This is a genomic window from Ferdinandcohnia sp. SAFN-114 (genome assembly GCF_059415045.1).
On record NZ_JBPFDQ010000044.1, the window covers coordinates 1 to 45486 of the forward strand.

General features: G+C 37.0%; 39 protein-coding genes. 11 read left to right on the plus strand and 28 right to left on the minus strand.

The annotated features are described in order from the left end of the window. Positions 1-121: 121 nt before the first annotated feature. Positions 122-253 carry a YjcZ family sporulation protein gene (locus ACR65M_RS14925; protein ID WP_099353023.1) on the minus strand — a complete coding sequence of 44 codons (132 nt, stop codon included), beginning with the start codon at positions 251-253 and terminating at the stop codon, positions 122-124. A 209-nt stretch (positions 254-462) separates the two neighbouring features. Between ACR65M_RS14925 and ACR65M_RS14930 the strand changes: the two genes are divergently transcribed. The 5 genes from ACR65M_RS14930 to ACR65M_RS14950 all read left to right on the plus strand — a co-directional run bounded on the left by ACR65M_RS14930 (position 463) and on the right by ACR65M_RS14950 (position 6033). Further along, a complete protein-coding gene (locus ACR65M_RS14930) occupies positions 463-1632 on the plus strand; it encodes a M20 family metallopeptidase (protein WP_341331619.1) in 1170 nt (389 codons plus the stop codon). 157 nt (positions 1633-1789) lie between these two features. After that, positions 1790-2653, plus strand: a complete 864-nt coding sequence (locus tag ACR65M_RS14935; RefSeq protein ID WP_341331618.1) for a fumarylacetoacetate hydrolase family protein — start codon at positions 1790-1792, stop codon at positions 2651-2653. A gap of 137 nt (positions 2654-2790) precedes the next feature. Beyond that, the gene (locus tag ACR65M_RS14940) at positions 2791-4341 is read left to right on the plus strand and encodes a Na+/H+ antiporter NhaC family protein (RefSeq protein ID WP_341331617.1); all 1551 of its coding nucleotides are present in this window, start codon (positions 2791-2793) and stop codon (positions 4339-4341) included. A gap of 90 nt (positions 4342-4431) precedes the next feature. Beyond that, complete coding sequence (locus ACR65M_RS14945; RefSeq protein ID WP_440273688.1) at positions 4432-5145, plus strand: FadR/GntR family transcriptional regulator; 714 nt, start codon at positions 4432-4434, stop codon at positions 5143-5145. 177 nt (positions 5146-5322) lie between these two features. Further along, entirely contained in the window at positions 5323-6033 is a 711-nt protein-coding gene (locus tag ACR65M_RS14950; RefSeq protein ID WP_341331615.1) for a cell wall hydrolase, read from the plus strand. A gap of 111 nt (positions 6034-6144) precedes the next feature. On the opposite strand, the gene ACR65M_RS14955 is transcribed toward ACR65M_RS14950, so the two are convergent. Together ACR65M_RS14955 and ACR65M_RS14960 are read right to left on the minus strand one after the other, a co-directional pair. After that, on the minus strand, positions 6145-6897 hold the full coding sequence (locus ACR65M_RS14955) for an ABC transporter permease (protein WP_341331614.1): 753 nt from the start codon (positions 6895-6897) through the stop codon (positions 6145-6147). After that, the gene (locus tag ACR65M_RS14960; protein WP_440273689.1) at positions 6894-7622 is read right to left on the minus strand and encodes an ABC transporter ATP-binding protein; all 729 of its coding nucleotides are present in this window, start codon (positions 7620-7622) and stop codon (positions 6894-6896) included. The genes ACR65M_RS14955 and ACR65M_RS14960 overlap by 4 nt, the downstream gene beginning before the upstream one ends. 148 nt (positions 7623-7770) lie before the next feature. Here ACR65M_RS14960 and ACR65M_RS14965 point away from each other — a divergent pair, with 148 nt between their 5' ends. After that, positions 7771-9102 carry an NAD(P)/FAD-dependent oxidoreductase gene (locus tag ACR65M_RS14965; protein WP_440273690.1) on the plus strand — a complete coding sequence of 444 codons (1332 nt, stop codon included), beginning with the start codon at positions 7771-7773 and terminating at the stop codon, positions 9100-9102. A 45-nt stretch (positions 9103-9147) separates the two neighbouring features. On the opposite strand, the gene ACR65M_RS14970 is transcribed toward ACR65M_RS14965, so the two are convergent. From ACR65M_RS14970 to pdhA, 4 genes are read right to left on the minus strand one after another with little or no spacing between them, the layout of a single operon-like run. Further along, complete coding sequence (locus tag ACR65M_RS14970) at positions 9148-10065, minus strand: malate dehydrogenase (RefSeq protein WP_440273691.1); 918 nt, start codon at positions 10063-10065, stop codon at positions 9148-9150. 48 nt (positions 10066-10113) lie between these two features. Continuing rightward, positions 10114-11379: a dihydrolipoamide acetyltransferase family protein gene (locus ACR65M_RS14975; protein WP_440273692.1), complete on the minus strand. Its 1266-nt coding sequence runs from the start codon at positions 11377-11379 to the stop codon at positions 10114-10116. A gap of 18 nt (positions 11380-11397) precedes the next feature. Then, positions 11398-12378 carry an alpha-ketoacid dehydrogenase subunit beta gene (locus tag ACR65M_RS14980; protein ID WP_440273693.1) on the minus strand — a complete coding sequence of 327 codons (981 nt, stop codon included), beginning with the start codon at positions 12376-12378 and terminating at the stop codon, positions 11398-11400. Positions 12379-12391: 13 nt separating this feature from the next. Further along, a complete protein-coding gene (gene pdhA, locus ACR65M_RS14985) occupies positions 12392-13459 on the minus strand; it encodes a pyruvate dehydrogenase (acetyl-transferring) E1 component subunit alpha (protein ID WP_246006379.1) in 1068 nt (355 codons plus the stop codon). A 139-nt stretch (positions 13460-13598) separates the two neighbouring features. Here pdhA and ACR65M_RS14990 point away from each other — a divergent pair, with 139 nt between their 5' ends. Then, the gene (locus ACR65M_RS14990; protein ID WP_440273694.1) at positions 13599-15197 is read left to right on the plus strand and encodes an ATP-binding protein; all 1599 of its coding nucleotides are present in this window, start codon (positions 13599-13601) and stop codon (positions 15195-15197) included. Continuing rightward, a complete protein-coding gene (locus tag ACR65M_RS14995) occupies positions 15194-15874 on the plus strand; it encodes a response regulator (protein ID WP_440273695.1) in 681 nt (226 codons plus the stop codon). The genes ACR65M_RS14990 and ACR65M_RS14995 overlap by 4 nt, the downstream gene beginning before the upstream one ends. Positions 15875-15914: 40 nt before the next feature. Here the strand turns inward: ACR65M_RS14995 and ACR65M_RS15000 are convergent, their stop codons facing one another. From ACR65M_RS15000 to ACR65M_RS15075, 16 genes are all read right to left on the minus strand, one after another. Beyond that, the gene (locus ACR65M_RS15000) at positions 15915-17429 is read right to left on the minus strand and encodes a tripartite tricarboxylate transporter permease (protein ID WP_440273696.1); all 1515 of its coding nucleotides are present in this window, start codon (positions 17427-17429) and stop codon (positions 15915-15917) included. Between the two features lie 18 nt (positions 17430-17447). Continuing rightward, positions 17448-17867 (minus strand): tripartite tricarboxylate transporter TctB family protein, encoded by a 420-nt coding sequence (locus tag ACR65M_RS15005; RefSeq protein ID WP_121446131.1) that lies wholly within the window; start codon positions 17865-17867, stop codon positions 17448-17450. A gap of 90 nt (positions 17868-17957) precedes the next feature. Next, a complete protein-coding gene (locus ACR65M_RS15010) occupies positions 17958-19004 on the minus strand; it encodes a tripartite tricarboxylate transporter substrate-binding protein (RefSeq protein ID WP_121446130.1) in 1047 nt (348 codons plus the stop codon). 30 nt (positions 19005-19034) lie between these two features. After that, a complete protein-coding gene (locus tag ACR65M_RS15015; protein ID WP_440273697.1) occupies positions 19035-20198 on the minus strand; it encodes a mandelate racemase/muconate lactonizing enzyme family protein in 1164 nt (387 codons plus the stop codon). Positions 20199-20412: 214 nt separating this feature from the next. Then, the gene (locus ACR65M_RS15020; protein ID WP_440273698.1) at positions 20413-20967 is read right to left on the minus strand and encodes a hypothetical protein; all 555 of its coding nucleotides are present in this window, start codon (positions 20965-20967) and stop codon (positions 20413-20415) included. Positions 20968-21134: 167 nt separating this feature from the next. Continuing rightward, positions 21135-21752, minus strand: coding sequence for an SGNH/GDSL hydrolase family protein (locus tag ACR65M_RS15025; RefSeq protein WP_121446127.1), 618 nt, complete (start codon positions 21750-21752; stop codon positions 21135-21137). Then, entirely contained in the window at positions 21749-23314 is a 1566-nt protein-coding gene (locus ACR65M_RS15030; protein WP_440273699.1) for a hypothetical protein, read from the minus strand. The genes ACR65M_RS15025 and ACR65M_RS15030 overlap by 4 nt, the downstream gene beginning before the upstream one ends. 17 nt (positions 23315-23331) lie before the next feature. After that, on the minus strand, positions 23332-25143 hold the full coding sequence (locus ACR65M_RS15035; RefSeq protein ID WP_440273700.1) for a hypothetical protein: 1812 nt from the start codon (positions 25141-25143) through the stop codon (positions 23332-23334). Positions 25144-25202: 59 nt separating this feature from the next. Next, the gene (locus ACR65M_RS15040; RefSeq protein WP_440273701.1) at positions 25203-26780 is read right to left on the minus strand and encodes an FAD-dependent oxidoreductase; all 1578 of its coding nucleotides are present in this window, start codon (positions 26778-26780) and stop codon (positions 25203-25205) included. A gap of 79 nt (positions 26781-26859) precedes the next feature. Then, positions 26860-27834, minus strand: a complete 975-nt coding sequence (locus tag ACR65M_RS15045) for a Gfo/Idh/MocA family protein (protein WP_341331597.1) — start codon at positions 27832-27834, stop codon at positions 26860-26862. Position 27835: 1 nt separating this feature from the next. Further along, positions 27836-28840, minus strand: coding sequence for a Gfo/Idh/MocA family protein (locus ACR65M_RS15050; protein WP_440273702.1), 1005 nt, complete (start codon positions 28838-28840; stop codon positions 27836-27838). 134 nt (positions 28841-28974) lie between these two features. Next, entirely contained in the window at positions 28975-30858 is a 1884-nt protein-coding gene (locus ACR65M_RS15055) for a beta-N-acetylhexosaminidase (RefSeq protein ID WP_440273703.1), read from the minus strand. A 39-nt stretch (positions 30859-30897) separates the two neighbouring features. Continuing rightward, positions 30898-32055, minus strand: coding sequence for an N-acetylglucosamine-6-phosphate deacetylase (gene nagA / locus ACR65M_RS15060; RefSeq protein WP_440273704.1), 1158 nt, complete (start codon positions 32053-32055; stop codon positions 30898-30900). Between the two features lie 44 nt (positions 32056-32099). Further along, positions 32100-33101, minus strand: coding sequence for a zinc-dependent alcohol dehydrogenase (locus ACR65M_RS15065; protein ID WP_440273705.1), 1002 nt, complete (start codon positions 33099-33101; stop codon positions 32100-32102). A gap of 21 nt (positions 33102-33122) precedes the next feature. Further along, the gene (locus ACR65M_RS15070) at positions 33123-34178 is read right to left on the minus strand and encodes a dihydrodipicolinate synthase family protein (protein WP_440273706.1); all 1056 of its coding nucleotides are present in this window, start codon (positions 34176-34178) and stop codon (positions 33123-33125) included. Then, positions 34178-35194 (minus strand): NAD-dependent epimerase/dehydratase family protein, encoded by a 1017-nt coding sequence (locus ACR65M_RS15075; RefSeq protein WP_440273707.1) that lies wholly within the window; start codon positions 35192-35194, stop codon positions 34178-34180. Before ACR65M_RS15075 ends, ACR65M_RS15070 begins: the two co-directional genes overlap by 1 nt. Before the next feature lie 217 nt (positions 35195-35411). Here ACR65M_RS15075 and ACR65M_RS15080 point away from each other — a divergent pair, with 217 nt between their 5' ends. Beyond that, on the plus strand, positions 35412-36767 hold the full coding sequence (locus ACR65M_RS15080; protein ID WP_440273708.1) for a helix-turn-helix domain-containing protein: 1356 nt from the start codon (positions 35412-35414) through the stop codon (positions 36765-36767). A 565-nt stretch (positions 36768-37332) separates the two neighbouring features. Here the strand turns inward: ACR65M_RS15080 and ACR65M_RS15085 are convergent. From ACR65M_RS15085 to ACR65M_RS15105, 5 genes are all read right to left on the minus strand, one after another. After that, a complete protein-coding gene (locus ACR65M_RS15085) occupies positions 37333-38232 on the minus strand; it encodes a Gfo/Idh/MocA family protein (RefSeq protein ID WP_440273709.1) in 900 nt (299 codons plus the stop codon). 30 nt (positions 38233-38262) lie between these two features. Further along, the gene (locus tag ACR65M_RS15090) at positions 38263-39069 is read right to left on the minus strand and encodes an ABC transporter permease subunit (protein WP_121446115.1); all 807 of its coding nucleotides are present in this window, start codon (positions 39067-39069) and stop codon (positions 38263-38265) included. Between the two features lie 31 nt (positions 39070-39100). Further along, complete coding sequence (locus tag ACR65M_RS15095) at positions 39101-39967, minus strand: ABC transporter permease subunit (RefSeq protein WP_121446168.1); 867 nt, start codon at positions 39965-39967, stop codon at positions 39101-39103. A gap of 208 nt (positions 39968-40175) precedes the next feature. Continuing rightward, positions 40176-41438, minus strand: coding sequence for a sugar ABC transporter substrate-binding protein (locus ACR65M_RS15100; protein WP_341331588.1), 1263 nt, complete (start codon positions 41436-41438; stop codon positions 40176-40178). A gap of 265 nt (positions 41439-41703) precedes the next feature. Next, on the minus strand, positions 41704-42810 hold the full coding sequence (locus tag ACR65M_RS15105; RefSeq protein ID WP_440273710.1) for a GNAT family N-acetyltransferase: 1107 nt from the start codon (positions 42808-42810) through the stop codon (positions 41704-41706). A 240-nt stretch (positions 42811-43050) separates the two neighbouring features. Between ACR65M_RS15105 and ACR65M_RS15110 the strand changes: the two genes are divergently transcribed. Continuing rightward, positions 43051-43641, plus strand: a complete 591-nt coding sequence (locus ACR65M_RS15110; RefSeq protein WP_440273711.1) for a YesL family protein — start codon at positions 43051-43053, stop codon at positions 43639-43641. Positions 43642-43806: 165 nt separating this feature from the next. Next, entirely contained in the window at positions 43807-45402 is a 1596-nt protein-coding gene (locus ACR65M_RS15115) for an FAD-dependent oxidoreductase (protein ID WP_341331585.1), read from the plus strand. Positions 45403-45486: the final 84 nt, after the last annotated feature.

The window sequence follows — 45486 nt, forward strand, 5'->3', positions numbered from 1 at the left end:
TAATGTCACAATACTTATCTCAAGTATTGCCATTTTGGAGGTGTTTTATATTGTCTCACTATTTTAGGTTAGTCCATTCACTAGTTGTGAAAGGAACCTTCTCTTTAGCTCTGTATATTTTTTATCGTACGTAAGAAGCTCCGACAATTATTAACAAGATAAATAGTACAACGATTAATACAAAGCTGTTGTTATATCCAAATCCACCATATCCATATCCATGTCCGCAGTGATCATGATATCCGTAATGCATAGTGTCATCTCCCTTTCTTTTTCTTACACTGTTAAGATATGAGCCTATGGGTTGTACTGTATGTGCGAGTGCCTATTTTTTGGGACTTTTTATTATTTCTTTTTTTATTATTTAAAAATAGTATAGTAGACAAAGAGTTTAATTGAATTTTTATACAGGATGTTTTATAATTACCCAATAGAAACCTATAATCAGAAAGCAGGGTCATTATGAAAGCAGAAATACTTAAAGCTATCGAAGAAAACAAAGATCGTTTTTATGAAATTAGTGCATATATTGGTGCCAATCCAGAGCTTGGTCATGAAGAATTCAAAGCTTGTAAAATTTTAACGGATGAACTAAAGAAACATGATTTTAATGTAGAAATAGGAACAGCTGGCCTCCCTACTGCGTTTGAAGCTACATTTGATAGTGGTAAACCTGGTGCGACGATCGGAATTATGTCTGAGTATGACGCTCTCCCTGATTTGGGACATGCATGCGGTCATAATCTAATCGGGACAATGGGAATTGCAGCTGGAATTGGATTATCAAAGGTCCTTTCTGAAACTGGGGGAAAAGTAGTTGTATATGGTACTCCAGCTGAAGAGACGAAGGGCGGAAAAGTAACGATGGCGGAGCAAGGTATTTTTGACCACCTTGACGTCGCGATGATGGTTCATCCACTTAGCCAATACGAAAAAAGTGGTGCTTCCCTTGCAATGGACGCAATCCAATTTGAATTTTTCGGAAAAGCTGCACATGCTGCCGCAAGCCCTCATGAAGGCATAAATGCGCTTGATGCTGTGATTCAAACGTTCAACAGCATTAATGCGTTAAGACAGCATATTACACCAGACGCACGCATCCATGGAGTCATTCCAGAAGGTGGAAAAGCTGCAAATATCGTTCCAGATTATGCTGTTGCACAATTTTATGTCCGTGCTTCCTCACGTGCCTATTTAAATGAACTGGTAGAAAAGGTGAAAAAATGTGCAGAAGGTGCTGCCCTTCAAACAGGAGCTACAATGGAATGGTCAAATTATGAGTTCTCTTACGATGACATGATTACAAATGAAGAACTTTCAAATGTCTTTAATGATACGTTAATTGAATTAGGCGTTAATCCTGAGGAGATCAACGAACGGTCAGAGGGCACTGGGTCATTGGATATGGGGAATGTCAGTCAAGTTGCCCCTTCTATTCATCCATATGTAAAAATTTGTGATGAGCCTTTTGCTTGTCACACACACGGTTTTCGAGAAGCAGCTTTAAGCAATCAAGGTAAAGAAGCTATGATTCTTGGTGCGAAAACAATGGCAGTAACAGGATATAAAATTCTATCAAACCCAGAATTACTGGAATCAATAAAAACAGAATTTGAAAAAAATAAAAGATAAGAGAATGATAGACGGTTCCTTGTAATTTAGGTGCCGTCTTTTTTTGATTAAATCGTTTTGTTAATGTTCTAAAAAGATAATTTGTACAATATTCTATGGTAAGACCATGCATCTAGGTACAGCATGTGTTTTAAAATTAATCAGGATGGTGACGTGTATGAAATTACTTTCGTTTCGAGCTTCAGATGGTGTTCGTTTAGGTATTAAGACAGATAGCGGCATAATTGATGTGCGGGATACTGCTGAAAAAGCAGGTTTGATTGCCCCTGCTTCAATCAATGAAGTGATTTTAAATGGCCAGCCTGCAAAAGAACAACTTCAGCAGATTGTATCGGTAGCAAATGATTTCTTAGACGAAACTAGTATTACATATGCACCAGCTGTACAAACGCCAAATAAAATCATTTGTTCCGGTGCAAATTATCGTGCTCATGTTGAAGAAGCAAACTTTACAGTTCCGGATTACCCAATTTATTTCTCTAAATATCAAAATAGTCTTGCCGCACATAACGAGGATATTGTACCACCCCCTGCAACGAAGCAAGTAGACTACGAGGTTGAGTTGGTTGTAGTGATGGGTAAACAAGCAAAAAATATCTCACAAGGGGAAGCGCTTGATTATGTTTTTGGATATGCGACAGGAAATGATATCTCTGCACGGGATCTTCAAACAAGGACCAACCAATGGACATATGGTAAAGCAATTGACCAGTTTGCTCCAATTGGACCTTATCTTGTAACAGCTGAAGAAGTTTCAAATCCTCAAAATTTAGAATTGAAATGTTGGGTAAATGGAGAATTACGCCAAAACTCAAATACAGAGCTAATGATTTTCCCGATTGCTGAAATGATCAGTGATTTATCTCAAACAATGACCCTTGAACCAGGTGATGTGATTTTTACAGGAACACCAGAAGGCGTAATTTTAGGCATGAAGGAAAAAATTTGGTTAAAGCCTGGCGATGTAATGGTCTGTGAGGTTGAAGGGCTAGGTAAATTAGTCAATAGGATTGCGGAATAACCTTTCGCACATTCATTCGTGACTAGATTTGTGGGCTTCTGCTTGAATTTACCCCATTATGATTACCGGTCACGAATGATTTTTCATAACAATTGTAAGCGATTACAACTGTGGGATATTTTAAAGGGGGCGACCAAATGGAAGGTACTATATTTTCACTGATTCCACCGATTGTTACGATTGCTATTATTCTAATTACAAAGAGATTATTTTTGGCATTAGGTATTGGAATCGCAATTGGTGCACTGCTTTATAATCAATGGAATATCATTGATAGTTTTGTGAACGTTTACCACATTATGGCCGATGTACTAATAGGTGACGGCAAAGTCTTGTTGTTCGTTGTGTTAATAGGCATACTCTCCTCCCTTCTCTATCTATCAGGTGGCATTTATGCTTTCTCCGAATGGGGAGTAAAAGTTGCCAAAACGAGAGTTCAAGCTCAAATGGCGACAATGTTAATCGGGTTTTTCACATGGTTTGATGATGCATTTAGTTGTCTATTTCGTGGTAGCGTAATGAGATCTGTAACGGATAAATACCAAGTTTCGCACTCTAAACTTTCCTATTTAATCCACTCAACCTCTGCACCAATCGCTCTACTTATACCCATTTCAGGACTTGCGGCTTTTATCACTTCAATCATCGCAGGTGTTCTAACTGACACTGAGATTACCTCCTATCAGGCTTTAGAAGCGTTTTTACTAGCAATACCTACCAATTATTATACAATTACTACCATCGTCCTCGTATTTATCGTTGCTTATTTTGGAATAAATGTCGGCCAAATGCGGCGCGATGAAGAACGCGCAGTTAAAGAAGATATTTTATTTGATACAAAACGTGGTAAGGTACCAGGTTCCGAAGATACGAAACTTCCAACAAGAAATGATGGAAAAATGGCTGATTTACTTTTCCCTGTTTTAACTTTAATTATTGTAACTGTGATTTCTGCTATTTTGATTGGACGCTCAAGTGCCGAAGGACCAATCACAGCTTTTGATGTGTTAATTAATACAGACATTATTCTTTCCTTGGTATATGGTGCGATTGCAGCCGACCTTGTTATTTTAACAAGATTGCTAATGAAAAAAACCTCTGGCGAACATTTAAAGATTTCTACGTTCGCTGGTATTAAAACAACATTGCCAAGCGTTATTATTCTTTTCCTTGCATTAGTTACAGCTAAAGTCATCTCTTCCTTAGGAGTTGGAAATTATCTTGCAACATTAATTGATGGAAATCTACAACTTGCTTGGTTACCTGTTATCTTCTTTGTTTTCGCAGCTTTTATTTCTTATTCAATTGGAAGTACGCTCGGGACAGCTGGTCTTATGATTCCAATCGGTGCTGAGATCGTAGCAACAATTGATGTTACTTTCCTAATTCCGGTCATTGGTGCCGTGTTAGCAGGAACTGTATTTGGAGAGCATACTTCTCCTTTATCTGATACAACGATTCTTGCATCGATTGGAAGCTCGGTCCACCCTATCGATCATATGGTGACACAGCTCCCATATGCAATGCTTTCCAGTGTTTCTTCTATCTTTGGATTCATCGTCCTAGGATTTACACAAAATATTGTGATCGGTTTGATAACAGCTATTCTAGTCATGGTTGTGGGTGCATATTTATTTAAAATGCGGCTCAACAAGACTCACACCTTAAATGGGGAGATTGCCAAATAAACAAAATACTTCTCCTCATCCCCCCTTCTTATTTTATAAGGGGGGTGTTTTCTAGTAATCTAGAGAAAATTTACCATTATTGCAATCGATATGAAAGGTGATAGAAAAATGATTAAACCAGTGAAACGTATGAATGTTACAGATAGTATTGTTAACCAAATTAAGGACCTTGTTCTCCAAGGTAAACTTAATGAAGGAGATAAACTTCCCCCAGAGCGAGAACTAATGAATTTATTTGGTGTGGGTAGGCCTTCACTAAGGGAAGCACTGAAGGTTTTGGAGGCGCAAGGTTTAATTGAAAAGACACAGAAAGGTACGATTATCACAGGTAACCATGATAAGTTTTTCTCTGACTCCCTCATGTTCCAGCTCTATTTTTCCTCTGCCCAATGGCAAGATATTTTTGAAGCCCGTAGATTTTTAGAAAAAGAATTAACATACCTGGCAACAACGAGGGCAAATTCTAAAGACTTTGATGAAATCGAGCAAACCATTGTTGATTTGGAACTTTCCATTCGTGAAAACAATCAAACAGAATATGTTCGTTCGAACCTGCTATTCCATAAAAAGATTGCGAAAGCATCGAAAAACCTTGTTTTATTCAACCTGTATGAATCGATAAATAATTTAGTGAAGCACGCTCAGGAAAGTGGAGTGACTGTATATGGGGTAATGAACGAGTCCCTTAATTACCATAAAGCAATCTTTACAGCGATGAAGGAACGGAATGCAGAACGTGCTAGCGAACTCATGGTGCAACACATCAATAGTGTTGAAGGATACGTACAAAGGAGCCAACAGTGAGTTGTGGACGGTTCTCTTTTTTTTAGAAGGGAACCGTTTTTATTTACTAGTTTTTGGAAGATAGACAGGTTGTAATCTACCTGTAAAGAAACTGTAATACTAATCTATTTATTTTTTTCATAGAAATGAGTCATAGAGAGTTACCCAGTACTTAAATTAACTAGGAGGACTATCACTATGAAAAAAATACTATTTGGACTAGCGATTTTTATAGCATCTCTATTTTTTGCAGATCAAGCGTTTGCGTATACTGTACAAAAAGGCGACACGATGTCAGAAATCGCACATAAACATGGTATGACTTTAGAAGAATTAGCAGTGATGAACCCGCAAGTAGAAGATTTAGACCTGATTGTCGTAGGTCAACATATAAATGCAGAAGTAGATGATAACTCACCTAAATTATTTGAAGGTATGCACATTGAAAAGAAACAGGAAGTTGCAGCAGCTAAGCAAGAAGTTAAACAGGAAACGGTAAAAGCGGAGAAAGTAGTTACTGAAGTTAAAAGTGTTTCTACAAATTACAATTTTTCTTCAGAAGAACTAGATTTGTTAGCAAGGATTGTACGAGCTGAGGCTCAAGCAGAACCTTTTGAAGGAAAGGTAGCTGTTGCAGCAGTTGTGTTAAATCGTGTAGAAAGTAAGAAATTCCCTGATACGATTCGAGATGTAATTTATCAGCGTGGCCAGTTCCAACCTGTACGAAATGGTCAAATAAATAAACCTGCAGATGAAGAGTCGATAAAAGCAGTGCGCGCAGCACTCACTGAAATGCGAAATATTGCGAAAGACGCATTGTTCTTCTATAACCCAGCAATTGCCACAAATCGTTGGTTAGATTCAAGAACAACTGCTGTTAAAATTGGTCGGCACGTATTTAAACATTAATTTGGTTTTATGAATTCGAAAATAAGTTAGGGAACTAGTGAAGTTCCTGTTCACTATAGAAAAAATGCCTGAACCCTTATGAGGTTCAGGCATTTTTGATTTTATCCATTATTACCTCATCTTCAAAAATTGCATACGTTGGTTAAATAATGTTGGATACGATAAAAATCCGAGCATAATGCTTGTTACAGCTGCTGTGGTTAGGAGTAAAAAGAGCACGAGTAATTGAAATTGAACTGCTTGAATGGGATTTGCGCCAGCGATGATTTGACCACTCATCATACCCGGTAGTTGAACAAGTCCGATTGTTTTTTGACTTTCAATGGTAGGAATCATACTTGCCTTGATCGACGTAATCAGTTGTGTATGGATTGCTTGTTTTGGTGTCCCGCCTAAGGATAGGATAAGTTCGGTTTGCTCCTGATGGCTGTCAACCTCCGACGTAAATCGATTTAAAAATAGAATGGCAAGAACCATTGAGTTACCAACAACCATTCCACTGATTGGAATGATATATTGGGCTGTCGCAGGTGTAATCTGGAATCCAAGTAAAATTGCTTGAGTTAACACCTCCATAAAAATTAAGGTAGCAGCGATTTTCCAGGTGATCCCTTTGATGGCCCTGCCTTTTTTCCTCGCATTTTGAGTAGCTGCAACAATCATGACAATGACCATTAGAAAAATATAAATGAGACTCTCTGTATCGAAGACAAATTTTAAAATATAGCCGACAGCAAATAATTGTATGATTGAACGGACAACTGCAATGGTCGTGTCTTTTTCCAATCCTAGATTAAATGTTTTTGATAAAAAAATTGGGATAAGTACAAAAATTAGGGCTATTGCTAAAGCAAGTGTACTCAATCCATCTCCCCCTTCACAAATTGTTTTACTTTTTCATGATTCGGAGATTTCAACAATGTACTCTCACCTGTTTCAATAACTTCCCCTTCCATCATAACCCATACATAATTGCCAATTTCAATGGCTTGTTGGAGGTTATGGGTAATCCAGATGATGGTTACATTGTACTTCTGGTTGATTTTTACGATGAGTTCCTCAACTTCATGTTTCGAAATTCGATCGAGTGCGGATGTTATTTCATCCAATAGCAAAATTTGCGGATGGTTGACAAGCGTACGTGCAATGGATACCTTTTGTCGTTGTCCACCTGACAAATCACGGACATCTCGATTTAGGTATTCCTCTTCTAACCCAACATCTTCTAATAAATCCTTGGCTGTTTTTTCTTCTAATTCCTTGTCTTGAAGTGTCATTGGTAAAGCAAGATTATGATAAACAGTTCCATTTACCATAGGAGCATTTTGCAGGCCAATTCCAACTGCACGACGTAATTCAACTGGTTCATATGTTTGGATGTCTTTTTCCTTTATGTATATCTCACCTGAATTTGGTGACAAAAGACCATTACAAAGCTTTAAGAGTGTTGATTTCCCCGCTCCGGAAGGTCCAACTAATGAAGTAATCGTCCCCTCATAAAAGGATCCCGTAATATTTTTTAAAATATGTTTTTCATCCGCATGAAAATTAACCCTGTTAAAATGAATCGCTCGGTTTAATGTTTGCATTTATTCACTTCCTTTAATGCGATATCAATAAGATAACATATGAGCCTGATGAATAGATAAATTTTAATTCATTTTTGTATATTATGTACCTTTTTTGTCAAAGGCAATTTAAAATATTAATATATGAAAGTAATTAGGAGTGTTTTTATTGCAGCATAAGGATAAAGTTATCATAATTGGCGGAGGAATTGCGGGAAAATTAGCAGCGCGCGTTCTTTCTGATTCTTTTCGAGAAGTGATTATTATAGAGCGTGATGCTGAAGCTACTTCACCCATCCCAAGAAAAGGAGCGCCGCAAGGGAATCATATTCATGCATTGTTACATGCCGGTGAACAAGGACTTGAGAAGCTTTTTCCTGGAATCACTGAAAAGTTTTATTCAACAGGAGCCGTGAAGATTAATTCAACAAAAGACCTTGCTTGGCATCACCACGGAGTTTGGAAGCAGCGCTATGATGGTGGTTACACAACCACACTTCAAACCAGACCGCACTTGGAATGGCATATAAACCAATCCATAAAAGAGTTTAGTAACATAACAATCAAATACAAGCAAACTGTTAAAGAATATGTATATGACGAGGGAACCCATCGAATGATTGGCGTTGTGTTAAAAGACGGCAGTGTGATAAATGCTGATTTGATTGTGGACGCGAGTGGTGCAAGTAGTTTCACATATCGATGGTTGAATGATCAAGGCATACAAACCCCGCTAGAAAAAGTGAAAATTGATTTAACCTACGTTAGTCAAATTGTGGAATTGCCTGAAAATGATAACCAGGATTGGACGATCAAGCTTCTTTACCCTAACCCACCTCACGAAAAACTAGCCGGTTCCATTTCAAAGGTTGAGGGGAATCGATATTTGGTTACATTCATAGGATACCATGGCTGTATTAATGACAAAGAGGCTATTAAAGGAAATAATTTATTACACCTAGCAAAAAGGTTACAGGAGAATGATATCTATCAGACATTACAAACTGCCAAGCCTCTTACCAGTATTTCTGTTTTTCGCGTTCCAGAAATCTCATGGAGAAAAGTTGAGAAAATCAACAACTTTCCAGCTGGTCTTATCATGATTGGCGATACAATATGTAGAATTGATCCCTTTTTTGGTCAAGGAATGAGCATTGCTGTGTTAGAAGCACTTGCTTTAGAAGAAACTTTACAAAATCAATCGTTGGAAAATGTAGCTCGTGATTTTCATAAAAAGGCATCTCAAATCATTGCTCCGATATGGAACATGGTGCTTACAGAGGATTTTCGCTACCAGGAAACAACCGGTAAAAAACCTGTTGGACTCCCCATTCTCCAATGGTATGCCCGGCAGGTATTTCTTTTATCAGCTAAAGACATCCAGATTTATGATTCTTTTATAAAAGTGATGAACTTAAAACATCCAATGACGATTTTGATGAAACCAAGCATTGTTTTAGCGGTTTTGAGGAATGGGTTAACGAAAAAAGGGAATCTGTAATTAATTACAGTCTCCCTTTTTTTACCGGTTAGTTTTTAAAAGGCGTTATGATTTGTGTAAGGTAATTCCTTCGTGTATCAGTTTGACTTGCTCATTTATTTTTTGTTTAACTCTATTAAATTCTTCGGTCTCTTCCAATGTAAGAGGAATTTCTTCAATCGCTTCTACGCCATTTTTTCCTATTCTGGCTGCTTGACCAATTGAAATTCCATCCTTCCCAATCACTGACGAAGGAATAATTTCTTTTGTATCTTCAACGATTGCTTTAATAATCTTTACTAGATTTATAGAAGAAAGCCACCCTGAAGTTCTTCCTGAATTCAGGGATTGATAGTCAGAAAACCAATTTCTTATTATTTGAATGACGAGTTGTTTTTGTTCTTCTGCCAGCTGAATTTGTTTTTGATTAATATAAATACGACTAAAAATTGGAATTTGATCTTCCCCATGTTCACCAAACACAAAGGCTTCTATGTTCTCAATTGGCTCCTGTAAAACTTTTGATAGTGCCCAACGGAAACGGAATGTATCATTTAAAGAGAAACCTATCATTCTTTTTTGGGGAATTGCAACTAAGTCCTGTAATAGCGTGTGAATAATATCTAAGGGATTAGTTGCTGAAATGATAATCGGATTCTTTGTGTATTGATTAATATGACTAGAAATTTGTTGGATAATTTTATAATTACCCTCCAAATAGTCCATCCGTGATTGCACTTGTTTTTCGGGTATTCCCACTGTATTGATGATAATGTCAGAAGCTTGTAGCAATGAAAAATCACCACTTGTAATCTCTACAGATGAAAATTCAGCTGCTGCCTGCTCCATATCCATTTTGTGACTTGCAGCAATGTTTTCTTTCAGGTCAATCAAGCTAATTTCATCGACAAGGTTTTGTTGAGCTAGTACAAATGCTGTTGTTGCTCCTAGAGTACCTGCGCCTCCTAAAATACTTACCTTCAATTCTTTCAACACCTTTCATATTGAAAAATAGTACTGGATAACGTCCCTTTACACCAATTCCATAAATAGTAGATTTGGATTTTCTAAATAGCTTATGAAATGCTTTAAAAAGTATGAAGCCATTGCCCCATCAATTAATCGATGGTCAAAACTCAGGCTAATCCCCATGATGTCACGAATAACAATTTCTTCGTCTTCTGTAACGATTGGCTTTTTCTGAATACGATGTATTCCAAGGATGGCTGCCTCAGGATAGTTAATGATTGGTGTACCGAAGAGTCCAACACCGGTTGAACCAATATTTGTGATTGTAAAGGTTCCACCCTTCAACTGTTCCATTGATAAAGCATTGTTTCGTGCTTTCTCAGCTAAATTTGTAATTTCACTTGCAAGTGCTAACATGCTCTTTTGGTCAGCTTGTTTAATGACTGGAACAATGAGTCCATTTGGTGTATCGGTCGCAACCCCAATATTAAAATACTTTTTTAATATGATTTCTTCTTTCTTATCATCGATTGAAGCATTTAGATAAGGGAATTCCTTTAGTCCTGAAATAGCTGCTTTTATGATAAACGGCAAGTATGTGAGATGAACCCCTGTTTCTTTCGCTTTTATGGACATTTCCTTGCGCAGTGTAACAAGCTTACTGACATCTACTTCTTCTAAAATTGTAGACTGGGCAGCGATTTGTGAAGATTGTGTCATTTTCTTTGAAATACTTCGTCGCAAACCTCTTAGTGGAACTCTTTCTACTACCTCTTCTCCTGTTTGGATTAGATTATTTTCAAAACTTGCTTCCCTTTCCTGCTTAAAAACTTTTTCCTTCGTTGGCTTTACTTGCTTTTTTTCTTCCTTATACTTATGAACATCTTCAGCGAGGACCCTGCCGTTTTTCCCGGATGGAACAACTTGTAATAGATCCACATTTAGTTCACGGGCAATTCTTCTAACGGTTGGGGTTGCGATTACTCGTCTTTTGCCCATTTTGGATGATAGCTTTTCATCTTTATTTTCAAATCGTCCTGTTTCCTGTTCATTAACCGATTCATTGATAGTTTCCAATGATGCCTGCTTATCTTGAATTTCAAAGCTAATAATAACCGATTCTACCTCGGCAACATCGCCTTCTTCGTAGAAAATTTCCCTTACTCTCCCACTTACAGGTGATGTAATTTCAATCAAGGCTTTATCTGTTTGAACCTCTGCAATTGGCTCATCCTCATTAATGGTCTTTCCCTTTGTAACAAACCATTTTACAATTTCTCCCTCCGCAATTCCTTCACCTACATCAGGTAATTTAAATTCATAAATCATTTCATCACCTCCAAAAGATTAGTAATGTAATACTTTATCAACAGCGCGTAAGAGTCTATTTTCGTTTGGCATCCATTCATGTTCTATCTGTGAAAAAGGATATGGAGTATCAAACCCTGTGACTCTTTCAACTGGACTCTCCAAATACAAGAATGCTTCTTCCATAATTCTTGAGGCGACTTCGGCCCCAAAACCACTTGTTTTAACCGCTTCATGCATGACAATGACTCTACCGGTTTTCCGCACTGAGTTAATAACTGTTTCTGTATCAAAAGGGACCAAAGTTCTCAAATCAATAACCTCAACAGATACCCCCTTCTCGCTTTGTAATTTTTCGGCCGTCTTTTTTGCGATATGTACTGGAGCTCCCCAACTAACAATTGTAAGATCCTCTCCTTCTTTTACAATTTTGGCTTTCCCAAGAGGAATCGTATATGCTTCATCAGGAACCTCTTCTTTTACAGAACGATATATTTTCATTGGTTCAAAAAAGACAACAGGGTCGGGGTCTTGGATTGCTGCTAATAACAATCCTTTTGCATCATATGGACTACTTGGAATAACCACTTTCAAACCAGGCGTATGTGTAAAGAAAGATTCATAGCTATCACAATGAAGTTCTAATGCATGAACTCCGCCTCCAAAGGGTCCTCTGATGACCATTGGAGCAGTAAACCTTCCACCGGTACGGAATCTTACTCTCGCTGCTTGCGAACAAAGTTGGTCCATTGCTGAATAAATAAACCCCATAAACTGTAGCTCGACAATTGGTTTCATTCCATTTGCAGCAAGGCCAATTGCTGAGCCGACAATACCAGATTCTGCGAGTGGTGTATCTACAACCCTATGCTCTCCGAACTTTTCTTGAAGCTGTTCGGTTGCTCTGAACACACCTCCATTTGTTCCTACATCAAGTCCCATTACCATAACGCTCGGATCTTGTTCTAGAGCTATCTCCATTGCTTCGTTTACAGACTGAACGATTGTTTTGACCGGCATTGTTGTAACCCCCTTATTTAGTAATAAATTGCTCACTACTTATTTCTTCTTTTTGTAAAATCAAGTCAGTGGTTGGAGTTTCATAAACATGATCAAAGATATCTGAAAGTTTCGTTTTTGCTGTGCTTTCAGCTTCTTTTACAGCTTCATTTATCTCATTCTTCATTCTTTCTGCTGTTTCAGCGTCCTCTTCCTCAGTCCAAAGTCCTTGTTTAAGGAGAAAGTTTTTAAATAAAAATACCGGATCTCTTTTTGATTTCCATTCTTGGGCAATTGTATCTTCACGGTATCTAGTTGGATCATCTGATGTTGTGTGTGGTCCAACTCGGTATGTAACCGCTTCAATTAACGTTGGCCCTTCTCCATTTCGCGCACGCATAATCGCTTCTTTCGTAACTTCATAGACTGCTAATACATCATTCCCATCTACTCGAACCCCTGGCATACCGTAAGCGAATGCTTTTTGGGATATGGTCTCAGTTGCCATTTGTTTTTCAATTGGAACACTGATGGCCCATTTATTATTTTGACAAAGGAATACAGCTGGTACTTTTAATACAGCAGCCATATTAAGACCTTCATGAAAGTCCCCTTTCGAGGTAGCACCGTCTCCAAATGTCGTTAAGGCTACTCGATCTTCTCCCTTTAATTTACTTGCCCAAGCAGCACCTACAGCCTGAGGAATTTGAGGAGGAATCATAATCGCTAATGGAAAAATATTTACGTCGTCTGGAACGAGACTTCCGTCTTTGTGGCCCATTGCATAAAGCAAGGCAGTTTTCATGTCCTTGCCAAAAGTAAAACAAGCTGCTAAGTCTCTTCCATAAGGAAACAACCAATCTCCCTTTTCAAGGGCAAAAGCACTACCTACTTGGGCAGCTTCTTGCCCACTATACGGAGGGTAAGTTCCTATTCTTCCTTGCCTTTGTAAACGAAATGCCCGTTCGTCATATAATCTGGCCATTAGCATTTTTTTATAAAGCCCACGTAATTCATATTCTGATAGATTCAGAGTCTTGTTTTGTAATAGCTGGCCATCATCACCAATTCTACGGACTAAATCACATGTTTTTGTTTCCATCATACTTCCTCCCTACAATGAATGAACTATTTATTGACACAAAAGGAATACATGTTATCATTTTAACTATAAATATATTATTTTCTTTAAATTCAGACTTTTCTCTCGTTATTTGTATGCTAAAGGAAGTGAGTCAAATTTGTTTCCAAAAGTTTTTGAACGGATTCCCCTGAAAGCTAAAATTATTTTGTTTTCCACTTCTGTCATTGCTATTGTCTTAATTGTTTCCGGCTATTTATCTTACATTATTCTGTCAAAATCGATTGAAGAGACAGTTGGTGAAAACGCTCTTGAAATTACCCATCTTATTTCTAAGATGCCCGCAGTACATGAAGCTTTAAAAGAATCAGATAAAAGGGTTGATCTCCAAGAAGTCTATGAAGACTATTTGAATGAATCAGATAAAGAACTTTTTTTTGTACTAGTGAATCAGGATGGTGTTCGATATACCCATCCAGACTCATCCTTAATTGGCTTTCATGTAACCGGTAATGATATAAAAAGAGCTCTTTCTGGTCAAGCCTATTATTCTTATGCAAACGGAATATCTGGGCCTACCTTACGAACTTGGGTCCCCGTTATCGACCCTGATACAAATCAACAACTAGGAATCCTAGCAATTGGATACTCTCAAAAGAACATCAGTGGTTTTGTACAAAGAAATATGGATTTACTTGTTTATTCGCTTTTAATTGCGTTTTCAATTGGAATTTTTGCAGCTATTATTTTTGCAAAACAAATCAAGAAAATCTTACATAATCATGAACCTGAGGAGATTGCTAAGCTTTTCATCCAAAGGGAGGCAATGCTAGAATCTTTAAGCGAAGGAATAATTGCTACCGACCAAGAAAATAATATTACACTTATAAATTCAGCGGCAAAGCAGATTCTAAACCTTCCTCAAGACATCGATAAAAGAAAACTTTCCGAAATTATGGATGAATTTTCACTATTAAAATCCCCTCTTAATCACCAAAATATGGAATTATTTGTGAATGATACGGTGATATTAGCAAACTACTACCCCATTTCTAAACAGAATAAAATTTGGGGACATATCATTACATTTCATGACATCTCAGAAGTTAGACGCTTAGCTGAAGATCTAACTGGTGTAAATGAATATGTTGATGGTTTGCGGGCAAAAACTCATGAATTTTCTAATAAACTTCAAACGATATCAGGATTAATAGAATTAAATCGCTATGATGAAGTTAAAGCTTATATTTCCAACACGAATTTTCAGCAACAAAAATTATTAGAATTTTTAACACGAAATATTCTAGAACCTAAAATTTCTGGACTTTTATTAGGTAAAATCCAACAAGCAATCGAGTTAAACGTGAAAGTTACCTTTACTCCTGGAAGTAAAATTGGAACATTACCTCCCAAAATTCCAGTTGATAGTGTAGCACTTATTATCGGTAACCTACTCCAAAACGCTATTGATGCGGTTAAACATACACCATCTGGAGAAGTACAGCTTACATTTTTGGACAAGGATAATCATCTCACTATTTTAGTTGAAGATAATGGAAGTGGTGTCAATGCAGAGAATGTTCAAACTATCTTCACCAAAGGCTATTCTTCAAAAGGAACTTTAGGTTATGGATTATTCCTTGTGAAACATCATGTAGAAAACTTATTAAATGGCTCAATCACTTTTTCACAAAATGATGGAGTTTGTTTTAGTGTGCAAATTCCAAAAAAAATGGATAATCAAATATTGAAAGGATGATTACAATGATATCAACCTTCATAGTCGAAGATGATCCAATGGTTGCTAAAATCAATGCTGATTATTTACAAAAAATGACCTCCTTTTCGCTCATAGGTCATGCGAAAAATGGTAAAGATGCTCTACAGCAAATTGTGAATCTCCGACCACAACTCGTTTTATTAGACGTCTATATGCCTGAGTTGACTGGTATTGAATTATTAAGAGTATTGCGTAATAAGAACGTGATGGTCGATGTGATTCTCGTTACTGCTGCAGATGCTCCTCATTTAATCGAAGAAGCACTTCGTCATGGAGTTGTTGATTGTATCCTTAAGCCATATGGTTTTGAACGATTCCAAACATCACTTGCTTTTTATGAAAAAAGACAGACAATGTTTCACTCACTACCACGAATTCGTCAATCAGACATCGATCAACTCTACTCGACTACTTTAACAGAAGAAAAAATTGTTTTACCAAAAGGGATTGATCCTGTAACCCTTACCTTAATAAGAGATGAACTTAAGAAAGCAAAGAGATCCTTTTCGATTACAGAACTTAGTAAACACGTAAAAATTTCTACCCTTACCGTACGTAAGTATATTGAATTCATGATTCAAAATGATGAAATTGTGTTAGATTTAGAATACTCCGATAAGGGACGCCCTAAAAAACTTTATTCTATTAAAATATAAATTCTTATTGAACAGTATGAGGAATTTCCCTCTTCATTCCTCATGCTGGTATGTCTTCCGTTAATTCTTTTTTCTTCTTTTTAAAAACTTTTAATACGAATGGTGCAAAGATAAATAATGTAATACATAACAAAATGATTATTGAAATTGTACTACCAACAAAGATATCCAAACTCCCATTTGAAAGACTAAATGCTTGACGTGCAGACATTTCGAGTTTTGGTGTTAATACAAACGCCAATAATAATGGAGCTATAGGATAATTATTTTCTTGGAGGATGTATGCAATAACACCGCCAAACAACATAATCCAAACATCGAACATGTTGTTATTCACACTATATGAACCAATAATACAAATAACGGTTATAATCGGCACCATTAGTGAATTTGGAATTAGAATGACTTTCATTAAGATTGGAATAAAGGCTAATCCCACAATTAAACTAATAATATTTCCTATATACATGGATGAAATTAATCCCCAAACAAAATCAGGATTGCTTTTAAATAGTAGTGGCCCTGGGTCTAGTCCCCACATGATTAACCCACCTAATAATATAGCCGTTGTGGCAGAACCGGGAATTCCAAGTGAGAGTAAAGGCACAAACGCACCAACTGCAGCCCCATTATTACCTGATTCTGCAGCTGCAACTCCTTCCATAGCTCCTTTTCCCATTTCTTTCTTATTTTTACCAACTCTTTTTTCTAACACATAGGAAAGTAATCCACCTGTTGTAGCACCTGCACCTGGTAATACTCCTAGAAAAGTACCAAGTATACCTGAGCGAATACTAGGTATTGCAATCCGTTTTGTATCTTTTTTATCTAATAGACTTTCCTTAAATGATAGCTTCTTTGTCTCTTTGACATTGAGTTTTTGAGTAATCATAACGATTACTTGGCTAAAGCCAAACATTCCTATAATCATTGGAATAAGTTCGAGTCCACTTAGTAATTGATCTGAACCAAATGCAAATCTGGCTTGCCCTGACATAGCATCTACGCCAACTGTTGCGAACATAACTCCAAGAACAGTTGCAGCAACACCTTTCGAAGGGCTTTCCCCTAGAAGCCAACCGACTGAACAAAGTGCTAATAGAATTAATAACGCAACTTCTGCTGGTCCAAAAGCTAGCCCTAGATCAGCCAATGGGGGGCCAATAAACGTTAAAGCCAATATTCCAATCGTCCCTCCAATAAACGAAGCCATATTAGCTGAAAATAATGCTTTACCTGGTTTTCCTTTTTGAGTTAGCGGATACCCGTCAAACGCTGTTGTAATAGCTGCAGAATCACCGGGAATATTGATTAATATGGCACTATATGCACCTCCGTACATACAACCATAATATACAGCGGCCAACATGATTACTCCTGTAATTGGATCCATCCCAAAGGTTAATGGTAAAAGCAAGGCGACTCCTAATGCTGATCCCAATCCAGGTATGGCGCCTATAATGATACCAAGTATCGCCCCGATTAATGCAGCTAGCATGTTCTGTAACGAAATTGCTTCCGCAAACCCAGAAAGGAGTAATTGAACAGTTTCCATAAGCATATCTCCTTTCTATTAAAATCCTACAAAACCTTCAGGAAGTGGAACCTTAAGTGAGATTTTGAAAATGATATATATAACAGATGTTGTTGTAATTCCATAAATCGATGCTCGTAAAGTAGAATATTTTTCAACAATAATGAGCCAAGCAATAATAAAAATGGCAATTGATAGAATCATTCCTAATACATAGATTGATATGATCATGATTAAGCTCCCAATAAAGGGGTATAATTGTTTTTTCACGAATCCAAACGGTTTTTTATCATTTTTAATAAAAATATTCAGTGTGAATACAGCTAAAACGAGACCTGCAATGAGAGGAATGAAACCACTGCCTGGCGCATTATTCTCCCAAAACGTATAGTTAAACCAGCCTTGATGGATAAAAAAGAGTGCGACTATAAATAAAAGAATGGATATTACTCTAGTCATGTTATATTCCTCTTTTCAACTAAATTCAAAAGATTAGAGTAGTATGGTGAAACATTGGCAGAAGGTGGTATGGACCTTCCGCCATCCATATTAATCAATAAGCCCCATTTCTTTTGATGCTTCTAAATAAAGATTTAGAACTTCTTCGTAAAATGCTTTACTTTCTTCAGCATTCATATATTGACTGGTCAAATCGTATTTTTGAATATAATCTTTTTGCCAACTCTCTGATTCATGAACTTGTTTCAATACATCTTCCCAATAAGCGATTTCTTCATCAGTCATTCCCGGTGGTCCAACATATCCTCGGAATGATGAAATTTTGATATCTCCTAATCCTACTTCTTCAAAAGTTGGAACATCCTCTAATACACCACCAATACGTTCCTGTGAAGATGTAGCTAATGCTCTAACCTCGCCAGCTTCTATTTGGGATTTCACTTCATTTGGGTTGGCTAGAGTAACATCAATGTGTCCTCCAAGTAGTGCGGAAGTAGTTTCTCCACCACTTTCAAAAGGAATATACTTTAAATCGCTTTCCCCATACTTGTTAATCAAATGACTTAAGATGTGAATTTCTGTACCTTGACCTGTTCCTCCAATCGAAACCGTCTGTGGGTTCTCTCTGGCTGCTTTCAATAGATCATCTAATGTTTTATACTTACTATCCGCTTTAACAATGATTAAATAGCTGTCTAAAGTCAGTGTACCTAATGGTGTTAAATCTTCAATTGTGACATCATTCTTGTTTAAAAATGGGCTGATAATTTGGCTGGAGTTCCAAGTTAAAATTGTATTATTAGTGCCTTCCTTCTTATACGTATAGGAGTTAGCTACTGCAGTGCTTCCTCCAGGCTTATTGACAACCATCACATTTTCATCAATCAATTTATTCGCTTGGATAATCTCTGCAAGCATTCTCGCATTTATATCACTTCCACCACCAGCACTTGCTGGAACGATTAGTTCAACAGAGCCATCAAGTTTGACGGTTGAATCTGTTTCACTTTGACTCTGATTATCTTTCGAATTTTTATCTGTAGAAGCCTCTTTTGAAGAGTCTCCTCCGCTTGAGCATCCAAAAAGAACGAGCAGTAAACACAATAGAATAGCTATAAGATGATATTGTTTTTTCACCAATATTCCTCCAATTCATTTTCAATAAATTTAAAAGGTATCTTTTACATGTGTTCTTTCAGCTACTTCTTCATCGAGTTCAATTCCTATTCCTGGGCCTTCTGGTGCAAGTAGATATACACCATCTTCACCTCTTACCTCTCTAATATGCGGCCCTTTAATTAACACATCCTGAAAATAATCACGATTGTGAGAGAAATATTCTACCCATTTCACATTAGGCAGACCTGCAGCTAAATGAATATGAATTTGTTGAAGATTCCAAGGTGAAATTGGAATATTGTGAGCTGAAGCAAAATGATAGATACGTAACCAATCTGTGATTCCGCCAGTTGCCATGGCGTTTGGCTGTATAATATCGAGTGCTTTCTTTTCAATAAATTGGCGAAACTCCGTTAATCCACTGTTTTGCTCACCACCGGCAATATAGGTGTTTCCTGCATACTCTCGAATTCTCGCATATCCTGAAATATCCTCAGGTGCAACAGGCTCTTCAAGCCAATAAATATCGTATTTTTCCCATGCCTTAAGTTGTTGGATGGCTGTTTCGGTATCCCAAGAACCGTTAATGTCCACCATTAGTTTCACGTCTGGACCAATCGCTTCCCGTACGGCTTGAACCCTTTTATTCGCCTCTTTAATCGGAACAGCGACAGAACCTGCCCGGATTTTTAAGGCTGTATGTCCTTGTTCTACATATTCGACGGCTTTTTTCGCCAGTTCATCAGGTGGTAGCTGGTGCCCTACATTTGCATAGGTGAGTATTTTATTACGCTTTGAACCGAATAAGTCGGATAACGGAACATTTAGTTTTTTAGCCTTAATATCCCATAATGCGAAATCAATAGCAGCGATACAATCTCTTATCATCCCCCTCATACCTAGTCGCCATGGTCCATCAAACATCTTCAACCAAAGCTGTTCATTGTATAACGGGTTTTCACCTAGAATGATATTTTTAAAGTTTCTATTCAGTAACCTTGCTGCCACATCACTTGCAATTCCATGAGGGTAAACTGGAGAACTTATAAATCCAGTACCTGTAATTCCTTCATCTGTTTCTACCTTCACAACAACAACCTCATGACCACTAAATGCCATATCTGATTTTCCCATACGTTCATATCTGTCTACTGTCATACCCGTAATTTTCATTGGCCTAGTACAGAACTCGTTTTTAACGATTCTGTTCATTCCCCCCTTAATTTCATTTTAGTAAGCGCTTTCTTAAGCATCATTATAGTATCTATTTTTTTTGATATCGCCTTTAACTTTATTTAATTTACTTTAAAAAAGTTTAAAAAATAGATTTAATACATTGAAAATTGGATTTTATAACATAAAAAAGAGGCTGTAAAAATTACAACCTCATTCTAATCATTTAAATTTGTCACTCATATTAAAAAACTTATCCTAGTGCTACTCCTTCTTTTAATTCCTCATGATAGATCCAGGCATTTTGTCCAGGTGTTGTTGCACCTATCCATATAAAAAGTGGATCCGGTCCATGCGATCCATTAAACGTGACGACGAGGTGTTTGTAGCTTTTTAGATTAAATTCTTCATCTTCCCTGAAGAAGGATAACTGCGGATTGTACAACCGATTTCCTTCTGTATATTCGTTTCTATATTCACTATATTCGGGCAGATCTTCAGGACGTTTTACTTGGCTAAATGTGACGACAATTTTTCGAGTTTCAAAAAAGAGTGATACATATTCATAGGATTGGCCTGCTGTTCGGATTTCAGGCGTTACATTTAATTCTGGATGTTGTTTCGAGATGTGATAGATGGAGTCGAAAACATAAGAGGCGCGTTGTCTGGAGATGAAGTTTCTTTCGGTGACGAGATCAGGTTTTCCTTCTCTATCCTTATAAAAACGCTCTAATCCACGCTTTATCCCTTTGATTATTAATTGTCGTTCTGCGCTACTTAAATAGAATTCATGATTAGAATCTAGCAAGAATCGAACCTCCCTATTAATCATTTTCCTTATTATACCGTCAAGGGGGTGTCGAAAACTGTTAGATTGTGGATGAATCTATTAATCTACAATAATAAAAAAGAATAAGCTACTATAATTTTAAGCCTACTCTTTTTCATAATTAGTTTCATATTAGTGTACTACAACTATTCAAACATATCCTTCGTTGCTTCTATCCAGGTTTTAGCCATTAGCATATTCCCAAGCGAGTTCATATGAACACCGTCTATTGTAAGGGGGAAGTTCTTCTTATGGTTTAAGAATGAAATGAATGCCTGATGTGTTGGAACAATGACGGCATTATACTTTTCTGCTAATTGATGAATGTTTTTAATATAGGGTTTTAGCATACTGTTTCCTATTCCCAAAATATCTTCTGAAATAATGGTTGGTTCCATTAAGACAATAGAGGAATTGGTTTTTTCCTTAATCTCTATCAGTAGATTCTCTAAGACTTCTTCAAAACGGTTTGGTAACACTTGTTCCATCTCAGGAGAATCTACTTGTCTCCACACATCGTTGATACCAATGGAGATTGAAACAATGTCGGGATGATACGAAATAACATCTTGCTCCCACCGCTCAGCTAGGTCCGTTACCCGATTTCCGCTAATCCCCTTGTTTATGATTTCAAATTCTCTATGTGGGAAGCTAACCTTCAAATAATCATGAAGCAATCGCACATATCCCGTTCCAATGCTATCACTCTCGTTAATCCCCCACCATGTAATGCTGTCACCGATAAAAACAATTCGTTGTTTCATTCTTTTCCCCTCCATGTACGTAAGAGATCATCTAGCTTTTCACACACATGATCGATGTAAAATGATATCAGGCTTTTGGGATCTTTTATTTCTGTTGTTGAATCGACTTTAAAAGGTACAAGTTCTCTTTTCCATTTTGTTAAATCAGAGATAATCTCACTTATTGCTTCATGTTGAACTACTTTTTCAGGATCAATTACACGGGATGGAAACAGAGGTACATTCCATTTGGATACTTCAGAAAGTACAGATTCCAATTTTACAAGCAATTGTTTTGTACTTATTTGATGATCGTCAAAGATGGAGTAGAAATCTGCTTCAATCTCCTGAAAGTCATCCCCCCAAGTTAACCGTGCAAAATAATAACTGTTCATAAACTGTAACGATTCCCATGGAAAATGCTGATCCAATGATTTCTCATCTTCTTTAGTTATGTAGGGGACAATTAGATTAACCATTGATTTGATTCCTAACTTAGCGTAAACGTCAATGTCCTCATGAATTCTGTGAAATAAAGGAGGAAATAAATCCCCTAACATGTAATGGTCACTATAGTATTCAAAAATAGTGATATCCTGCTGATTTACCTTAGTTTTTTGACACCATTTTTGTAAGGCCTCAAATGCTCTTTCTTCCTTCATAAAAGATTGCTGATAATTTCTTCCCCAAAAAGCAAATAGCGTATTTACTTTACTAGAACCACTTAACCCTTCATGAAGTTCTAACATATTCCAAGATAGACCTGCATTGTAGGCAATATGCTCTACTTCAATGCTAGGAATCTCCCTTTTTATGAGTTCAGTAAATTCTATGTAGCGTGCTAAAAAATCTTGGTTATCATTTATTCCAATATCGGCCGGCCATAAGGATACTCGTTTAATGGATGTTGATTTTTCACAATAGTTTTTTATTTTATCAACAAGTGTAACTTTCCAGCTATCATTTGAAAAATCAATCTGTTTTTTCTCAGAAACCGAGGATTCCATTAATAAATAGTGCATACTATGTCCGCCAATTGTAATCGATAGGCCTCGTTTATTAATCTCTTCTTCTATTACATTTTTCACTTTATCCCATAGCATAAAAGTAAAAAACAGTTCATTTATATAATGTTTAGCAGCCCAATCGATGAGTTTTGTTAGGAATGGAATATCACTGTAATTTTCAATTACGAGCCCTCTTCTTACCATACTTCCGCTATGGATTTCAGAAGATATAAAATGAACGTCTTTGTATCCTATTTTTTCTTTAGATAAAAAATGAACCCATTTATACCCAAACATGTTTTTACAAAGATGATAAACCCCATAAAGTACTGATCTGGTATTGCTTCCAATAATATAAATTTCTCGTTCTTTTTGTATAAAATGAAATGCATCAACAGCAGGATCATTATTAAATAAAGACTGTTCAATGAACCCATTTTCTATAAAATCTTGATCCAATCCTAAAACAAATGAATAAGTTATCGGCTTTTGAACCTGTTGTGTATACTTAAGCAACTCTTCTTTAGCAAACATAATTGCTGGATTACTAGTTAGAGTTGTACATCTAATCGACATTTGGACACCTTCCCATATTAATCTAATAGAGATTGATCTAATTCTTTTAAGATGAGGCCAGATAAGATGATCGCATTTGTCCATCCACTTTCTATTACATATGCACCCCAACCTGTGTCACCATTGTTACCGAAATACTCTTCACTGTCTAAATGATAGGAACGCATCCAGGCACCATCAAATTCCTTTCTTTGAGAAGTAATTTGAATGTTTGATAAAAAGTGGGCTAGCTTCTCATGAATTTTTTTTATTTTAGTGTCTCCTGTTGCTTTCCATGCTTCCCAAACATTCATGAGTAAGAAATTGTTAGTGTACAATTGATCTGCAATCCCTTCACCATTCATTCGGAACACACCCGTATCCTCTGTACCATATCTTTCAGGATCCGGATTATCACTTTCTTCAATTCCGCCTTGTTTATGCTGGTTCTCAGTTAAATAATCAAGTACTTCATATAAACCTTCCAGAATGGTATCGCTCTTTGTAACGGCGTACATGTCAGCTAATGATAATAAGAATCTGCTATATCCAGCCGTTTTGCTATACATGAATTTCAAATCACTTTTATTATCAAGCATCGTTAACGTACCTTTGAATGCGGTTTCTAAAAACTTTTCATCCTTGGTCACATAATACGCTTGGATAAAGGCAACATGGGCAATTGCCTCAAAGTGAGGATTCATACTTGCGATTGTGGAATTCTGGAAGTATGCAGGTCCTTTCTTGATAAGCTCTTGTTCACGGATACATTCTGGTCGAAGTCCCTTTTTATTCTGCGTGTTTAATAGAGCATAAGCTGTTAATAGACCCCTTTCTTTATAGATGGTTTGACCTGTTTTACGGTATAAATATAAGAGAACCAGTGCTACCCAACTATTATCATCAGTGAATATTTGCTCTGGCTTACTCTTTGGACTTTGAAACCATTTCCAAAAACCATATGTAGCTGAATTCGGATCTGTATCCTGATAGCCTGCTTTAAATAAGTAGTTCAATAATCGATGTGATCTCTCGGTCCATTCAGGGTCTTTTGCATATTCTCCATACAGATAAAATAAAAGGGCAGTATGGGAATGACAATCTGGACGACGATCCTTACTTACATCGCTTCGAATTGAATGGATATTTTCATAAACTCCGAGACTTCCATCTTCCTTCGGTAAGATTCCAGATTTTAAAAACCAGTCCATTCCATTGTCAATTGTTTGTTTAGTATCAGATTTCTCACGTTTTTGAATAATTGGTTGGATTGATTGTAGTGGTAGGTGATACTCCATTTGCAGCCATTTTACAACTGCATTCCATAACCAATTAGGTCGTAACGTCCAATTCTGTTCATTACCTAAAAAAGAAAACGTTGAAAAAATGGTTTTCCCCTTCCCATGCTTTTTTACAACAATTCCAGGGTATTGCCCTTCATCCGAAGTTTGATGAGTCTCTTTGAAATGATCGATATCTAAAAGCCGTTCCGTGTCAAAGGTAAAGCCTGTTAAAAAGGCACCTTGCCATTCGAGTAACTGACCTTTTTTACAATATTGGGTATCATGAGAAATTACTAGCTTTTCTAGACGTCGATTCGTTACTGTGAAATCCTGCTTGAAACCAAAAAGACGAGATGAAGGAAAATCCTCACAGTTTATAAGCTCACCGTATAGAATTCCACCATAATCAATAAAATCCCAAAGTTTTTCAAGTATGTCGTACGATACTTTCATTGGATTACCATTGTCATACCCATTGATAAAAATAACTGAGTATTGATGAAGGTTCTCTTTTAAAAGTAGATTAATATCCGAAAAATAATGAGTATAGCTTACAACACGTTTCATATGCATACTTTTGTCAACTAAAGCGATCAAAGTTTATCCACTCCACTCTTTGTCTTCATTTAAATTTTGTGGATTTTGGGCCAATCAAGTTCTATACCAGCTTTGGCGATACACGATTGAAAATCTGATAGTTTATCATCTTGATTTCTTACCTCTAGGGGGATGATTTCATGATCAATACAATAAGCCGCTAAATGGCCAGCTACTTCACCGATATTCCATTCCACTGGATGTAATCGATAACAACCATTTGTAATATGAGTAGAACCAATATTTTTACAAGCGGGTAACAAATTTTGAACGCGTATTGGCAGTAAACTCCCGAGAGGAATTTGAAATGGGTGGGACGAAATATCAATATACGTGTCCAATCCTGTGCTCGGATGAAGGTCTATCCGATAACTTCCAATCCCTACACTATCGTGAAAGAACGTAGCACTCTCTTTTCCATCGATTTCACCGCTGATATCTTGTTCCTTTACGGTATATTGAGCTTTAATTCGTCTTGATTCACGGATATAAGGGTACATGGCTAATCCGTCCTCTGTTCCTAAAACATCTTTCCTTAGGCGTATACCAGGATAGCCTGTTCCTCCATCTGGGCGGGGTGCTTCCGTTTGCATCCAATAAAGCAGCGATAAACTTAATTGCTTGGCATTATATAAATGTTTTTCTTTTTCTTCATCCGTTACATCAATAATAGGACCTAACCAATAATCGTTTTGTGGCCAATTAACGATGGTTACATCACTTTGAAACATACCTGGTTCAAAATTATCTTTATCGAGTATCCTCCGGTAATTCCATAATGAAAAGTGTTCTGGTTCGTAAAAAAAAGAATACTCTATCGGTTCTAATGTGTGAGGTACAAGTCCCCACCAACTTAATTGTTTGGCTGGCCAAAACTCTGCCTGATAGTTCTTCCAAAATTCATATTGAACAGGTTTCTCAATTGTGTGATCTTCCCCATCAATATGATCAATCGCAAAACAATACGTAAAAGCCTGCATATTGAAAGGTTGATTTTCCTTAGGTGCATGGGCTTCCCCTGTTACCCCTTGAGATTCAGCACCAATTACATATTCAACATTGGCGAGTGGTAAAACTTCTCCCATTTCAGTTGCATCCAAAAAATACTTCCCTCTTAATTGGTATGTATGGCCTGTTTTTGTATGTCCAACGGTAACTGATTGAACTTGATCATTTTCGGATTCAGCTTTAAGGATTTTATACTCTGTTAATAGCGTCAGCCTACCGCTACTTATATAGGGCGAAAGCAAATCGTAAAGAACACGTAATGCAACTCGCGGTTCATGACTTATGTTGCTAACAATGGCATTACCAGGATTGAATTGATCATTCATCCGTTCTTTGGTCTTTACTGGATAATTGGAAAGATAGTATTCTCTGATTTTTTTTCGGAAAGTCTGATAAGTTTTCGTCCCTCCAAATTGTTCAATCCATGGATGCTCATCCGGTGGTACACCTTGACTTGTAATTTGACCACCAATCCACTTCGTCTCCTCGGTCAAGACCACTTTTTTCCCAGATTGTAAGGCGGAAAGTGCAGCCGCACATCCTCCGAGGCCACCCCCGATAATCACAATATCCGTTTGCAATTTTTCAGAGACTTTCATTGTGAGCCCCCTTTCGTTATCAAGAGCTCGAATCAAATCGAGCTCTAAGATTCAGAAATTTTTTCAAATTCTTTTTTACTTATTTTAGTTTTACTGGTGTTCCCTTTTCAGAAGACTGATAGGCTGCCAGAGCTACCTCTACTGCTTTTAGCCCTGAATGTCCTGATGCTAATGGAGACTTTCCTTCTTTAACGCTTGCAACAAAGTCCTCGATTAGACCGGCATCCATATCATCGCCCCAGTTAATCCATTTGAGCCCATCGTGATTTGAATAATAATCCATTTTTTGCGAAAAAGCGTCTATCTTTAAGGTGCCATTTGTTCCGATAATTTCCATGGTTACATCGCCCCACGTTGGATAAGAGCTGTTTCTTGACCAACTGCAATCAAGTGTAGCAAACATTCCATTTGTAAATTCCATTGTCAAAATTCCACAATCATCAATGGGATGATCAATATATACGTTACCGATTTCTGCGTACACTTCCTGCACTTCGGCTCCAGTGAACCATCTCATGATATCAACTACGTGTACTGTATGATCAAGGACCGCTCCACCGCCAGATTTTTCCTTGTCAATAAACCAGCCTCCAGGATTGGTTCCCCTGTTTGTTCCCTTTATTGCTAAAATTTCTCCTAGTCTACCTTCTTCTATCACTTTTTTAGCATGTTGAATGGGTGTGTTAAATCGAACAGGAAAAGCTGTACCTAACAAAACTTGATGTTGCTCACATTCGCTTATCATTTCTTCAATATCTTTTAAATTGGTGGCTAACGGCTTTTCACATAAGACATGTTTTCCTGCTTTCGCCGCAGCAAGTACGTGTTGATGGTGAAGATAGTTTTCAGAAGTTACAATGACAGCATCAATATCAGATCCAAGTAATTCATGATAATTTTGAAAATATACTGTATCGTATAATTGAGAATTCTTCATTCCTCTTTCTTCATTTTCATCGGAAATACCAGCTAATGTGATACCTTCCATATTTTTAATGACGGATGCATAACTATGGGCGTGCATATGAGCAAAGCTTATGATTCCAATCTTCATATCAGTTCTCCCCTTTCTTACTTAGTGATACAGGTACAACTGTTTTTAAAGATTCAAGGGCAGCAACTGATATCTCCATTGCTTTATATGCATCTTCAGCTGTAACAATTGGCGTTTTATTCGATTTCAAACAAGATAAGAAATGCTCTAGTTCTATATGATACGGTGACTTTTTCATAGGACTTTGAGGTACCTCAACACCGTTTTGTTCCTCGCTCGATTGTCTAATCGAAAGTAAAACAGGCTCCTCTTTTAAACTATCATATTCGATGATTCCAGTTTTTCCGGCGAATTCAAATTGCGAAGAAAAAGTTTGATGGGCCCACGTACCTTCCACATGAGCAATAACACCGGATTCAAAAACCAATGTAACGATCGCATAATCGAGATGTTCCAGTCCTTTTTCAGATAGCCCTTTCGCAAAAACTCGATCCACTTCGCCGAATGTCCACCGAAGAAAATCAAAGTCGTGAATGATTAAATCAAGGATCACGCCACCACTTTTCGATTGGTCTGCATACCAATCACTCCATCCCAAAGGAAAACTTCCGCCTCTTCTTGTACGAACGATACCAATCTCACCAATTGCTTCTTTTTTTACTAGCTCTTTTGCTTTTGAATATTGTGGGAAAAAACGTACCACGTGTCCGACAAATAATTTCACATCTTTTTCTTTACAATAATCAATCATTTCTTTGGCATCCTGAAGGGAATATGCTAGTGGTTTTTCACATATCACATTGATTCCTAAATCTGCTGCTTTTATCACATACTCTTTGTGCAGAAAAGTTGGAGCACAAATATCGATCACATCAATACGTTCGATATTTTCTACAGCTTCTTCTAAGGTTTGAAATATCTTTGTATCATGTTCACCTCTGATTTGCTCTGCCTGCTCTTTTCTGATATCAACAATTCCAACGACCTTGACATCTTCCATTGCATAATAGGCACTTGCATGTACCATTCCCATTGTTCCGGCACCTATCAATAATACGTTCTGCATACAATCAACCTCTCTTCTCAAATTCCGAAAATTACTTTAAGGGTATATATTTCCAAGCATCCATTGGAAATAACTCTTTTTGTACCAGTGGTAGCTTTCTTTCTTAATGAATACGCCTTCCCTCCTAATCAACCTTACCAATTAAAATTACCCGCTGTAGCAATTCGATTGTAGAAGTGATTACCTAACGAACCGTCAGGTATCCCGTTCGGACCATCATGAACTAATCTCTTTTCCTCTAATTCTTCAATACTTTCGATTGAACCTTCTAGCCAATGTAAAATTCGGAGTTTAGACGTTTCCATTCTGGCAAGTAATCCCCCATAGCGGAATTCAATTATTTCCCAGCCGAAAGGTTTATATAAGGAAAACCAAACTTCTCTATGTTTGTTATGCAGAAGACTTATTTCTTTCGTCAATTCGTGTAAATCGGTTAAAAGAAGTTTCATCGTTTCTTTATCACCGTTGTCATAAGCTGTTTTTAAATGAATTCCCATTTCCGACTTCATACTAAGTACAGTTGCAAGCTGTTCATAGAATTCAAATAGTAAAGCTGAATTAGGGTTTCTATCCTTAGCTGCCCTTAATTGAGGAATTAACTTTTGATAATGTGCATTCATTTCAAATCCACGGATATTTTCATCAAATAAACCAATAAGGAGATCCTGCCATAATAAAAATTTAGAAGCATTTGAGGAGTTCAGATTATTTTCCATTACACCTGGAGTTTCATCTAATTGATTGAGTGTAAGGAAATCCTCCAAATGGTTTCCCGTGCAGAAATGGAAACGTTCAGCTAAATGCTCCATAGTTACTGTTTGCTTATAGGTATGTTCCGCATAGAGCTGGATTACTGGTAATGCAGTTGTAAGTGGAGTTTCTCCTCCATTGTCGCCCCATAATGTCGTAATCACTTCATGTAATCCATCTTTTTTACAAGCTGATAAAGCAGCTTCAGTCGTTACAAATGCGCGCCCATAGTTGGGAGAAATCCCATTCCATGTCCAAGCCCCACCAGCAAAAAGAGTATCTCTTCCTAATTCTTTATGCTTCTGAATATAAGTCCGATAAAACTCTTCATCTGCATGATAATAATCCCAATACACAAGTTCCACATTCTTTGGTATTGAAGCAATCGCTTCTTCTGGAATATGTACATCTTCATCGTAATATTCGCCATGTTTTGAACCTAAGCGGAAATACATATCACTCCAAATCATTGGTTTTAGCCCATGACGCTCTGCAATTGATACAACCTGTTCTAAATGCTTATTCATAATCTCAAAACGATTTTCATATCCATTTAAATCTAAATAGCGGCCAAGTCCAAGTTGATGCGCTTCATCCATTCCAATATGAATGCGATTTGATTTAAATGGTTTCGAAGCAGCCTTAATCATGCTTTCTATAAATTGGTATGTTTTGGACTCACCTACTAATAGAATGTCAGATGTGTCCCTAATTTCCTTCGCATAGCCCCATTTCAATGCCATTGTTAAATGAGCGAGAGTTTGGATACAAGGTATCATCTCAATTCCTAAAGCGTCTGCATATTGATCACAGGTCTTTAGTTCGTCTTCTGTGTATCTACCACGCATATAGCCGAAATACGGGTACTCTGGTACTTCATAAGTATCCTCTGTATAGAGCATGACAACGTTTAATCCCATAATGGATAGTTTTCTAAGCAATGCCTGAACCTCATCTACTTTTAAGACAGCATTTCTAGAAACATCCAGCATGACACCGCTTGTTTGAAAATTGGGCTGTTCAGTTATCTCAAATTCACCATTCTTTTGATAATTCTCTAACCACACACCAATTGCCCGATAGAAATGAATTTTTTCCTGATAATAGATTTCACCTTTTCCATCCTTATTGGTAACACGGATCGGACCTTCCCTTTGAATCACGGAGATTGGGTAGCCACTTTCATTCAACTTAATCCCCAAGTCTTCAATTAATAACTCTAATCCATTTATAATTGAATTTGTTTCACCCAATAAATTAATTTTCATCTTTAATACCTCTTTTCAGTTATCATAAAAATTTAATCTCTAATCATTTCGTCTGAAAACAAAATTCCCATCTATAATTGTGCTTTCTACCTCTAAATCATTTGTTAACATAACAACATCTGCATCAAATCCAACGGCTATCCTACCTTTATGTTCACTAACTCCACAGACGACAGCTGGGTTATAGCTCGCCATTTGTACTGCTTCTTCAATCGGAATACGAGATTTCTGAATGATGTATTGAACTGCCTTGTCTAGCGTTAAAGAACTTCCCGCAAGGCTTCCGTTCGCTAATGATACTTTTCCACCACTTTTATAGACGGTCTTCCCACCGATTTGATGACACCCATCTGGTAATTGGTTGGTCCCAGTACAATCAGAAATTAAGGTAAGATGATCCACCCCTTTCATTCTGTAAAGGAGTTCAATTATTTTTGAATGCACATGAATGCCATCTGCGATAAGTTCGCAGTGTAATTCTTGTAAATCAAGTGCTGCAAACGCAGCTGTTAAATTGCGATGTGTAAGCGGGCCCATTCCATTGAAACAATGAGTCACTCTTGATAGGCCGTATTGAATCGCCATTTCCATTTCCTCATATGATGCATCTGTATGTCCGGCAGAAATGGCAACCTTTTTTTCCTTCAATAGCTGTATGACATCGGTTGCGTTAGGAAGTTCAGGGGCTAATGTTACAATTTTTATCAAATTCCCAGCCATTTGAAGTAACGATTTTACTTCTTCTATAGCAGGATCCAGTATGTATTCTGCTTTTTGAGCACCTTTATATTTTTGATTAATCCATGGGCCTTCTAAATGAATACCCAAAAGGCGAGCACCACCACGATTTTCAGCAACTATGAGTTTATTTAATAAAAGGAAGGTTTTAATATCTTCTAATGTGGCTGCCCTTGATGTTGACAAGAAACTTGTCACACCAAAGGATGGGAGCCCATTTTGAATGCGATAAAAACCTTCCTTTGAACAATCCATAAAATCTTGACCATTTAGACCGTGTATATGTGTATCTATAAAACCAGGACAGATCCACCCTTCTACTTGGTAGTAGGGCAGATCCTCCTTTTCTTTCTTACCAACGAAAATGATTTTTCCATCTTTGATTTCAATGATCATATTTTTATCTATTCTCTTATCTGTAACAACATTTCCTTGTAAGTAAAAGTGGTTACACATCATTTAACTTCAAAATCCTTTCCGTTGTTATGCCCAATTCAGCGTATTTACGTAAACTTTATGATTTTTGTAAGAGTTGAAGATTCTTTGTTTAACAGTTTTTCAAATTCTTGTGGTGCATCATCAAATTCAACTGTTTCTGAAAGAAACGCTCTGACATCAATCTTTTTTTCGTTAACAAGTCGAATATATTCTTCAAGGTTCCTACCTTCTGTCCAGCGGACATATTCATAAGGATAATCAATTGCTTCCTTCTCATAGACGGTGTCGTATCTTCCTGGACCGCCAGCCCGAGAAATGAGTAACTGAGCCTCCTTACCAAACATTAAGTCTCTTGGAAAGTCGGGTTCGATATCACCTACGATGACTGCCTTTCCTTTGGTACGAATCCATTTCAAACATTCATGTGTAAGTGGTGAACGCTTTCCTCCCGCACAAAGTAGTACGGCATCAGCTCCACGTGATTTCGTATCAATCTGAAGGGCTTCTTCCATCTCATCAACCGTCGCAAATGATTTAATATTGTCTTCCTTTAACATGTCTACTCGACTTTCGTGAAGATCATATGCAATCACATTATAGGCTGCTGCATGGGCAATTTTTGCAATTAATTGCCCTAAAACTCCTAAACCTACGATTACGACTGTTTCACCAAATTGAAGATTTGCGATACGTAGGGCATGAATGGCAATCGCACCAAGTCCACCTAGAGCTGCTTCTTTTGGTTCAACCGTATCGGGGACTTTCGCATACAAGGTTTTAGGAACTAGAAGATATTCATCATGATGAACATATGGTGCACCGTAACAAGCAACAAGATCTCCTTTTTTCACATCGGTAATGTCACTGCCACAATCAACGACTTCGCCCATTGCACTATATCCAAGATGAACCTGTCTTTTTTCACTAACGGCTAGCAACGATAGTTCAGTGCCCGGTGAAATGACCGAATATAATGTTTTAACTAAGATATAGGAAGGCTTTTCTATGCTTGGTACTTCATCTTCAATGATTTCAACTTTCTTGTTGTTAGCTACAATTCTTTTCATATGAAATCCTTCTTCCGTCAATTATTTAGACAGCCACTTTGATAAATTCGCTTTAACAAATTCATCATCATTTAGGTGTGGGTAGCTCGTATAAATTCGGTCTAACTCTTCTGATTGACCCGGACTTAAAACTTCACGATCAACTAAACACCAATTTCCTTGAAGTAGTCCTTGTCTAGCTAAGATTTCATTAATGCCAGCTATACTTCCTTTAAAGCTATTTCGAGAATCAAATATCGCGGCATTCGCATCTGTTATTTGTTGTCCAAGTGTTAATAAACCATTTGGTACTGACTTTTGACCTCTTACTACTTTAATTTCTTCAAATGTTTCGACAACTCGTTTTGTCCAAACAGACCAGTGTCCAAGTAAACCACCGACAATTCTCTTTTCTACCTTCTGTCCTTCGACTGTGAATTCAAAGGCTGTTAACAAATCATTTATTATATTATCATCATTACCCGTGTATAGCGCTATTTCCTCATTACGAGGCGAATGGCAAACAGCACGGACAACATCAATTGAACAATATCGATCAAAAGGAGCAATTTTTATCGCGTATACATTTGGAATGGAAGCGAATCGTTCCCAAAACTCATACGAAAAAATACGTCCACCTACTGCAGGTTGTAAATAAAATCCGAATACTGGAATAACCTCTGCAACTTTTTCAGCGCGCTCAAGTAATTCATCTTCTGATAAATGATTCAAGCCACCCATACTCAATAGTCCTAAGTCGTAGCCGACCTCTTTACTAAACGCCGCTTCTTTTAGTGCCTGTTCAGTAGGTCCACAAATTCCTGCCACTTTAATAAAATCATCAGGAACATTGGCGCGCTTTGTTTCTTCAATTGCAATTGATAGTACTCTTTCATAAAGATTAAACTCAGAATCACGAATTTCAAATTGTGTTGTATGCACTCCTACCGCGATACCACCTACACCTGCATCGATATAGTATCGTGTTAAGGCACGTTGCCCTGTTTCGTCAAGTTCTCTTTCTTCAGTTAGCGCTAGTGGATGAGCTGGAATCACTGTGCCCTCATGAAGCTTTTTCTTAACAGCCTCTTTCAGCATTAGAATGCACCTTCTCTTTCTTGGAAGTGGGTTGGTTTATTGATTGTGTGTCCATCGTTTACAACCCAATCAGCAATCATATCAATCATTTGTTGTACGGTAACTTTTGGATAACCAAATAATTTATGTGCTTGAGAAGCATTATTTAGTAAGGCAGTTGGACTTTCATTATTTACAAATACCGGTTCCTTTTTTATTCGTTTACCGAATTCCTTTGCGAGCCATCTGACTGACAATGTTTCAGGTCCTGTTACATTGATGATTTTTGGTGGATAATTTGTATGTAATAAGGAACGAATCGCATATTCATTTGCATCCCCCTGCCAAATCACATTAACATTTCCCATTGTTAAATCAATCGGTTTCTCTTGATGTACTGATCTTGCAATTTCAAGTAACACACCATAACGTAGGTCAATCGCATAGTTTAAACGAAAGTGAACAATGGGTGTTTGGTTTTTATGCGAAAAATAAGTTAAAACTCGTTCTCGACCTAAGCAGGATTGTGCATATTCACCAACAGGATTAGGTGTCACATCCTCTGTACAACCATTGCTTAACACAGAAGTGAGTGGGTATACATTTCCTGTTGAAAAAGACACAATTCGAGAATCTTTAAACTTTTCTGCGACACGTCCTGGAAGATAGGCGTTCATGGCCCATGTCCGATGCTCATTTCCAACTGTTCCAAATTTCGTACCTGCCATAAAGATAATATTCTTAACATTTGGTAGGTTTTGGAGATCTTCTTCCCTCAAAAAATCCGCTTTAATTGTTTCAATTCCATTCGCTTCTAATTCATCTATTAAACTCTCATCTGAGAATCTCGCAACACCAATCACTTTCTTAGGTACACCTGACTGATCAACAGCTCTCTTCGCAAGTTTCGCTAAAGTCGGTCCCATCTTCCCACTAACACCTAAAATCATAATATCTCCATCTAGTTGTTGGATGTCCTTTATTAAATTTGTGCTAGGTGTTGACATAAAATCCTCTAATTCAGCAATCGTTTTCATTTAAATCCTCCTAGAATATATTTGATTTTCTTTAGGAAAAACATGGTTATTTACTATTTACCTACATTGTATATTCGGGGTTATTAAAAGACAAGTCACTTAAAGGTCTTTTAATAAATGATGATTATTGATTGACATTTCGAAAAAATCCTCTTAATCTAGTAGTAAGATTATTAAAAGACATATTAAAGAAATGTCTTTAAATGGAGATGACATGATGAAAACAAACCAATTATCAGATCATGGTACTGAAATTATTATTGGCATTGTTAGTCCTGAAGCACTTGAAAAGGAAATAATGAAAGCGCTTGAAGCATTTCCTAATTTCCAGCCAATTTTTCTACATGCAACCCCCTCTTCGATTGAAACGGAGGTTATGACTACTTTGATCAATAAAGTGGAAGTACTTTTGTTTACGGAATTTCCAACCTATTTAAAAGCTAAACATCTTATCAACTTTTCAAAACCAGCGCATTATGTTCCCATAATGGGAACTGGGTTATATCGGTCATTATTCCTGATAAACAATCAATTCGATACGAAACATTTCTCGATTGACACGGTTGAAGAAAAATATATTCGTAGAATCCTTTATGAATTAGACGAAACGAACTATGTATGTACTTCCTTCCCTAATTCCAGTCAGCCTGATTGTTTGGAGGAAATTGTTGATTTTCATCAGGACAACTATCAAAAATATGGCTCCATCGCCATCACCGGCGTGCAGGAAATTGCGATAAAGCTATCGGAATTGTCAATACCGTATGAATGGGTTACACCCACTTATCAAGATTTAATTGTTTCCCTCGAACGTGCATTACTTGCAACGGAAGCTCGTAAACATAAAGAGTCTCAAATTGTCTTTGGGATTATTGATATTGACAAATTTGATAAAGCTACAGAAAAATACACATCGGAACATGAAGTGCAATTATTCAAACTAAAATTTCAACAAATCATGTTAAATTATACAAAGCTACTTGATGGTCATTTAATTAATTCCGGTGGAGAAGAATTTTCGTTTATCACCACACGTGGTATTTTTGAAAGAGAAACACGCGGTTATAAATTCATCCCCTTATTAAATACGGTTAAATCGGAGCTAGGTGTTTCCATTAGCATTGGTGTTGGTTTTGGTCTCTCAGCTGCGGAAGCTGGTAACCATGCAAGACTCGCACTCCGACAATCAAAAGAATTAGGCGGAAACGTATGTTACATCGTCCGTGAAGACCAAAGTGTAATTGGCCCAGTTGATATGATAACCGATACTCAATATGAAAAATATGACCTATCTATTACAGATGCAGAACTACTGCAAAAGGCCGAAAAGGCCGGAATGTCTGCTGCTTATATGACAAAACTTATGGCCAGAGTAGCACGGCATAAGAAATTTGACTATACAGCTCAAGAGTTAGCCGACACATTGAATATTACAACAAGAAGTGCCCATCGAATCCTATTAAAATGGATGGACGCTAACTTAGTAAATATAGTAGGCGAGGAAAAAATCACCTACAAAGGTAGACCAAGACGAATCTATAGACTGAGCTTTATCATTGATGAAAACGAATAATTACAAAATATAGGTAGTTTTCGTAAACGTAGTTGCTTTTTGTATAGGCATTATTTAATAACATAATAGGTGATTTCCGTGTGATTGGATCGTATGGCACGAGATCCTAGAAAATGCTGGCATTTTCTTCGTGCGGTGTAGATTCAAGGAAGCAAATCCAACGTCCTGCGGGAAAAGCGAGCTAAGCGAGACCCCGCAGTGAGGTAGTGACTTGTCCAGTTTCAGCGGCTAGAAACTCGAGAAATTTCAACTCCTCCTTCAGAGGCAAAATACGCCTCTTTGTCGGAGTCTCCGACGTACAGGACGTGCTAGTGCCGACTCAGCCACAGGACGTGGCGCTTTAGTCGGCCAATTTTCTCGTTTCTGTGCAAGCCACCTCCACTTTTCGTTGAGGAGGCTTGCGGATCGCCCGCGGAAAGCGAGTGCCAGTAGCGGAAATCACCACTAGTTCCACTATAATCTTTAAGTTAATAGCAACAATTTTTTAGAAACGAGCAAAAACAAATGGCGGGTAAAATGGTTTACCCGCTTTTATAATTTGCAATAGTAATCGACGATATTTCCACTATAGATTCACCCGTTTTCCTGTATCTTTACTCTCATTTGCTGCTTCAATAAAGCGAATAATTTCTTGCGTTTCATGTAAGGGAACGCTGGATTGTCCTGTGTTAAAAAAACGAATAATTTCTTCTAAGAGACTAGCATAAAAAGGTTTTGAGGAAGAAGAAATCGATACAAAATGACTGCCTTTTTCAAAATGAATGAACGCACCGAATTCACCATTACCGCCCCTACTCCCTCTTGCACTTCCAATTCTTCCATCCTCCCATTGCGAAACAATCAAATCTGAATGTACAGTAGAGACAGTAGTAACCTGCTGTGCCCCGCAGCCTAAAATGGCATATAGCATCTCAATCGCATGTATCCCGTACCAAAAATACCCCGGTTGAGTATCAACCATATCCATCGGACCGAAACAGTCAGCTCCAATGATTTTTCCTTTATCTTGAATCGCTAGTGCCTGTCTTACCTCTTCAGCAAATCGTAAAGCAGATGAACTCATGATTGGTGTACCATATTGTTCAGATAGCTTCACGATTTCAATAGCCTCTGAAAAAGAAAGACAAAGAGGTTTGTCAATAAAGAGTGGCTTCTGATAACCTACAAGTTTCTTCACCTGCTCCAGATGTACACGGCCATCGACAGATTCTAGTAGGATTGCATCACATGTCTCTGCTACTTCCTCAATCGTCTTTACCAATTGAACACCATACTGTTCCACTTCTTTTGTAATTGCCTCAATACGAGAGTAACTCAACTCAAAATCAGACGAACCGACCGGACAAGCTATAGTTACTTTCCCGCCTTTAACAAAAAAGGGATTGGTGGGATCATTTAATAATTTAGTAAAAGCAGTTGCATGTGAGGTATCTAGCCCAATCATTCCTATTTTTCTATTCCTCATATCGTAACTCCTCTATAAAATCAAAACGGATTATTTAAGTCCTGAGAGCTGAATACCTTCTGTAAAATACTTCTGGAAGAACAAGAAAATTAGAAACGTAGGGATAAATGAAATTGTAGAGCCGGCCATCTCAATTCCAAAGTTCCCTTCCTTACTTAAGGTAGAAGCTAACCCAACCGTGATAGGATACATTTTCTCATTTGTCATATAAATAAGTGGTTGGAATAGATCATTCCAGTTACTTACGAATGCAAACGTTCCAACAGTTGCAATGGATGGAAATGCTAATGGCATATAAATTTTTCGAAACACATGAAAATCATTGGCTCCGTCCATCCTGGCTGCTTCGTCTAATTCCATAGGAATGCCCTGCATAAACTGACGTACTAAAAATACGCCCATAATTGCCCAAAGCTCAGGAACAATCAATGCTTGATATTCATTGATCCATCCAAACTTTGAAAACATGATAAATTTAGGAATGATCAGCAATTGCGATGGAATCATGATAACAGCCATGAATGTCCAGAATATAAATTCTCTTCCAAAGAATTGCTTTCTTGCAAATATGTAGCCTAATAGTCCTGCAAAAAACATTTGTGAAAAGACAGGGATAACAGTTACAACCACAGAGTTCATAATCCAGCGTAAGAAGTTATCATTCCGAAAAAGGTACGTAAAGTTATTGATAGACGGATCATTAGGAATCCAAAACAATGGGTCCATTGCTGCAAATGTCGTTTCTTTAAATGAACTTAACACCATGATCAGAAATGGTAGGAGAAAGCAAAACCCCAGGAAGATTGTGACAATATATTTTATTATTTTAGTAAACAAGTTTGTTCATCTCCTTTACAACTCTCAACAATTAATAGATACCTTGATCTTTACCAAAATATTTTCTCTGAATAAGTGATATAACTAAGATTATCGCGAATAATACATAAGATAAAACAGCTGCGTAGCTAAAGTTCAAATTCGTGAATCCTATTTGATAAAGATAGAATACAATGGTACTTGTCGAGAAATTTGGTCCTCCGTTTGTTAATAGGAATGCAGAATCAAAGATTTGGAAAGAACCAATAGTCGTAATGATCAACACATAGAAATGAATTGGTTTTAATAATGGGAAAGTAATTAACCAAAAGGATTTAAAAGGTGAAGCACCATCGATTTTTGCGGCTTCATACATATCTTTTGGAATGGACTGTAGCCCTGCAAAATAATAAATCATTGTACTACCAGATACTTTAAAGATACTCAAACCAGCCAAAACAAGTAGGGCTTGTGAAGAATCAGATAAAAATAATTGGGCATCAACTCCAATAAAGCTTAACAGATAGTTGATTAATCCCGCCTCCGTTCCTGAAAACAGCCATTCCCATATCCCTGCCACAACAACGAATGATGTTACAACAGGCAGGAAGAATATCCCTTTAAAAATTTTCGTAAAACGAATTCCTGATTTTATGACAAGCGCTAAAATCAAACCTAGTGCCATTGTAGGGACTATATAATAGAAGGAAAATAAAACAGTATTCCAAATTGATTTTAAAGCAATCGGATCATCAAATAATTGTTTCCAGTTTCGTAATCCAACAAACTCAGAAGTACCAATAATTCGATAATTAAGAAACGTTAAAACGAAGCTATACACAAATGGAATGACTTGAAAGATTAAAAAATGGATTAAAACTGGTGCCAGTACAATATAAACAATACCATTTTTTCTCATTTCTTCTTTTATCCTGTTTTTTAAAGGAGGCTTGACCTTTTTTAAAGTTTTTAGAGGTACCTTGTTATGAGTTTCTACGACCTTTTCCAAGCTATCACCTTATTTCTTTATTAATTAAGAAAAGTTTTCGTAAACAAATGAACTTTTAATAAACAGAGAGTCTTATTCACAAAGGAATAAAACTCTCTTTACGTAAGAAGCTATTTGTTTACGGCTTAGCTAATTCAGCTTCAATTGCTTCAGCTGCTGCATCTGCTGCTTCTTGAGGAGTTTTATCTCCTGCCATCATTGTTTGTATTTCAGCTTGAATAAATGGCATGATTGCACGCCCTTTAGGATGAATAACACCAGGTAATGCAAATTGTGTATAAGTAGCAAGTTGGCTCATGTATTTGTTTGAATCAAAGATATCTTTTGCCTCTTCTTGAGTTGGGATATACTGAGTAACCGTATTAAAAATACGTTGGTTTTCAGCATTTGTAACTGCTTTTACAAATTCTGCTGCAGCTGCTGGATTATCTGTGTTAGATGGTACCACGAACATACCAGTTGTACCGTATGTTAATTGTTTTTCACCCGTTAATGGTGGAGCAATGGCGAATTCAAAATCACCTTCTTTTTCCATCATCGTAATACTTATTCCAGACCCTAGTTGTGCCATTATTTTTCCAGCGAACCATAACTCATCTTGTGTAGTTGCTGTAATAGAATCTTCTGGAATATAACCTTTTTGATACATATTGTTTACGTAATCGAATGCTTTCACACTTTCTGGGCTATTAATTAGTACCTTGTTATCATCTGTTACAACATCCCCACCAGCTTGCCAAACCCAAGGGTAGATTGTTCCGTTCATGGAACCTCCTCCTAGGTAATTTAATGCATAGAAACCTTTTTCTTTAGCTTTTGCTGCCCAAGCTTCGAATTCTTCCCATGTTTTTGGAAGGTTTGCTGGATCTTCACCAATCGCTTTCACGACATCTAGATTGTAAAGGAATGTATAAGCTTCTTGAAGGATTGGCAATCCGTATTTTTTATCTTTCCACGTTGTTGACACTAAGGAGGACTCTACGAATCCATCAAGATCACCTTCGTCTAAGTATGGATCTAATTCAAGAAGCATTCCTACATCTGCATATTGTGGCATTTGGTCAGGAATGGCATAGAACACATCCGGTCCATTGTTAGCTGCTAAAGCCGTTAGAACTTTTTGGTCACGGTTTGCCCATGGAATGGTTTCAATATTTACTTCTACATCAGGAAACTCTTTATTGTAATTGGCAGTGATCTCTTTCCACATTTCTTCTTCTTTTGTAGCATCACCTGTATATGGATGTACCCATACTGTGATTTCACCATCAACTTTTCCATCTTCTTTTTTAGGCTCTGTACTTGAGTCATTACTACAAGCTGAAAAAAGTAAGCTACCTGAAAGCAAAAGTGCCATGAACGAAAAACGTTTCTTTTTCATCTACGAATTACCCCCTATTAAGTTCAAAAATATAATTAGTAAGTCTAACAATCTACCACAAATTCTGTTTAGCCATCCCCTCCTTACTTTCTTGTCTGAATAAACACATAATTGAAAGCCTATACATTAGATGTTAAAAAAATTTCTATAATTTCAAATACTTTACTAATCTTATTCTAGTTCGTTTGTATTATTGTGACAAGTCTATAAACTGTCTTTAATAAAAAGTTAGAATTAATTTAGTACCCTTACAATTAATTAGCAATCATACATAGTTCAATCCTTGTGGAAAAGGAAATGGAACTGGAAACAAATCCTTACTATATGAATCTATATTATTATTCCCTTTTAGGATAAGCTCTTCCAGCTCCCGATTATTGATTGAAACGGAATTCTTCTTATTTATAAGACTTTTATTGTTTTCATCTATATTAGAAATCTGTAACTTATCTTTAAAATATGGAGCGAGCTGCTGCAACAGTAAATCTAGATTCATAATCTTAATCGTTCCTGGAAATGATTGTTCTACACTTTCCAATGCTAGGTCAAGCTTTTGTATTAACTCTTTTTCATAAGTAGGTATATTAAATAGTAAAGAATCAATCCCATATGTAACGGCTTCTTTAAGTAAACTTACAATGGCTGTCGGATCTCCTCCCCATTCGATTATTCGAGATTCCACGTTTTTTTGTTCCTGATACGGAACTCCGAAAATTATAAATGCTTTTATCTGCTTGTTTTCTTCTGCCACAAGAACCTTGTGCTTCATTTTGAAAATACTAGCAAATCCCGCTGACTCATTAAGCTGTGCCATTTCAAATATACTTTGTTCATATCGAACTGGTCGACGCTGACTAATTTTTCTCATTTGAAACCAGTCGGTAGGCTGCAGTTCACGAACATGATAAGCCGTCTCTGGTTTCAGGTCTACTTGTTGAATCTTATATTGCTTCAGCTTTCCATAAAATGTGCAACCTTGTTTGATGTATAGCGGTAAATCTCCAGAAATAAAAAGAATGGAAGCGCCAGATTTATTCACATGATCAAAAATCATTTGTAAAAGTGTGTTCGCTATCCCTCTTTTCCTGTATTCCGGCTCCGTGCAAACAGCACCAATTGAATAGGCTTGAACTTCTGCACTTTCAATATGAAGTATAGATGGAACCAATCCAATAAAAGAAACTAATGTCCCATCGATAAATGCACCATACGATTGGTGAAGGGCGTGTGAGAAAACTTGTGGAAAAGCAGCCCCCATTGAGATATGTCCTTCTTTACGAAACACTTTATCGGCCAACTCAATTGCCTGCTGAAATTCTCTTTCTTCTAATAAACGGAATTCAACCATTTCATTCACCTCAACTTTTAACATTTCATTACTAATCACAAGGATTTGGAGACAACCTCTTACGCTGTTAAAAAAATGTAATCGCTAACAGTTTGAAACATGTTATAATACAACTAATCTTTTTGAACTTACTTTCTATTTTAGTAGAAATTTATTAAGTGACAAGTCTATTAAGTGTCTTTAATTTGATCCATCGATATATTTTTTAAAATGAGGTGACATATAGTGGGTGGCTGGGAAAGGTTCAATAATTATGCAATATGGATGATAAAAGTTGCTTACTTAAATTTACTGTGGATTGGCTTTACGATTGTTGGCTTAGGACTATTTGGTTTATTCCCGGCAACAGTTGCCATGTTTGCAATTGTTCAAAAATGGTTGCAAAATGAACCAGTTGATCGTATCTTTCAATCATTTTGGAAAACCTATAAAAAAGAATTTATCTCACTTAACAAGTTTGGCCTCTTCTTTATTGTGATTGGCTATATATTAGTGTATGACTTTATGTTTGTATATAAAAATATGGACAAGCTACAATTACTGTTTCCAGTCCTACTTTTTTTAACAATTTGTTATATGGTTACGTTACTCTATTTCTTCCCTGTATACACACAATTTGAAATGAAATTCTTTCAATATATTAAGCAATCATTCTTAATTGGAGCTAGCTCTTTGTTAGAGACTATTCTCATTTTCACTGCATGTATGCTTTTAGGTATTATCATAAATCTAATTCCTGGAATCATCCCGTTGTTTACTGGAAGTGTACTAGCCGTTGCAATTACATGGTGTAGCAACAAAGCGCTCTATAAAATCAAAGGCAAGAAAAAGAGTATCACCTATCAGTTGAAATAGCAGCAGATTAGAGTGTCTTCAATGGACACTCTTTTTTGTGGTCTAATTATGGTGGTGCATTTTTTATCCGGATTTAAAGTCCGTTAAAAGTCTTGATTATTCCCATTATTCTTTTACACTTTAAGTAAGTTTAGTAGAATGTTTCCACCTAAGGAGGATAACAAAATGGATTTTAGTAAGTTATATTATTATGTGCCTACTCCGAAAGCTCGTGAGCCAAGGAAGTTCGTGAGAGATTTAGTTATTTATGGAGCAACTCCTGCTGGAATTACGGCAGCGATTCAAGCAAAACGAATGGGTCTTTCTGTTGTTATTGCTGAATTTGGTAAGAATATTGGAGGTATAACTGCAAGTGGTTTGGGTGCCTCTGATATTGGAGCAAAGGAAGCAATAGGTGGTTTATCAAGAGTATTCTTTCAGGAATTAGGAAACTATTACAATACAACCGAACAGTGGACCTTTGAACCGAAGGCTGCCAAATTTGTATTTGAAAAATGGCTCAAGGACTACGATATTGAAGTTGTTTATCATCAGCATGTCGTAGAAGTTAAAAAAGAGAATAACAGCATAACAGAAATATTGATGGAAGATGGAACTATATACATTGGAGACTTTTTCATTGATACTAGCTATGAGGGTGACGTAATGGCCAAAGCAGGTGTCACATACTTTGTTGGTAGAGAATCAAACGCCACTTATAGAGAAAGATACAATGGAATTCAGTTTGGACATCCCCACCATCAATTTGAAAAATGGATTGATCCGTATGTAGTTGAAGGTGACCCTTCAAGTGGAATATTGCCTGGTATCACAGAATCGGCTCATGACACGCTTGGCTATCAAGGTCAAGGTGACCATCGAATTCAAGCTTATAATTTTCGCATTTGCTTAACAAATCGTGAGGATAATCGTGTATCTTTTCCAAAGCCACCGTCCTACAACCCGGGGTGTTACTCGTTATTATTGCGTTATATCAATGCAGGTGTTTGGGATGTAATGAATCTTCATACTATGTTACCAAACGGAAAGACAGATTTAAATAATTATGGTGGTTTTTCAACAGACCATATTGGAATGAATTATGAATGGCCTGATGGAGATTACAAAACACGTGAAAGAATCTTCCAAGACCATTTTACATATAATCTGGGATTGCTCTATTTTTTAGCCAATGATGAACAAGTTCCAAAAGCGATTAGGGATGAGGTCTCTCAATGGGGATTAGCTGGTGATGAATTTGAAGAAACTGGGCATTGGCCTCATCAGTTATATATTCGAGAAGCAAGAAGAATGATAGCTGATTATGTCATGACAGACCACAACTGTTTAGGTGATGTAACAGTTGAAGATTCAATCGGACTTGCCTCGTATCAAATGGATTCTCATCATGTTCGAAGAATCTTTATTGATGGACGTGTTTACAATGAAGGTGATGTGGAAATACCAATATCCCCATATCCAATCTCCTATCGTTCGATTCGTCCAAAGGCTGAAGATTGTACAAACCTACTCGTTCCGGTTTGTTTATCAAGTTCACACATTGCTTACGGTTCAATACGTATGGAACCTGTATTTATGATTTTAGGTCAATCAGCAGGAGCAGCAGCAGCTTTAGCTTATAAAAATAAAACAACTGTACAAGGTGTATCTTATGAACAATTAAAAAATGAACTACTCTCTTACGGACAAGTACTACAATGGGACGATTCAATTGAAGATGACCCTGTATTACGAATGAAAGAGACGTTTGGGAAGAAATAAAGAGAAGGAGGCTGGGACATTAACTAGCTTCGAATAATGAAAAAGGTGAGTTTGAGCACGCTCAAACTCACCTTTTTCTATTTT

Bases quoted from the DNA above. Each gene is read 5' to 3' on its own strand.
- ACR65M_RS14925 (WP_099353023.1), bottom strand. From the start codon at position 253: ATGCATTACGGATATCATGATCACTGCGGACATGGATATGGATATGGT.
- ACR65M_RS14930 (WP_341331619.1), top strand. From the start codon at position 463: ATGAAAGCAGAAATACTTAAAGCTATCGAAGAAAACAAAGATCGTTTT.
- ACR65M_RS14935 (WP_341331618.1), top strand. From the start codon at position 1,790: ATGAAATTACTTTCGTTTCGAGCTTCAGATGGTGTTCGTTTAGGTATT.
- ACR65M_RS14940 (WP_341331617.1), top strand. From the start codon at position 2,791: ATGGAAGGTACTATATTTTCACTGATTCCACCGATTGTTACGATTGCT.
- ACR65M_RS14945 (WP_440273688.1), top strand. From the start codon at position 4,432: ATGAAAGGTGATAGAAAAATGATTAAACCAGTGAAACGTATGAATGTT.
- ACR65M_RS14950 (WP_341331615.1), top strand. From the start codon at position 5,323: ATGAAAAAAATACTATTTGGACTAGCGATTTTTATAGCATCTCTATTT.
- ACR65M_RS14960 (WP_440273689.1), bottom strand. From the start codon at position 7,622: ATGCAAACATTAAACCGAGCGATTCATTTTAACAGGGTTAATTTTCAT.
- ACR65M_RS14975 (WP_440273692.1), bottom strand. From the start codon at position 11,379: ATGATTTATGAATTTAAATTACCTGATGTAGGTGAAGGAATTGCGGAG.
- ACR65M_RS14980 (WP_440273693.1), bottom strand. From the start codon at position 12,378: ATGCCGGTCAAAACAATCGTTCAGTCTGTAAACGAAGCAATGGAGATA.
- pdhA (WP_246006379.1), bottom strand. From the start codon at position 13,459: ATGGAAACAAAAACATGTGATTTAGTCCGTAGAATTGGTGATGATGGC.
- ACR65M_RS14995 (WP_440273695.1), top strand. From the start codon at position 15,194: ATGATTACAATGATATCAACCTTCATAGTCGAAGATGATCCAATGGTT.
- ACR65M_RS15000 (WP_440273696.1), bottom strand. From the start codon at position 17,429: ATGGAAACTGTTCAATTACTCCTTTCTGGGTTTGCGGAAGCAATTTCG.
- ACR65M_RS15005 (WP_121446131.1), bottom strand. From the start codon at position 17,867: ATGACTAGAGTAATATCCATTCTTTTATTTATAGTCGCACTCTTTTTT.
- ACR65M_RS15015 (WP_440273697.1), bottom strand. From the start codon at position 20,198: ATGAACAGAATCGTTAAAAACGAGTTCTGTACTAGGCCAATGAAAATT.
- ACR65M_RS15025 (WP_121446127.1), bottom strand. From the start codon at position 21,752: ATGAAACAACGAATTGTTTTTATCGGTGACAGCATTACATGGTGGGGG.
- ACR65M_RS15030 (WP_440273699.1), bottom strand. From the start codon at position 23,314: ATGTCGATTAGATGTACAACTCTAACTAGTAATCCAGCAATTATGTTT.
- ACR65M_RS15035 (WP_440273700.1), bottom strand. From the start codon at position 25,143: ATGAAACGTGTTGTAAGCTATACTCATTATTTTTCGGATATTAATCTA.
- ACR65M_RS15040 (WP_440273701.1), bottom strand. From the start codon at position 26,780: ATGAAAGTCTCTGAAAAATTGCAAACGGATATTGTGATTATCGGGGGT.
- ACR65M_RS15045 (WP_341331597.1), bottom strand. From the start codon at position 27,834: ATGAAGATTGGAATCATAAGCTTTGCTCATATGCACGCCCATAGTTAT.
- ACR65M_RS15050 (WP_440273702.1), bottom strand. From the start codon at position 28,840: ATGCAGAACGTATTATTGATAGGTGCCGGAACAATGGGAATGGTACAT.
- ACR65M_RS15055 (WP_440273703.1), bottom strand. From the start codon at position 30,858: ATGAAAATTAATTTATTGGGTGAAACAAATTCAATTATAAATGGATTA.
- nagA (WP_440273704.1), bottom strand. From the start codon at position 32,055: ATGATGTGTAACCACTTTTACTTACAAGGAAATGTTGTTACAGATAAG.
- ACR65M_RS15065 (WP_440273705.1), bottom strand. From the start codon at position 33,101: ATGAAAAGAATTGTAGCTAACAACAAGAAAGTTGAAATCATTGAAGAT.
- ACR65M_RS15070 (WP_440273706.1), bottom strand. From the start codon at position 34,178: ATGCTGAAAGAGGCTGTTAAGAAAAAGCTTCATGAGGGCACAGTGATT.
- ACR65M_RS15075 (WP_440273707.1), bottom strand. From the start codon at position 35,194: ATGAAAACGATTGCTGAATTAGAGGATTTTATGTCAACACCTAGCACA.
- ACR65M_RS15080 (WP_440273708.1), top strand. From the start codon at position 35,412: ATGAAAACAAACCAATTATCAGATCATGGTACTGAAATTATTATTGGC.
- ACR65M_RS15085 (WP_440273709.1), bottom strand. From the start codon at position 38,232: ATGAGGAATAGAAAAATAGGAATGATTGGGCTAGATACCTCACATGCA.
- ACR65M_RS15095 (WP_121446168.1), bottom strand. From the start codon at position 39,967: ATGAGAAAAAATGGTATTGTTTATATTGTACTGGCACCAGTTTTAATC.
- ACR65M_RS15100 (WP_341331588.1), bottom strand. From the start codon at position 41,438: ATGAAAAAGAAACGTTTTTCGTTCATGGCACTTTTGCTTTCAGGTAGC.
- ACR65M_RS15105 (WP_440273710.1), bottom strand. From the start codon at position 42,810: ATGTTAAAAGTTGAGGTGAATGAAATGGTTGAATTCCGTTTATTAGAA.
- ACR65M_RS15110 (WP_440273711.1), top strand. From the start codon at position 43,051: ATGATAAAAGTTGCTTACTTAAATTTACTGTGGATTGGCTTTACGATT.
- ACR65M_RS15115 (WP_341331585.1), top strand. From the start codon at position 43,807: ATGGATTTTAGTAAGTTATATTATTATGTGCCTACTCCGAAAGCTCGT.